This window comes from Kitasatospora sp. NPDC091335 (genome assembly GCF_044757205.1).
GTDB lineage: Bacteria > Actinomycetota > Actinomycetes > Streptomycetales > Streptomycetaceae > Kitasatospora.
This window is the reverse complement of the sequence record NZ_JBIVUM010000005.1, coordinates 298,193-353,318: the sequence shown is the minus strand read 5'-3', so window position 1 is coordinate 353,318 and position 55,126 is coordinate 298,193. Positions and strand designations below refer to the sequence as shown.

General features: G+C 74.4%; 55 protein-coding genes and 1 pseudogene (2 of these 56 cut by a window edge). 24 read left to right on the top strand and 32 right to left on the bottom strand.

Going from position 1 to position 55,126, the window contains the following annotated elements; translation table 11 throughout:
• The 3 genes from ACIQOW_RS15270 to ACIQOW_RS15260 all read right to left on the bottom strand — a co-directional run.
• A protein-coding gene (locus ACIQOW_RS15270; protein WP_401084300.1) for a hypothetical protein crosses the window boundary here: on the bottom strand, positions 1-80 show its 5' end (the start). The gene continues 724 nt to the left of window position 1, outside the view; 80 of the gene's 804 nt are visible here — the first part of the coding sequence; the start codon lies at positions 78-80; its stop codon lies off the left edge, out of view.
• Positions 77-649 (bottom strand): RNA polymerase sigma factor, encoded by a 573-nt coding sequence (locus tag ACIQOW_RS15265; protein ID WP_188296364.1) that lies wholly within the window; start codon positions 647-649, stop codon positions 77-79. The genes ACIQOW_RS15270 and ACIQOW_RS15265 overlap by 4 nt, the downstream gene beginning before the upstream one ends.
• 333 nt (positions 650-982) lie before the next feature.
• Positions 983-1,453: a MarR family winged helix-turn-helix transcriptional regulator gene (locus tag ACIQOW_RS15260; RefSeq protein WP_401084298.1), complete on the bottom strand. Its 471-nt coding sequence runs from the start codon at positions 1,451-1,453 to the stop codon at positions 983-985.
• A gap of 181 nt (positions 1,454-1,634) precedes the next feature.
• On the opposite strand from ACIQOW_RS15260, the gene ACIQOW_RS15255 reads away from it, so the two are divergent.
• Positions 1,635-2,045, top strand: coding sequence for an organic hydroperoxide resistance protein (locus ACIQOW_RS15255; RefSeq protein ID WP_401084295.1), 411 nt, complete (start codon positions 1,635-1,637; stop codon positions 2,043-2,045).
• A 101-nt stretch (positions 2,046-2,146) separates the two neighbouring features.
• Here the strand turns inward: ACIQOW_RS15255 and ACIQOW_RS15250 are convergent, their stop codons facing one another.
• Positions 2,147-2,491: an SHOCT domain-containing protein gene (locus ACIQOW_RS15250; protein WP_401084292.1), complete on the bottom strand. Its 345-nt coding sequence runs from the start codon at positions 2,489-2,491 to the stop codon at positions 2,147-2,149.
• 158 nt (positions 2,492-2,649) lie between these two features.
• Between ACIQOW_RS15250 and ACIQOW_RS15245 the strand changes: the two genes are divergently transcribed.
• Positions 2,650-3,144 carry a hypothetical protein gene (locus tag ACIQOW_RS15245; protein WP_401084289.1) on the top strand — a complete coding sequence of 165 codons (495 nt, stop codon included), beginning with the start codon at positions 2,650-2,652 and terminating at the stop codon, positions 3,142-3,144.
• A 112-nt stretch (positions 3,145-3,256) separates the two neighbouring features.
• Here ACIQOW_RS15245 and ACIQOW_RS15240 read toward each other — a convergent pair whose 3' ends face one another.
• From ACIQOW_RS15240 to ACIQOW_RS15230, 3 genes are all read right to left on the bottom strand, one after another.
• Complete coding sequence (locus ACIQOW_RS15240) at positions 3,257-3,907, bottom strand: beta-glucanase (protein ID WP_188296359.1); 651 nt, start codon at positions 3,905-3,907, stop codon at positions 3,257-3,259.
• Positions 3,908-4,089: 182 nt separating this feature from the next.
• Positions 4,090-4,716 carry a CBS domain-containing protein gene (locus ACIQOW_RS15235; RefSeq protein ID WP_401084285.1) on the bottom strand — a complete coding sequence of 209 codons (627 nt, stop codon included), beginning with the start codon at positions 4,714-4,716 and terminating at the stop codon, positions 4,090-4,092.
• A gap of 223 nt (positions 4,717-4,939) precedes the next feature.
• Positions 4,940-6,172: an FAD-dependent monooxygenase gene (locus tag ACIQOW_RS15230; protein WP_401084282.1), complete on the bottom strand. Its 1,233-nt coding sequence runs from the start codon at positions 6,170-6,172 to the stop codon at positions 4,940-4,942.
• A 175-nt stretch (positions 6,173-6,347) separates the two neighbouring features.
• On the opposite strand from ACIQOW_RS15230, the gene ACIQOW_RS15225 reads away from it, so the two are divergent.
• The 3 genes from ACIQOW_RS15225 (at position 6,348) to ACIQOW_RS15215 (ending at position 8,066) form a co-directional block, all read left to right on the top strand.
• Entirely contained in the window at positions 6,348-7,058 is a 711-nt protein-coding gene (locus ACIQOW_RS15225; RefSeq protein WP_401084279.1) for a TetR/AcrR family transcriptional regulator, read from the top strand.
• Positions 7,059-7,307: 249 nt separating this feature from the next.
• The gene (locus ACIQOW_RS15220) at positions 7,308-7,598 is read left to right on the top strand and encodes a HEAT repeat domain-containing protein (protein WP_401084276.1); all 291 of its coding nucleotides are present in this window, start codon (positions 7,308-7,310) and stop codon (positions 7,596-7,598) included.
• A gap of 198 nt (positions 7,599-7,796) precedes the next feature.
• Positions 7,797-8,066 (top strand): GlsB/YeaQ/YmgE family stress response membrane protein, encoded by a 270-nt coding sequence (locus ACIQOW_RS15215; RefSeq protein ID WP_401084273.1) that lies wholly within the window; start codon positions 7,797-7,799, stop codon positions 8,064-8,066.
• Between the two features lie 249 nt (positions 8,067-8,315).
• Here the strand turns inward: ACIQOW_RS15215 and ACIQOW_RS15210 are convergent, their stop codons facing one another.
• Positions 8,316-10,196 (bottom strand): amino acid transporter, encoded by a 1,881-nt coding sequence (locus ACIQOW_RS15210; protein ID WP_401084530.1) that lies wholly within the window; start codon positions 10,194-10,196, stop codon positions 8,316-8,318.
• A gap of 477 nt (positions 10,197-10,673) precedes the next feature.
• Here ACIQOW_RS15210 and ACIQOW_RS15205 point away from each other — a divergent pair, with 477 nt between their 5' ends.
• Positions 10,674-12,221 (top strand): N,N-dimethylformamidase beta subunit family domain-containing protein, encoded by a 1,548-nt coding sequence (locus ACIQOW_RS15205; protein WP_401084527.1) that lies wholly within the window; start codon positions 10,674-10,676, stop codon positions 12,219-12,221.
• Positions 12,222-12,231: 10 nt separating this feature from the next.
• Here ACIQOW_RS15205 and ACIQOW_RS15200 read toward each other — a convergent pair whose 3' ends face one another.
• The gene (locus tag ACIQOW_RS15200; RefSeq protein ID WP_401084270.1) at positions 12,232-12,996 is read right to left on the bottom strand and encodes a hypothetical protein; all 765 of its coding nucleotides are present in this window, start codon (positions 12,994-12,996) and stop codon (positions 12,232-12,234) included.
• Between the two features lie 222 nt (positions 12,997-13,218).
• Between ACIQOW_RS15200 and ACIQOW_RS15195 the strand changes: the two genes are divergently transcribed.
• Positions 13,219-13,953 (top strand): polyprenol monophosphomannose synthase, encoded by a 735-nt coding sequence (locus tag ACIQOW_RS15195; RefSeq protein ID WP_401084267.1) that lies wholly within the window; start codon positions 13,219-13,221, stop codon positions 13,951-13,953.
• Between the two features lie 112 nt (positions 13,954-14,065).
• The gene (locus ACIQOW_RS15190; RefSeq protein WP_401084264.1) at positions 14,066-15,319 is read left to right on the top strand and encodes an aromatic acid exporter family protein; all 1,254 of its coding nucleotides are present in this window, start codon (positions 14,066-14,068) and stop codon (positions 15,317-15,319) included.
• Positions 15,320-15,377: 58 nt separating this feature from the next.
• Here ACIQOW_RS15190 and ACIQOW_RS15185 read toward each other — a convergent pair whose 3' ends face one another.
• The 6 genes from ACIQOW_RS15185 to ACIQOW_RS15160 form a co-directional block, all read right to left on the bottom strand.
• The gene (locus tag ACIQOW_RS15185; protein ID WP_188301027.1) at positions 15,378-15,827 is read right to left on the bottom strand and encodes an SRPBCC domain-containing protein; all 450 of its coding nucleotides are present in this window, start codon (positions 15,825-15,827) and stop codon (positions 15,378-15,380) included.
• Positions 15,828-15,831: 4 nt separating this feature from the next.
• Complete coding sequence (locus tag ACIQOW_RS15180; RefSeq protein ID WP_401084261.1) at positions 15,832-16,305, bottom strand: VOC family protein; 474 nt, start codon at positions 16,303-16,305, stop codon at positions 15,832-15,834.
• 86 nt (positions 16,306-16,391) lie between these two features.
• On the bottom strand, positions 16,392-18,398 hold the full coding sequence (locus tag ACIQOW_RS15175; RefSeq protein ID WP_401084258.1) for a phosphocholine-specific phospholipase C: 2,007 nt from the start codon (positions 18,396-18,398) through the stop codon (positions 16,392-16,394).
• Between the two features lie 94 nt (positions 18,399-18,492).
• Positions 18,493-19,929, bottom strand: coding sequence for an endonuclease/exonuclease/phosphatase family protein (locus tag ACIQOW_RS15170; RefSeq protein ID WP_401084255.1), 1,437 nt, complete (start codon positions 19,927-19,929; stop codon positions 18,493-18,495).
• 273 nt (positions 19,930-20,202) lie between these two features.
• Entirely contained in the window at positions 20,203-20,469 is a 267-nt protein-coding gene (locus ACIQOW_RS15165; RefSeq protein ID WP_188301031.1) for a metal-sensitive transcriptional regulator, read from the bottom strand.
• A gap of 157 nt (positions 20,470-20,626) precedes the next feature.
• On the bottom strand, positions 20,627-20,974 hold the full coding sequence (locus ACIQOW_RS15160) for a PRC-barrel domain-containing protein (protein WP_401084251.1): 348 nt from the start codon (positions 20,972-20,974) through the stop codon (positions 20,627-20,629).
• 276 nt (positions 20,975-21,250) lie between these two features.
• Here ACIQOW_RS15160 and ACIQOW_RS15155 point away from each other — a divergent pair, with 276 nt between their 5' ends.
• The gene (locus tag ACIQOW_RS15155; protein WP_401084525.1) at positions 21,251-22,042 is read left to right on the top strand and encodes an SAM-dependent methyltransferase; all 792 of its coding nucleotides are present in this window, start codon (positions 21,251-21,253) and stop codon (positions 22,040-22,042) included.
• Positions 22,043-22,265: 223 nt separating this feature from the next.
• On the opposite strand, the gene ACIQOW_RS15150 is transcribed toward ACIQOW_RS15155, so the two are convergent.
• From ACIQOW_RS15150 to ACIQOW_RS15140, 3 genes are all read right to left on the bottom strand, one after another.
• The gene (locus ACIQOW_RS15150) at positions 22,266-22,943 is read right to left on the bottom strand and encodes a response regulator transcription factor (RefSeq protein WP_188301033.1); all 678 of its coding nucleotides are present in this window, start codon (positions 22,941-22,943) and stop codon (positions 22,266-22,268) included.
• A complete protein-coding gene (locus tag ACIQOW_RS15145; RefSeq protein WP_401084247.1) occupies positions 22,940-24,292 on the bottom strand; it encodes a sensor histidine kinase in 1,353 nt (450 codons plus the stop codon). The genes ACIQOW_RS15150 and ACIQOW_RS15145 overlap by 4 nt, the downstream gene beginning before the upstream one ends.
• A 264-nt stretch (positions 24,293-24,556) precedes the next feature.
• Positions 24,557-26,758, bottom strand: a complete 2,202-nt coding sequence (locus ACIQOW_RS15140) for an MMPL family transporter (protein WP_401084244.1) — start codon at positions 26,756-26,758, stop codon at positions 24,557-24,559.
• A 379-nt stretch (positions 26,759-27,137) separates the two neighbouring features.
• Between ACIQOW_RS15140 and ACIQOW_RS15135 the strand changes: the two genes are divergently transcribed.
• Genes ACIQOW_RS15135 through ACIQOW_RS15125 form a run of 3 tightly spaced genes read left to right on the top strand, consistent with a single transcriptional unit; the run spans position 27,138 to position 30,333 of the window.
• Positions 27,138-28,262 carry a DegT/DnrJ/EryC1/StrS family aminotransferase gene (locus ACIQOW_RS15135; protein ID WP_401084241.1) on the top strand — a complete coding sequence of 375 codons (1,125 nt, stop codon included), beginning with the start codon at positions 27,138-27,140 and terminating at the stop codon, positions 28,260-28,262.
• Between the two features lie 22 nt (positions 28,263-28,284).
• On the top strand, positions 28,285-29,229 hold the full coding sequence (locus tag ACIQOW_RS15130) for an NAD-dependent epimerase/dehydratase family protein (RefSeq protein WP_401084238.1): 945 nt from the start codon (positions 28,285-28,287) through the stop codon (positions 29,227-29,229).
• 12 nt (positions 29,230-29,241) lie between these two features.
• Positions 29,242-30,333 (top strand): hypothetical protein, encoded by a 1,092-nt coding sequence (locus ACIQOW_RS15125; protein ID WP_401084235.1) that lies wholly within the window; start codon positions 29,242-29,244, stop codon positions 30,331-30,333.
• Between the two features lie 14 nt (positions 30,334-30,347).
• On the opposite strand, the gene ACIQOW_RS15120 is transcribed toward ACIQOW_RS15125, so the two are convergent.
• From ACIQOW_RS15120 to bla, 5 genes are all read right to left on the bottom strand, one after another.
• Complete coding sequence (locus ACIQOW_RS15120; RefSeq protein ID WP_401084232.1) at positions 30,348-30,968, bottom strand: hypothetical protein; 621 nt, start codon at positions 30,966-30,968, stop codon at positions 30,348-30,350.
• Positions 30,969-31,015: 47 nt separating this feature from the next.
• A complete protein-coding gene (locus tag ACIQOW_RS15115; RefSeq protein ID WP_401084229.1) occupies positions 31,016-31,792 on the bottom strand; it encodes a polysaccharide deacetylase family protein in 777 nt (258 codons plus the stop codon).
• Between the two features lie 66 nt (positions 31,793-31,858).
• Entirely contained in the window at positions 31,859-32,674 is an 816-nt protein-coding gene (locus ACIQOW_RS15110) for an SDR family NAD(P)-dependent oxidoreductase (protein ID WP_401084226.1), read from the bottom strand.
• Between the two features lie 78 nt (positions 32,675-32,752).
• The gene (locus ACIQOW_RS15105; protein WP_401084224.1) at positions 32,753-33,640 is read right to left on the bottom strand and encodes a hypothetical protein; all 888 of its coding nucleotides are present in this window, start codon (positions 33,638-33,640) and stop codon (positions 32,753-32,755) included.
• A gap of 129 nt (positions 33,641-33,769) precedes the next feature.
• Entirely contained in the window at positions 33,770-34,735 is a 966-nt protein-coding gene (gene bla, locus ACIQOW_RS15100; RefSeq protein ID WP_401084222.1) for a class A beta-lactamase, read from the bottom strand.
• Between the two features lie 421 nt (positions 34,736-35,156).
• Between bla and ACIQOW_RS15095 the strand changes: the two genes are divergently transcribed.
• Positions 35,157-35,807: a sigma-70 family RNA polymerase sigma factor gene (locus ACIQOW_RS15095; protein ID WP_401084220.1), complete on the top strand. Its 651-nt coding sequence runs from the start codon at positions 35,157-35,159 to the stop codon at positions 35,805-35,807.
• Between the two features lie 172 nt (positions 35,808-35,979).
• Here ACIQOW_RS15095 and ACIQOW_RS15090 read toward each other — a convergent pair whose 3' ends face one another.
• From ACIQOW_RS15090 to ACIQOW_RS15070, 5 genes are all read right to left on the bottom strand, one after another.
• Complete coding sequence (locus ACIQOW_RS15090; protein ID WP_401084218.1) at positions 35,980-37,734, bottom strand: condensation domain-containing protein; 1,755 nt, start codon at positions 37,732-37,734, stop codon at positions 35,980-35,982.
• A 113-nt stretch (positions 37,735-37,847) separates the two neighbouring features.
• Complete coding sequence (locus ACIQOW_RS15085; protein ID WP_401084216.1) at positions 37,848-38,525, bottom strand: 4'-phosphopantetheinyl transferase family protein; 678 nt, start codon at positions 38,523-38,525, stop codon at positions 37,848-37,850.
• Complete coding sequence (locus ACIQOW_RS15080) at positions 38,522-39,325, bottom strand: hypothetical protein (RefSeq protein ID WP_401084214.1); 804 nt, start codon at positions 39,323-39,325, stop codon at positions 38,522-38,524. Before ACIQOW_RS15080 ends, ACIQOW_RS15085 begins: the two co-directional genes overlap by 4 nt.
• A gap of 4 nt (positions 39,326-39,329) precedes the next feature.
• Positions 39,330-39,620, bottom strand: coding sequence for a phosphopantetheine-binding protein (locus ACIQOW_RS15075; RefSeq protein WP_188299031.1), 291 nt, complete (start codon positions 39,618-39,620; stop codon positions 39,330-39,332).
• Between the two features lie 127 nt (positions 39,621-39,747).
• Complete coding sequence (locus tag ACIQOW_RS15070) at positions 39,748-40,680, bottom strand: 3-oxoacyl-[acyl-carrier-protein] synthase III C-terminal domain-containing protein (protein WP_401084212.1); 933 nt, start codon at positions 40,678-40,680, stop codon at positions 39,748-39,750.
• Positions 40,681-40,849: 169 nt separating this feature from the next.
• On the opposite strand from ACIQOW_RS15070, the gene ACIQOW_RS15065 reads away from it, so the two are divergent.
• From ACIQOW_RS15065 to ACIQOW_RS15050, 4 genes are all read left to right on the top strand, one after another.
• Positions 40,850-41,152 carry a hypothetical protein gene (locus ACIQOW_RS15065; protein ID WP_401084210.1) on the top strand — a complete coding sequence of 101 codons (303 nt, stop codon included), beginning with the start codon at positions 40,850-40,852 and terminating at the stop codon, positions 41,150-41,152.
• Entirely contained in the window at positions 41,149-42,339 is a 1,191-nt protein-coding gene (locus ACIQOW_RS15060; RefSeq protein WP_401084208.1) for a glycosyltransferase, read from the top strand. Before ACIQOW_RS15065 ends, ACIQOW_RS15060 begins: the two co-directional genes overlap by 4 nt.
• Positions 42,340-42,488: 149 nt before the next feature.
• Positions 42,489-43,463 carry an ATP-binding cassette domain-containing protein gene (locus ACIQOW_RS15055; protein WP_401084206.1) on the top strand — a complete coding sequence of 325 codons (975 nt, stop codon included), beginning with the start codon at positions 42,489-42,491 and terminating at the stop codon, positions 43,461-43,463.
• Between the two features lie 46 nt (positions 43,464-43,509).
• On the top strand, positions 43,510-44,274 hold the full coding sequence (locus ACIQOW_RS15050) for an ABC transporter permease (RefSeq protein ID WP_401084204.1): 765 nt from the start codon (positions 43,510-43,512) through the stop codon (positions 44,272-44,274).
• 66 nt (positions 44,275-44,340) lie between these two features.
• Here the strand turns inward: ACIQOW_RS15050 and ACIQOW_RS15045 are convergent.
• The 4 genes and pseudogenes from ACIQOW_RS15045 to ACIQOW_RS15030 all read right to left on the bottom strand — a co-directional run.
• Positions 44,341-45,435 (bottom strand): annotated as a pseudogene (locus tag ACIQOW_RS15045) (PLP-dependent aminotransferase family protein); the annotation flags it as partial.
• Between the two features lie 188 nt (positions 45,436-45,623).
• Complete coding sequence (locus ACIQOW_RS15040) at positions 45,624-46,559, bottom strand: alpha/beta hydrolase (RefSeq protein WP_401084203.1); 936 nt, start codon at positions 46,557-46,559, stop codon at positions 45,624-45,626.
• Positions 46,560-46,591: 32 nt separating this feature from the next.
• Positions 46,592-47,368, bottom strand: a complete 777-nt coding sequence (locus tag ACIQOW_RS15035; protein WP_188299038.1) for a methyltransferase domain-containing protein — start codon at positions 47,366-47,368, stop codon at positions 46,592-46,594.
• A gap of 126 nt (positions 47,369-47,494) precedes the next feature.
• Positions 47,495-48,595 carry an alpha-hydroxy acid oxidase gene (locus ACIQOW_RS15030; RefSeq protein WP_401084201.1) on the bottom strand — a complete coding sequence of 367 codons (1,101 nt, stop codon included), beginning with the start codon at positions 48,593-48,595 and terminating at the stop codon, positions 47,495-47,497.
• 175 nt (positions 48,596-48,770) lie between these two features.
• Here ACIQOW_RS15030 and ACIQOW_RS15025 point away from each other — a divergent pair, with 175 nt between their 5' ends.
• The 7 genes from ACIQOW_RS15025 to ACIQOW_RS14995 form a co-directional block, all read left to right on the top strand.
• The gene (locus tag ACIQOW_RS15025; protein ID WP_401084199.1) at positions 48,771-50,210 is read left to right on the top strand and encodes a class I adenylate-forming enzyme family protein; all 1,440 of its coding nucleotides are present in this window, start codon (positions 48,771-48,773) and stop codon (positions 50,208-50,210) included.
• Positions 50,211-50,310: 100 nt separating this feature from the next.
• Entirely contained in the window at positions 50,311-50,586 is a 276-nt protein-coding gene (locus tag ACIQOW_RS15020; RefSeq protein ID WP_401084197.1) for a phosphopantetheine-binding protein, read from the top strand.
• Positions 50,583-50,849, top strand: coding sequence for an acyl carrier protein (locus tag ACIQOW_RS15015; protein ID WP_401084195.1), 267 nt, complete (start codon positions 50,583-50,585; stop codon positions 50,847-50,849). The genes ACIQOW_RS15020 and ACIQOW_RS15015 overlap by 4 nt, the downstream gene beginning before the upstream one ends.
• A complete protein-coding gene (locus tag ACIQOW_RS15010) occupies positions 50,846-52,003 on the top strand; it encodes a beta-ketoacyl synthase N-terminal-like domain-containing protein (protein ID WP_401084193.1) in 1,158 nt (385 codons plus the stop codon). Before ACIQOW_RS15015 ends, ACIQOW_RS15010 begins: the two co-directional genes overlap by 4 nt.
• An 11-nt stretch (positions 52,004-52,014) precedes the next feature.
• Entirely contained in the window at positions 52,015-52,542 is a 528-nt protein-coding gene (locus ACIQOW_RS15005) for a hypothetical protein (RefSeq protein ID WP_401084191.1), read from the top strand.
• A 256-nt stretch (positions 52,543-52,798) separates the two neighbouring features.
• Positions 52,799-54,415: a class I adenylate-forming enzyme family protein gene (locus tag ACIQOW_RS15000; protein WP_401084189.1), complete on the top strand. Its 1,617-nt coding sequence runs from the start codon at positions 52,799-52,801 to the stop codon at positions 54,413-54,415.
• A gap of 124 nt (positions 54,416-54,539) precedes the next feature.
• On the top strand, positions 54,540-55,126 hold the 5' end (the start) of the coding sequence (locus tag ACIQOW_RS14995) for a beta-ketoacyl-[acyl-carrier-protein] synthase family protein (protein WP_401084187.1). The gene runs 670 nt beyond the window's last position; the window shows 587 of its 1,257 coding nt (coding positions 1-587); it begins with the start codon at positions 54,540-54,542; its stop codon lies off the right edge, out of view.

Below are 55,126 nucleotides of genomic sequence, written 5' to 3'. Positions count from 1 at the left end.
GTGAAGTCCACCGGATCGTGGTCGTCGAACTCCCGCTCCAGCTCGACGGCGTGCGCGCGCAGCAGGTCCACGACCCTCATGTCTCCGCCCCGCCGTCCTCCGGGTGTTCCAGCAGGTACTCCAGGTGCCGCCGCCCGAGGCTGTAGTAGGTACGGGCGGTGGTGTGCGCGATGCCCAGAGACCGCCCGATGTCGGGGTAGGACAGTCCCGCCTGGCGCAGCCTGACCACGTCGGCCTGGACCGGCGCGGCCCGCGCGAGTTCCTCCATCGCCCAGTCCAGGGCGTCCAGTTCGGCGAGTTCGTTCAGCTCGTCCTGGCTGGTGTCGGGACGGCGCTGGGCGATCACCCGCAGTCGCTTGCGTTCGGTGCGGCGGCGCTCACGCAGCACGTCCACCACCGCGTCCTTGACGATCTTGAAGGCGAAGGCCTGCGGATCGGGGCTGGCCAGAGCCCGGCGCCAGCTCTTGTAGAGCGCCGCGCCCGCGTTCTGGACGGCGTCCTGGGCGTCCTCACGGTGCCGCAGGCGCTGCTGGGCGTAGCGGAGGTAGCCGGAGTTCTCTCGGGTGAAGAAGGCCTCGAAGTCGTTCGGCAGGCCGCCGAGCGGGTCGGCTCGCAGGCCCCGCTCCTCGCCCGGCCCGGGAGTGCTCACGCGGGCCCCCCTTTCGTCGGTCAGCTGGCCGGCCCACCGGGTGGCACGCCGACGGCCCCTTGGGGCTCGTGCTGTAACCGTCCGGGAGGCTCAGGATGTTGACCGGATCGGGCGGACAATTGGCGAACGATTCCGTTCACTTTTGAACAGCGCTGCTGACCTGCCGCTTCACACTCGCGAACCCATCCGAAGCAATTCAAACGTGACGCAGATCACAGATCACGCGGCGGCGACTTGACAAGCGCCCGAGACGCCGCCGCGCCACTCCCGCGCGCCACGATCCACCCCACGCCCACCCCCACACCCATCCCCGCGCCCTCGCCGCACGCACCCCTACGGCGCCGGCTCCACCTCCGCCGCGTCCAGCGCGCCGGTGACCCGGTCGAGCAGTCCGCGCAGCGCGGCCAGATCCTCGACCGGCAACCCGGTGGCCGCGAGCAGTCGGCGCGGGACCTGCCCGGCCCGCTCGCGCAACGCCGACCCTTCGGGAGTCAGGCGGACGGTGACCGACCGCTCGTCCTCCGGACTCCGCTCGCGGCGCACCAGCCCGGCCGCCTCCAGTCGCTTGAGCAGCGGGGAGAGCGTTCCGGAGTCCAGTCGCAGGCGCTCGCCGATCCGCTTGACCGGCAGTTCACCGTCCTCCCACAGCACCAGCATGACCAGGTACTGCGGGTAGGTCAGCCCGAGGTCCCGCAGCAGCACCCGGTACACGCCGCCGAAGGCGCGGGAGGCCGCGTTGAGCGAGAAGCAGATCTGCTGGTCGAGGCGGAGCAGTTCCTCGTCCGCCATGCCGTGGGTGGTCATGAACCCCATGGTACCGATCCCCATCGCACCACTTAGTTGTGCACAACTGAATTGCGTGCTCTACTTATCTCGGCGCAGCGAAGCCGGCTGACACGGCGCCGCTTCCGCGCCACAGCACACCGGGCCCGCAGCGGCCCGGACAACCGACCGCAGGAACACCCCGAACCGAAGGGAAGCGACCATGGACGCGCTCTACACCGCAGCCGCCACCGCCAACGGCCGGGAGGGCCGCGCCGTCAGCTCCGACGGACAGCTGGACCTCACGCTCGCCATGCCGCCCGCACTCGGCGGCAGCGGCCAGGGCACCAACCCGGAGCAGCTGTTCGCCGCCGGCTACGCCGCCTGCTTCGCCAGCGCCCTCGGCCTGGTCGGCCGGCAGGCGCGGGTGGACACCAGCGAGGTCTCGGTGACCGCCGAGGTGTCCATCGGCAAGGACGGGGCAGGCTTCGCCCTCGCCGTCGTGCTGCGCGTCGAGCTTCCCGAGTCCCTCGCGGGCGGGACCGGCGAGCTGCTGGTCAAGCAGGCGCACGAGGTCTGCCCGTACTCCCGCGCCACCCGGGGCAACGTCCCGGTCGAGCTGGTCGTCGAGTAGGCGCCCTCGCCGACCGGCCACCGGAGCCCCCTCCGGCAGCTCGGGCCCGCCGCAGTTCGCCTGCGACGGGCCCGCCCCGTCTCCCCCCGACACCCCCGGGGTCATCCGTCGCCCGGCCCGCTCACCGAGCGGAGCGTCTCCAGTCTGTGCCGGTACTCCTCCGCATCGATCTCACCCCTCGCGAACCGCTCCGCGAGCAACTGCTCCGGCGCCGGCCCCGGAGCCCCCTGTCCCTTCTGGCCCCAGCCCCGCGGGCCGTCCGAACCGGACCCGCCGGCGCCCGGAGCCGCCCCACCGGGCGGGACCGGCTGCCGCGAGCGGGAGACGTAACGGAACAGGGCCACGGCGAGGAGCACGACGATGACCAGGAACAGCAGTGTCCCGAACGCCATCAGCCCCATGCCCCAGCCACCCACGATGTGGCCGCGGCCGTGCCAGTACCTCATCAGGACCTCCTCCTCCGGCCCCGTCGGGGCCCGCCGAGGTGAGCAGCGATCAGCGCGCTACCACCATCGTGCGCCCGTCACCGGCGAAAGCGGCATGTGAAGAGTCCGAGAAGACCAGCCGGCCCTCGGCCCGGCGCCCACCGGGTAGCGTGCCGCTCGTGACCCACCACCCGCCGACCACGTTCCACTCCCAGCGGCCCACGGCTCGCCGGCCGTCCGCGGCCCACCCGCCGCCGAACGACGACCGCTCCCCCGAGCAGCTCCTCGCCGCCGGAGTGCTCCGGCGTCACACGGACCCGCGCCCCCACCCGGCGCTCGGCCACTCCCCGATCGACTACGTCACCGCCGCACTGTGGGCCGAGCTGACCGCCCTCGCCATCGCACCGGCCGCCGCCGAGGCCACCGCCACCGCCCTGTTGCGCGCGATCGCCGACCAGGCCGTGGACGCGGCGCTGGCCCCGGGCAACGAACGCGCCCCGCACGACGACCTGTACGTGGCCGACCCCGCCCACATCGGCCCGCACCGCCGGGCGGTCTGGTTCCAGCGCTCCGGCCCACGCGGCCCGCTCGACCCCCTCACCCCGCTCGACCCACCGGGTGGGTACGGCGCACGGCGTCCGATCACGGCCGCCTTCGCACCCCATGAACCGTAAGCCCATGGGCCGCAAGCACCCCACGAGCCGTAGGCACCCGACGCCCGCGGGACAGCAGGGGCGCCGCGCCCGAGGCAGCCGCACCCGGCGCACGCGGGCCGGCCCGCCCCCCTCAGCGCTCGACCCTGAGGCTGTGGCAGACCCAGCTCAGCCGGTCCGGCCCGCCGTACGGCGGTCGGTCGTGGTACGTCCCGTCCGCCACCGACATGTTGACGATCAGGTACGCGTGCCACCCGGCCCCCACCCCGTGCAGGTCCGCGTAGACCAGCTCGTCCTCCACGTACCAGTCCACCGAGTTCGCGCCGAGCACCACCCGCAGGCCGAAGGTCGCCCCCGGAGCGATTCCGGCGCTCGCACCGTGCCAGTACCGGTAGCCGCCCCGGACGTGGTTGGAGATCTCCAACAGGTCCGGGTTGTCCGGGTGGTACTCGAAGACGTCCACCTCGTTGCCGCCGTCCCGCCAGGTCCAGATCGCGGGCCAGGCGCCCAGTTCGACGGGCAGCGTCACGCTCGCCGACAGCACGTCCTCGGCCTGGAGCTGGAAGCCGTCCGGACTGCCCTCGGTGGTCAGCAGGTTGCAGCTCCACAGGCCGCCGCTGTGCCGCCTGGTCGCGGTGAACGACCCGTCCGGGCAGTAGTCGCGGCTGAGGTAGTCGAGTTTGTGGTCGCTCCGGTTGGTCGGTCCCATCCGTGGATAGGCGCTGCTCCGCCCGGCGATCCACTGACTCGTCGAAGTGAAGTCCGCGTCGAACACGACCGCCACGGCCGCCTCCCCGAAGCTCCGGCGCCCCGGCAGTCCACACAGCCGGGCACACAGAGTGAGTTACCCGGTACCCTGCGCAGTATGCGAAGTGGATCGTTCGGGTCCGAGCCGAACGCGCGGTCCGCGTCGAACGCGTCGCCGGGAAATCGGGCGAACCCCGGAAACCGAGGGGACCCGGCCGGTCAGCCGACCGGCGCCGAGCCCCCGGCCCCGAGCCGGTCGGTCACCGAGACGACCCCGTCCACCGAGCGGCACAGGTTGAGCACGATCGGCACCAGGTGCGGCTCGGGCACGGTGCCACTGAGCACCACGCGCCCCTGGTTGACCTCCACCCCGATCTCCGCCGGGCTGACGCCGTCGATCCGGCCGAGCACCTCCTCGACGATCTCCCGCCGGATCACCATGTCCTCGCGCAGGAACACCCTCAGCAGGTCACCACGGCTGACCATGCCGATGACCCGCCCTTCCTCGTCCAGCACCGGCAGCCGCTTCAGGCCGTGCCGGCTCATCAGCCGGGCCGCCGCGACCACGCTGGTCCCGGGGGTGGTGCAGACCGGCTGCGCGGTCATCAGGTCGGCCGCGGTCACCTCGCCGTCGGGGCCCGCCTTCGCCGACTCCGGCGCGGGCAGCAGGCTGGCCGGGTCCTCCTGGGCGGCCAGGGTGCGCAGCAGGTCGGCCTCCGAGACCACGCCGAGCGGCCGCCCCTCCGGGTCGGCCACAGGTACGCCGGTGATGTCGTACTCGCTCAGCAGCGTCACGATCTCCCGGAACCCGGTCTCGGGCGCGACCAGGACCACGGGGCTGGTCATCACGGATTCGACGGTGGCATGCCGCACGCCGGTTCACCTCGTCCAACGATGCTGGTCCGGCCGGGCGCGGATCGTTCCGGTCGGTACCGGCAGCATCGCCCGCCGCGGTCGTGATCGCCAGGGGCCAAGGGGCCGAACGGGTGGGACCTTGGGCCCTGACCTGCGAACGCGCTTCCGACAACCGGCGATCAGGTGTGGACGGACGCCCCGCGGGCGGGGGTCGTCAGGAAGCCGTGGCTCCTGATGTCGGCCTCGGCCGGCGGGTCGTCGCAGATCCGGCCGACGGCGCCCGCCCGTAGTCCGGCAGGTCGACGCTGCTGACCTGCCTGCCCAGCTCCAGCATCTTCTCCAGCGCCCAGCGCCGGTTCAGCAGCCCGTTGCGGAACCGCAGCCCGGTGGCCGTGCGCGGCGCGAGGAACGGCCCGGTCCTGTCCCCGCCCTTCTGGCAGCCCCCCGCGTAGCCGCGCAGCAGCTTCTCGTACCGCTCGAAGGCTGCCCGGTGGTCGCCGCGCGCCCCGGCCAGCTCTCCCGCCAGGACGTACGCGGCCACCACCGCCGTCCCGGTGCCCATGCCGCCGATGGTCGCACCGCAGGCGGCGTCGCCGATCAGGGCGATCCGGCCGGTCGACCAGGCGGGCACGTCGGCGCGGCTGATCGAGTCGAAGTACAGCTCAGGGGCGGCGTCCAGGCTCTCCAGCAACCGCGGCACCCGCCAGCCGAGGCCCGCGAAGGCGGCCCGGACCAGCGCCTTCTGCCGGGCCTGGTCGTGGCGGTCGTAGCGCAGTTCGGGCGAGGCGAACAGGCAGAACGCGCCCGCCCGGCTCGGGTCCCGGTGGGCGGCGCCGACGGACATCAGCCGGCCGGGGACGTTGAGACCGACCGCGCCGACCGGCAGCCCGAGGTCGTTCGGCAGCTGCCAGGTGGCCGCGTAGTAGCCGAGGTGGCGGACGTAGCGCCGCTCGGGGCCGAAGGCGAGCCGGCGGACGTTGGAGTGCAGCCCGTCGGCGCCGATCACCAGGTCGAACTCGCGCGGCGCCCCGTGCCGGAAGGTCACCAGGACCCCGCCCGGGGTCTCGTCCAGCGCCGTGATCGAGTCGCCGAAGACGTACTCGGCGCGGGCACTGCTGTGCCGGTGGAGCAGCCGGGCCAGCTCTCCGCGCGGGACCTCCACGTCGCCGCCGGCGAACTCGGCGGGGAGGTGCAGCAGTCGACGCCCGTCGGGGCCGACGAAGGTCATCGGGCTGCCACCGGTGCCGAGGGTGCGCAGTTCCTCCAGGACGCCCATCCGCTCCAGCACGGTCAGGTGGGTGCGACCGCGGAAGTCGACGTCCTGGCCTCCGTCGCGCAGCCCCGGGGCCAGTTCGACCACCGTCACCTCGAAGCCGTACCGGCCCAGCCAGTGGGCGAGTGCGGGGCCGGCGATGCTCGCGCCCGAGATCAGGACCTTGGTGCTCATGGAAACCGCTCCGTCCGAGGATCGAGAAACTGTGTCTGGCGGACACTGTTCATTGCTGTGTACGGTAGACACAGTTGGGCCGCCAGGGCAACCCCCCAGGTGGGAACCGGAACGGAAGCACGGTCAGCGGTCCGGGGCGGAAGCCCGGACGGGACCCGAGGACGGGAGCGGATGAATGGCCGAGGCGGCGAACGACACGGTGCGGCTGCTCTGGGGCCCGCCGGCCAAGCCCACCCGGGGCCCGAAGCCGGCCCTCAGCCTGGAGCGGATCGCCGCGGCCGGGGTCGAGGTCGCCGACGCGGAGGGGCTCGGCGCGGTCTCCATGCAGAAGGTCGCCGGACTGCTCGACTTCACCAAGATGTCGCTCTACCGATACGTCCCCGGCAAGGCCGAACTGGTCGCCCTGATGGTCGAGTCTGCCGTGGACGCGCCCCCCGCGGCCTCGGAGGGCGCCGACTGGCGGGAGCAACTCACCACCTGGGCGCACCACTTGGCCGACTCCTTCGCCCGGCACCCGTGGCTGCTGGACGCCACCGTCGGCCCCCGGGCGCTCGGCCCGAAGGAACTCGCCTGGCTGGAACGGGTGGTGGCGGCTCTCGACGGTCACGGGCTGACCGGCCCCGAACGGATGGACGCCGCCGTCCTGCTCGCCGGGCACGTGCGCGGGATCGCCGCGCAGTCCCGCGCCGCCGGACCGGCCGACACCCCCGAGACCGAACTCCTCGCCGCCCTCGGCACCGTGGTCCGGGAGCACGCCGACCGCTTCCCCGCCGTCGCCGCCGCGATGGCCGACGCCGGCGGCCGCGACCAGGCGCTGGAGTTCGGGCTGGAGCGCATCCTGGACGGCCTGGCGGCACTCATCGAGCGCCGCACGAACCCTGCTTAGCAGCCCTGCCTGGCAGGCCCCGGCCACCGCCCCGGAAAGCCGCCCGGACCCGCCCGTCGGACCCGCCGACCGGAATGCCGATCGCAATGCCGGCCGGGCCCGCCGGAAAACCACTCGGACCTGAGCCCGTCCGCCCACGGCACCCGGCCCTGCACCTGCGCCGGCTGCCGCGGCTACGGCGAGTACGGCGGCCGCCGGCTGCGCGAGCGCAACCCGCACCCGCTGGACGGCCCGCCGCCGCCCGCCGCCGTGCTGCTCGCCCGGATCGCGGCGGCCGGCGATCCGGGCGATCCGGCCGAACTGCGCGCCGCGCTGTACTGGCTCAGGGTGCTCCGGCGCGGCCGGCGCGGCCCGGTGGACCACCTCGCCCGCCTGGCCGCCCACCCCGACCCGGAGGTGCGGGAGGACCTGGTCCTGACCGTCGGCCGCTGGTCCATCCCGGGCGTCGCCGAACTGCTGACCGCCCTGGCGGACGATCCGGCCCCGGACGTCCGCGAGGCCGTCGCCGAGGTCCTGGCCCCTGAGGCCCTGACTCCCTGATCGACCGACCCTCCCCCCTGAGGCTCCGGCGCCACCGGTCGTGCACCGCCGTCAGGCCCTGCGGCACGCCGCTGACCTGCGCGTTCACCGCCCGACGTGCCCGATCGCCGGATCCGGGTGATCATGGGACGAACCGTGTCTTCGGCGATTCGGCGCACCGGGCCGTCGGCCCCGGTGGCGCCCGGAAGGTGGACTGCGATGTTCCAGCTCCTGTGGATTCTGATCATCGGCTTCGTACTGGGCGTGATCGCCAAGCTGATCCTGCGCGGACCGCAGTCGATCCCGTGGTGGCTGACCATGCTCCTCGGCGCCGCCGGGGCCTGGCTCGGCAACGCCGTCTCCGGCTGGATCGGCGTCCGTCACACCTCGGGAATCGACTGGATCCGCCACATCCTCCAGGTCGGCTTCGCCGTCGCCCTGGTGGCCTTCGTCGCCCCCGCCTGGAGCAAGTCCCACCGGAACCGCTGACCGGCCGCGACGGGACTGTCGGGGGTACGTGCGGGACTCCCGTCAGGGCTCGACGGACGGGCCCTGGCGGGAGGTACGCGGACGGCGTACGAGGTGTACGGCCGGCTTTCGGGGGAACGCCGTCGGCGGACGGCACCGGCGGACGGCACCGGCGGACGGCACCGGCGGACGGCACCGGCGGACGGCACCGGCAGACGGCACCGGCAGACGGCACCGGCGTGACGGCCGGGCGCGGGTTCGCCGGGCCGCTCAGCCCACGTGCACGGCCGGGCGGCGCGAGCGGTCCGGTTCGGCCTCGCGCAGTACCTCGCGGGTGACGGGCGCGATCTCGCCCTGTCCGAACAGGAGGAACCGCAGGAACTGGGCGAAGGGGTTGCCCTCGGTCCACTCGAAGTAGATGTGCGGCTGCTGACCGGTCAGGTCCCGCACCTGGAGCAGCAGGGCGGCGAGCGCGTTGGGCACGCTGGAGCTCTCCAGTGCCAGCACCCGGTAACGCCCGTGCAGCACCTCGCCGCGCACGGTCAGTTCGGCCTCGAAGTCGGACGGGTCGAGCACGGTGACCTCGACGAAGACCAGGTCCTCCTCGGCCGGGATGTCGGTGTCCCGCCGGATCTGGTGGATCTTGTCGCGGTACTCGGCGAGGTCCCGGCTGTTCGGCTCGTTGGCGATCAGCCGCAGCGGCCGGTGGGTGTAGTCCCGGACGAACCGCTCCGCGACGTCGTCCAGCACCACGTCGGTGACGCGCAGTTCGAAGGCGCGCTTGAGCCGGGAGAGGAAGGAGACCAGCATGATGCCCGCGATGAAGCAGGCCCCGATCTTGACGCCGTCCGGCCGCTCGGCGATGTTCACCGCCGTGGTGTAGAGGAACACCGCGGCGATCACCGCGAAGCCGACCCGCCACCGGCGCTGCCCGGCCTTGTGGGCCGCGATGGTGACGGCGATTGCGGCCGAGCTGATCAGCACCAGCACGCCGGTCGCGTACGCGCCGCCCTGGGCGTCCACGTTCGCGTCGAAGACCCAGGTGACCAGGAAGGCGATCAGGGTGAGCACGATGACGGTCGGCCGCACCGCGCGGGCCCAGTGCGGCGCCATGCCGTAGCGGGGCAGGTAGCGCGGCATCAGGTTGAGCAGCCCGGCCATCGCGGAGGCCCCGGCGAACCAGAGGATGGCGATCGTGGAGAGGTCGTAGACGCTGCCGAAGGTGCTGCCCAGGTGCTCGTGGGCGAGGTAGGCGAGCGCCCGCCCGTTGGCCTGGCCACCGGCCTTGAACTGGTCGGCCGGAATGAGCAGCGTGGTGATGAAGCTGGTGGTGATCAGGAACACGCTCATGATCGCGGCGGCGGTGGTCAGCAGCTTGCGGGCACCGCGGATCCGTCCGGTGGGCTTCTCCTCGGTGTCGTCCGGGTCGCCCTCGATGTGCGGCATCACGGCGACGCCGGTCTCGAATCCGGACAGGCCGAGCGCCAGCTTCGGGAAGACGATCAGGGCGACGCCGATCATCGCGATCACGTTGCCGTGCTCCACGGTCAGCGCGTCCGTCCAGTCGCCGAACACGTGCGGGGCCTTGAGCACGTTCCACAGCCCGTTCGCCACCACCACGACGTTCAGCGAGAGGTACACCCCGACCAGCACCACGGCCAGGCCGATCGCCTCGCTGAAGCCCTTGAGGAAGACCGCGCCGAGCATGGCCACCATGATCATGGTCAGCAGGACCTGCTTGCCGTTCAGCGCGCTGTGCAGGTGCGGGTTCTCCACCAGGTGCGCGCTGGCGTCGGCGGCGGACAGGGTGATGGTGATCATGAAGTCGGTGCCCGCGAAGCCCAGCAGGGTGAGCACGAAGAGCTTGCCCTGCCAGAACGACAGCAGCCGTTCCAGCATCGCGATCGAGCCCTGGCCGTGCGGGCTCTCCTGGGCGACCCTCCGGTAGACGGGCAGCGCGCCGAGCAGGGTGACGACCACCAGCACGATGGTCGCCAGCGGCGAGACCAGGCCGGCCGCGAGCGCGGCGATGCCGGGCTGGTAGCCGAGCGTGGAGAAGTAGTCCAGGCCGGTCAGGCACATCACCCGCCACCAGCGCCGGCCCTCCTCGTGCGGGACCTCGGCGTGCGGCCCCGGGTGCTGCTTGGCCATGTCGGCCAGGCCCTCCAGCAGCCAGGCCCGGAACCGCTCGCGCCGGGAGGAGGGCGCCGCCCCCGGTTCGGCCGAACCCGACGAAACCACGTGCACCCCTGTCCAGGACTCGGCCGGGCGCGCACCGCTCCGGACCCCCGCTGGCCGCCGGACGGCGGGCCTGGTCAGGCTAGGGGACAGGTTCGCCGGGCCCCGGCAACCGCGCGGGCCGACACGCCCTGGTGCGCCCGTACGGCCCTCCCCGGTGACGGACCGTCCGCGGCCCGGCCCCGGCCGGCCCCGGCCGCGTCCGCACCCCGGCGCGGCGCGGCGCCCTGCACGGACCTCTCGGAACACGCGAGGATGTCCGCGCGCACCGACGCGCACCCACGGGCACGCGGGCACGGATGCGGGCACGCGGGCACGGACGGGGAACCGGGAAAGCAGGGGGTCACGGTGGCGGAGCCGAGCCGGCGGAGGATTCTGGGCCTGGGTCTGATGGCGGCGGCCGTCACCTCCTGCGGCCCCCGCCGTCCTGAGGCCGCCCCCGCCCCGCATCCGTCCACCGGCCCCGGCGCCGGGGTGCCCGCCACCGCCGGCCCGACCGCGGACGGGCACACCCCGGACGGGCACGCCGCCCCGAAGGCCGAGCGCACCCTCCCCGGCAACCCCGACTGGGAGATCACCGACCCCGGCCCCGACGGCGCCATCGAGGGCTTCGCCGACCGGGTCAGCGTCCTGCCCGGAGAGCCCTTCGGTCTGCACGTCTCCACCCCGGCCGCCGCGTTCACCGTCTCCGCCTACCGGATGGGCTGGTACGACGGCGCCCGCGCCCGGCTGGTCTGGCGCCGCGAGCACGTCCCCGGCGGCAGGCAGGCCGCGCCGCACGTGGACCCGGAGACCCGCACCGTGCTGACCGGCTGGCAGCGCACCCTCGCGGTGGACACCACCGGCTGGCCCGAGGGCGCCTACCTGCTGCGCCTGGACGCCGAGGACGGCTCCGGCCGGCGCTACGTCCCGCTCACCGTCCGCTCGGCGAGCACCGCGGGCAAGACCGTGATCATGAGCGCCCCGGCGACCTGGCAGGCCTACAACGAGTGGGGCGGGTACAGCCTCTACAACGGTCCGACCGGCGGCCTGGCCACCCGCTCGCTGAAGGTCGTCTTCGACCGGCCGTACGACTACGACCACGGCGCCGGGCTGTTCCTGGTCTACGAGGCGCCGCTGGTCGCCCTCGCCGAGCGGCTCGGCCTGCCGCTCGCCTACACCACCGGCATCGACGTGGCCCGCGAGCCCGGCCTGCTGGCCGGGGCGAGCGCCGTGCTGTCCCTCGGCCACGACGAGTACTGGTCGCCCGAGCAGCGCGCCCACGTGGCGGCGGCCCGGGACTCCGGGACCAACCTGGCGGTCCTGGGCGCCAACTGCTGCTTCCGCCGGGTCCGGTTCGAGCCCACCGACCTCGGTCCCGACCGCACGGTGGTCTGCTACAAGGACGCCTGGGCGCAGGACCCGGGCCACCGGGCGGGCGCCCCCGCGACCACGGACTTCCGGGCCGGACCGGGTGCCGACCCGGAGAGCTCGCTGCTCGGCGTCATCTACGACGGCTACCCGGTGGACGCCCCGTACGTGGTCACCTCGCCCGGGCACTGGGCCTTCGAGGGGACGGGCGTCGCGGCCGGGGCGGCCTTCCCGCACCTGGTCGGCGTGGAGTACGACCGGGTGCACACCGGTTTCCCCACGCCGCGCCCGATCGAGGTGATCGCCCACTCCCCCGTGGTCTGCGACGGCCGCCGCTCCCACAGCGACACCGCCTACTACACCGTGCCGAGCGGCGCCGGGGTGTTCGCCACCGGGACGATGCGCTGGGTCGAGGCCCTGGAGGCCCGCGGCCCCGGCGGGGGCAGGGCCGACCACGGGATCGACTCGCACGCCGGGGACCTGGTCCGCCGGGTCACCGAGAACGTCCTGCGGGCCTTCGCCGCCGGCCCGGCCGGCCGCACCCGGCCGGCGCAGGACAACCTCGCGGCCGTCTACGGCCCGGCGTAGCGGGCCGGGGTCAGCCGGCGGCAGGCGGGGTAAAGGTCTCCGCGGGGCCGAAGTCCGCATGGTGCTGCTTCGACACGACCGGCTTGCCGTCGACCATCATCGCCAGCTCGCCCCGGACCAGTCGGCCGTACCGGTCGATCCACTGCTGGCAGTCGATCGCCTCGACCCCCTGGCTCGTCAACCGGTCCGCGTACCACGGGTCCGCGCCGCGCACCTGGGCTGGCGAGAGCCGGGCACCCAGGTGGAACACCGGTACGCCCGCCTCGGTCTCCATGCCCTTGCGGGCGGTGGGACCGGCCTCCAGCAGGACCCTGGCGAAGCCGGCGGCCGCATCCGCGTCGCCGGTCATCCCCGCCCCGGAATCCGGGTCCGCCGTCCACCGGGTCCCGCCCTTCGCCTTGTCCCGCCGGTAGACGACGCCGTCGGCGGTCAGCGTCTCCGCCCAGGTCAGGATTTCGGCTCCGCGGACGGTCCGCTCCTCCGTGCGGGAGCCCTGGGTCCGGGTGCTGAAGTTGATCCGGCCCGTGGAGGTGAACACCTCCTTCTCGTCGCCCTCACCCGTCTCGACAGTCATCTCCGCGGTCACCGCGTAGGGCTCCCTGGAGCGCTGGGCCACCGCCACCGCCGGGTCGAAGGCGCCGGTGGCGTCGGAAGGTGCTCCGATGGCGCCGGCGGTGGGCGCCGGGGCGGCGCCGTCCGCGCCGCATCCCGTGAGCGCGGCCAGGGCGAGGGCCAGCGCGGTGACGGTCAGGGCGGTGTTGCGACGGATCGTCAAAGGAGTTCTCCGGCTCGTCGTTCGGGACGGGCGGTAGCCTCCCGCACCGCTCCATCGCGGTCGAACGGGTGTCCCGTCCCCGGTGCGGCCCCGCCGACCGGATGCCCCCGGACGGAGGGAGGCCCGGGCCCGGATACACTCGCACGGTCTACTAGCAGGTTCTTCCAGGACAACCGACCGGTGTGGCAGCGCGCCGCCGGCGAGGCACAAGGGAAACAGAACATGGTCGAGGCCTCCCCCAAGGTCGTTGTGGTCGTCCCCACGTACAACGAGCGGGAGAACCTCCCGGTCCTCGCGGGCCTGCTCGCGGAGCTTCCGGTGCCCAACCTGCACCTGCTGGTGGTCGACGACAGCTCGCCCGACGGCACCGGTGAGATCGCCGACAAGCTCGCCGCGGACTCCGACGGCACCGTGGGCGTGCTGCACCGCACCGAGAAGGACGGCCTCGGCCGCGCCTACCTGGCCGGCATGGCCAGAGCCCTGGACGAGGGCGCCGACATCGTGGTGCAGATGGACGCCGACCTCTCCCACCCGGCCTCCGCGATACCCGCGATGGTCGAGACGCTGCTCACCGACGACACCGCCGTGGTGCTGGGCTCCCGTTACGTCGACGGCGGCTCGACCGCCGAGGAGTGGCCCTGGCACCGCAAGGCACTGTCCTCCTGGGCGAACTTCTACGTCAACGCGATCCTCAGCCTCGGGGTGAAGGACGCCACCGCCGGGTTCAAGGCCTGGCGGGCCGGCACCCTGCGCGCCATCGACCTGCCGACCGTGCGGAGCAACGGCTACTCCTTCCAGGTCGAGATGAACTACCGGGTCGTCAAGCAGGGCATGACGATCCGCGAGGTGCCGATCCGCTTCGAGGAGCGGATCGAGGGCGCTTCGAAGATGAGCATGGGCGTGCAGGTCGAGTCCGCGCTGGCGCCCTGGAAGCTGCGCTTCAACCGCGAGGGCTGACCGCGCCACCGCCCCGGCCCCGGGCAGGCCCGATCAGGCCAGGTGCGGTCGTACGGGTGCCGGTCGGCCCCGGGACCGGTGTGAACGGCGGTGGCGGGGAAAGAAGGGCGTCATGGCCCTTCTCCCGGAGACACTCGCGGACCTGGTCCGCCGCAGCGCCCGAGAACCGTTCGTGGTCCAGACCGTCCGGGCCACCGTCGCGGCCACCATCGCCTACGCGGTGGCGACGCGGCTCAGCAGCGAGCCCGCCCCGCTGACGGCGCCGCTGACCGCGCTGCTGGTCGTCCAGGTCACCGTCTACTCGACGCTCAAGACCAGCATCCGCCGGGTCAACTCGGTGGTGGTCGGGGTGCTGATCGCGATCGGCTTCAGCGCCGTGGTCGGGCTCTCCTGGTGGAGCCTCGGGCTGATCATCCTGGCCTCGCTGGTCGTCGGCCGGTTCGTCCGGGTCGAGGAGTTCGTCCAGGAGGTCGCGATCAGCGCGATGCTGATCCTGGGCGTGACCAAACTCGCCTCGCAGGCCTGGGACCGGGTGCTGGAGACGCTCATCGGCGCCGCCGTCGGCCTGCTGTTCAACCTGGTGTTCGCGCCGCCGGTCTGGGTGGACACCGCCGGGGAGTCGATCGAGGACCTCGCCCGGCGGGCCCGCCAGCTGCTGCTGGACATCTCCGAGGAGCTGGGCCGCCCCACCCCCGTCGCCCGGGCCGCCGAGCGGCTGCACGAGGCCCGCCGGCTGGACCAGGCGATCGCCGACGTGGACGCGGCGCTGCGCCAGGCCGAGGACAGCCTGCGGTTCAACCCGCGGATCAGCGAGGGGCTGCTGTCCCGGCTGGTGCTGCGCACCGGGCTGGACACCCTGGAGATCTGCGTCGTGGTGATCCGGGTGCTGGCCCGCTCGCTGACCGACCTGGCCAAGAAGCGCGGGCCCACCGAGCGGCTCTTCCCGCCGGACGTCGCGGTGGGGCTGGAGGAGCTGCTGGCCCACGTCGGCGGCGCGATGGTGAGCTTCGCGGTGCTGGTGACCACCCAGGTGAGCCGCGACGCCGAGGAGGCGGAGCAGCGGCTGACCGCCGAGCTGGCGGCCGCCTGGGCCTGCCGGGAGAACGTCGCCCAGGTGCTGCTGCGCAGGGTCAGGGAGCACCCGGAGGCCTGGCAGCTGCACGGGTCGATACTGGCCGAGGTGGACCGCATCCTGGACGAGCTGGACCTGGAGCACCGCAGCCGGCGGCTGATGGAGGAGCTGGACCGGGCCTCGGTGGCGAACCGGGAGCGGTTCTCCCGCTACGCCTGGCTGCGCCGGCTGGTGCGCGGCGAGCGGGCCCGCGCCGGCCGGCCCGCCGTCAAGGAGGAGCGCCCGGCGGCGTAGGCCGGGCGCCGATCCCAGGGCACCACTTCCCCGGGCGCTACTTCTCCCGGCGCCGTCGTCAGGGCATCAGCCAGGGCTGCTGCGGCAGCGGGTGGCCGGTCTCCAGGTAGGTCTTGAGGTTGGCGAGCACCGCCGACCAGCCCTGTTCGGCGTCCGCCCGCCCGGCCTCGTCGGCGAGGTTCTCGTGGGTGACGGTGAGCCGGGTGAGGTCCTGCCAGCCCTGGATCTCGAAGGTGACCCGGGAGGGCCAGCCGGAGTGCTCCTCCTGCGGCCCGGCCCAGGTGGTGACCAGCCGGTGCGGGCGGTCGACGGCCTCGACGGTGCCGATGACGTCGGCGATGCCGGAGCCGTCGGTCCGCTGGTGCTCCCAGGGCGCGCCGGGCAGCCAGGTGGAGACGTTGCGGTGGCCCCAGTAGAGGCCGGACTCGTCGGCGTTGGTGAGCGCGTGCCAGACCCGCTCGGGGGTGGCCCGCAGGTAGGTGATGCCGCGGTGGCCGAGGGCGGTCACGGCCTCACCCCTTCGCCGCGTCGAGCAGCGGCTGGATCTCGATCTTCCGCATCCGCAGCATGGCCGCCACCACCCGGCTCGCCTTGGCCCGGTCCTCGTCGGCGATCAGGTCGAGCAGCACCCGCGGGGTGATCTGCCAGGAGAGGCCGTAGCGGTCCTTGAGCCAGCCGCACGGCCCCTCCTCGCCGCCGTCGGCGGTGAGTCCGGCCCAGAGGTGGTCGACCTCCCGCTGGTCCTCGCACGTCACCTGGAGCGAGATCGCCTCGGTGAAGTGGAACTCGGGGCCGCCGTTGAGGGCCACGTACTCCCGGCCCGCGAGCTCGAACCGAACGGTCATCACCGAGCCGGCCGGGCCGGGGCCGGTCGCGCCGTAGCGGGTGGTCCCGGTGATCCGGGAGTCCGGGAACAGGGTGGTGTAGAAGGCGGCGGCCTCTTCGGCCCGGTCGTCGTACCAGAGGAAGGTGGTGATCTTCTGCATGCGCCCGACGGTAGCCGCGGGCCGCGACGGGGCGGCCGAGCCACGGCCGGGGGTCACCGGATCGGCGCCCCCCGGCCGTCGCCGGGTCAGTGCACCCAGCCCGCGTAGCGCCGGACGAAGCGCTGGCCGGTGTGGGCGGTCACGACGACGTCGTAGCGGCCCTGCTTGTCCAGCGGCCAGGACACGTTGGCCTGCTTGCCCGGCTTGACCCAGACCGTCTGCGCGGTGCCCGCGAAGTCGTTGGGCGCGGCGGTGAAGGCGACGTCGGTCATCCCGTCGTTGGCCACCTGGAGGGTGAGCTTGCGGTTGCCGCGCAGGTCGGCGGTGACGATCGGCACGCCGATGTCGTTCTGGCCGTCCTGCCCGTCCCTGACCACGGTGCCGGCGAAGCGGCGGACGAAGCCGTCCGGGCCGTGCACGGTGAAGTCGTAGCGGCCGTCGGTGGCGGCGGCGTCCCAGACGTACCGGGCGGTGGCGCCGGGGGCGACGGTGTACGGGGTGCCGGCGAAGGGCAGCAGGATGTTCGGGTAGACGGTGTACGGGAAGGCCACCGAGCCGTCGTTGCTCATCGTGCAGGTGACCTTGCCGGTCCTGCGGTCCACCTCGGCGTCGGCCCAGGGCTGGTACGGCAGCGGGCGGTGCGGACGCTCGCCGCGCTCCTGGACCGGCATCGACTGGCCGCCGGCCGGCGGCAGCGCGACGCCGGGCAGCTTGGTGCCGGCGTCGGCCCTGGCCATCAGGGCCTTGGTGTCGGGCAGCGCCGGGACCGAGTGGTCGGGGGCGGCGAAGTCGAAGCAACTCGTGAGGTCTCCGCAGACGGCCCGGCGCCAGGCCGAGATGTTGGGCTCGGCCACCCCGGTCACCACCTCCATGAGGCGCAGTACCGACGTATGGTCGAACACCTGGGAGTTGACCCAACCCCCGCGCGACCAGGGCGAGATGACCCAGAGCGGTACCCGGTTGCCGAGGCCGATGGCGCGCCCCTGGGCGAACTCCTCGGGGGTGCCGGGCTCGGGGGTGGGCGGGACCATGTGGTCGAAGTAGCCGTCGTTCTCGTCGTACATCACCAGGAAGACGGTGTGCCGCCAGACCTCCGGGTTGGACATCAGCGACTGGAGCGCCTGGTCGACCCAGTGCGCGCCGTAGGCCGGTCCCGCCTCCGGGTGCTCGGAGAACAGGTAGGGGGCGACCAGCCAGGAGACGGTCGGCAGGGTGCCGTCCTTGCAGTGGCGGTCGAAGTCGGTGGGGTCGAACTTGGTCATCGCGTTGACGTACCGCGGGTCGTCGTGCGGGAAGTCGTGGAACTGCCGGAAGTAGGAGAGCGCGTTGTCGTCGTAGTCGCCGGTGCGGTCGTCCTTGCTGGGGTTGTGGTAGACGCGCCAGCTGACGCCGGCCGCCTCCAGGCGCTCGGCGTAGGTGGTCCAGTCGGCGACGGGGTTGTCGGTGACCGGGGTGTTGTCGATCCACGGGCCGGTGGTGCCGTCGCGGCCGGGGCCGGAGGTGCCGGTCCACAGGTAGAGGCGGTTGGGGTCGGTCGGGCCCGCCAGCGAGGTGAAGTAGGCGTCGCAGACGGTGAACGCGTCGGCCAGGGCGTACTGGTAGGGGATGTCGTCCCGGGTGAAGTAGCCCATGGTGCGCTCGCCCTTGGCGGCGATCCACTTGTTCATCGCGCCGTTGTTGATGGCCTGGTGGCCGGTGGCCCAGTCGTGCGGGAGGCCGCCGGCGTTCTGCGCGTTGTACTTGGCGGTGTCCATCCGGTACGGCAGCATCACTCCGCCGTCGCTGCGCCGGCCGTCGGGCTGGCGGAACACGTCGGCGCCGTCGGGGAACTGGAGCGCCTGCTTGTCACCGAAGCCGCGGACGCCGGCCAGGGTGCCGAAGTAGTGGTCGAAGGAACGGTTCTCCTGCATCAGGACGACGACGTGCCTGACGTCCTCGACGGTGCCGGTGAGCTGGGCGCCCGGCTTGGCGGCGGGGGCAGGGGCCGCGGGGCCCGGGGCGGCGGCGGCCTGGGTGGCCGTCAGGCCGGTCAGGGCGGTGGCGCCGGCGGCCGCGGTGGCGCCGACGAAGGTGCGGCGGGAGAGCTCGGACATGACGAACTGGCCTCTCGGGGCGGGGAGTCTGGGAGCCGGGGAGCGGAGTGCCGGGGGGGCTTGGGAGCCCAGGGGATCCGGGAGCCGGCGGCGCTCAGAGCTGGAAGGTGGCGACCGCGGCGGCGGTGTCGGAGGGCCATTCGTTGCCGGCGGCACCGGGCTCGGGCTGCGGCCAGTCGGCGACCAGGGTGTGCGCCTCGACCAGCTTCAGCGGGCCCGCGTACTGGACGTAGTCGGTCCGGTCCTGCGGCTCGGGGCGGTCGCCGCGCCGCTTGCGGGTGGGCGACCAGGTGGTGCCGGGTGCCTTGACCGGGTCGCGGTTCTCCTCGCGGAAGGTGTCGGTCAGTCCGGCGCCCTGGAGGGCCACGGTGACCGGCCAGGCGAGCGCGCCGATCCCCTGGTGGGCGGCGGCGGTGGCGGCCGTCCAGTCCCGGTGCGAGGGCGAGGCGAGCGCGCCGGCCAGCACCACCGGGGTGCGCCGGGCGATGTCCGCGCGCACGGCGGCGGCCAGCGCGTCGGCCTGCTTCAGCCGCAGCGAGCCGTTCTCGGCGGCGACCACCTCGGCGGCGGTCCGGCCGTCCTGGACGGCGTACGGGCCGTAGCCCGCCTCGTCCAGGTGGGCGGCCCAGAAGCGGACGCTGCGGCCGCCGGGCAGCCGGAGGGTGGCCGCGGCGGCGGGCAGCTCGGCGGTCGGCGCGGTGACGTCGGTGAGCGGGTGGCGGCTGAGGATGCCGATGCTGCCCGGGCTCTGGTAGGCGTACCAGCCGAGGGCGTCGGCCAGGGACTTGGCCCGCTCCCCCGCGGTCTCCTGGAGGCCGAGCACGTCCAGGCCCTGGGCGAGGACCACCCGCAGCTGCTTCTCCAGCGCGTCGGTGTGGGCCGCGCCCGCGTCGTGCAGGTTCCAGCTGGCGGCCTTGAGCCGCGGCGGGGCGGCCGGGTCCACCACCGGGACCAGGACGGTGACGGTGTCGGTGGCGCCCGCGCTGTCCCTGACGCCGACGACGACCGGCTCGGGGTTCCCGCCGGGGGTGGCGGTGGCGGTGCCGGTGAGCGTGCCATCGGCGCTGACCGTGGCCCAGGCCGGCCCGCTGACCTTGCGGTAGCCGGCGGAGCCGGCCGGGTTGCCGGCCGGGCGGGACCAGAGGCCGCCCAGCCGGACCGTCACGGCGGAGCCCGGGGCCACCGGCGTGGCGGTGAACGAGTCGACGGCGGCGTGCGGGCGGACGACGGCGGGCTCGGGGCGGAAGCTGAACGGCTCGGTGCGGGCGAGGATCCCGTAACCGTCCTTGGCCAGCAGGTAGGCGGTGTACGGGCCGCCGGTCAGCGCGGAGGTGTCGAGCTGGACGTCGCCCGACGCACTGGCGGTGTACTTCCACAGCAGCGAACTGCCGTTGCCGGGCGGGCGGTCGCCGTCGTAGATGCCGACCCAGTTCTTGGCGTCGGGGGCGTCGGTGGTCCAGCGGAAGGTGAGCCGGTCGCCTTCGGTGGGGTTGGTGGAGGAGGTGAGGGTCAGGGTGCTGCCTGCGGCCACGGTTGTCCTGTCCGCCGCCCGGGGCCGGGTCCGCCGGGGGACGGCAAGCCGGGGCCGGGTACGGCTGGTCACGGAGGCTGGGAGAAGGAGGCGCGCAGTTGGCTGTACAACTGCGGGCAGCCCTCATTCACCCGAAGGCCGGCGACCTGCGCATGAACGACGTGTGACGGAGTGTCGGGCGGTGCGGGAACTTCGGTGGGGACGCGGCGAGGGCCGTGGTGGATCCGCCCACCACGGCCCTCGCCGGACCATGCTCCCGAGGCTGCGCGCCGGTCAGGCCAGCGCGAGGAAGAGCTTCTCCAGCTCGGCCTCGCTCATCGGCGAGGCGCCCTCGTCGGCGGCGGCCATGCACTGGCGCATGCCACTCGCGACGATCTTGAACCCCGCCCGGTCGAGGGCGCGCGAGACGGCGGCGAGCTGGGTGACCACGTCCTTGCAGTCCCGGCCCGCCTCGATCATCGCGATCACTCCGGCCAACTGGCCCTGCGCGCGACGCAGCCGGTTCAGGACCGCGCCGACCGCTTCCTCGTCCACCTGCATGTCGGGCCGCCTTTCCCATCGACTGTCGATGGACAAGTGTACCCGGCGGGGTATTCATTCCCGGGTGGCGAACGTCGTGCCCGGCTCGGCGGTCCCGGTCGTCCCACCGATCCCACCAGCCCTACCGGTCCCGCTGGTCCCGGCGGCCCCGGTCGTCTCAGCGGCGGGCCAGCCGGCGCTCCCCGCCTGCCCCGGTCTCGTACGGGAGCTCGTAGTGCGCGAAGACGGCCGGCTCGTCCTCGGCGGGCAGCACGTCGTCGGTACCGATCGCCGGGGCCTGCTTGACCTGGTTGCGGGGGTACACCACCCGGACGTAGTCCGGCCCGGCCACCGCCCCGTCCAGCGGGACGAACACCAGCCGGCGCCGTCCGGCGAAGCCGACCGCCACGGTGGCGAAGAACGGCTCGTCACTGGCCGTCTCCACGTAGACGGACTCCAGCGAACCGATGCGGTGGCCCTTGTCGTCGACCACGGCGTGGCCGCGCCACTCGCGGATGTCTGCCATTGCGATTCCCACGGCCCCGCCTCCCGTCCCCGGCTGTTCCACTGCCCCGGCCTCCCATCCTGCGCCGCCACCGGCGGAGGCGCGCGGCGAGGACGTGTGCCCGGCCCGCCCGACGAAAGGGACATACGGGGGTGACCCGGCCAACCGGCACCGAGGCCGTGACCTGGGCTTTAGGCTGGCCGCCAGCAGGACAGCGAGTTGATCACCAGTGGTGTCTGGGCGGAGGAGACGGCAGCCGTGGGATACGAGAACATGCGGGAGTCCGGCGAGGCCGGGATGCCGGCCGACCTGCGGCCCGACGTGCCGCACCCGGCCCGGATGTACGACTACTACCTCGGCGGGAAGGACAACTTCCCCGCCGACCGCGCCGCCGCCGAGAAGGCGCTCGCCGCCAACCCGGAGTTCCGCTCCACGGCCCGCGCCAACCGGGGTTTCCTGACCCGCGCGGTGCGGTGCGTCGCCGCCCTCGGCACCGAGCAGTTCCTCGACGTCGGCACCGGCATCCCGACCGCCGGCAACACCCACGAGATCGCCCAGGCGGCCAGGCCGGGCGCGCGGGTCGTCTACGTGGACAACGACCCGATCGTGCTCAGCCACGCCCGCGCCCTGATGGCCGGCTCGGGCCCCGGCCGCACCGCCGTCATCCGGGCCGACCTGCGCGAGCCCGCCGCCCTGCTGGACACCGTCCGGGCAGTGGGACTGCTCGACTTCTCCCGCCCGGTCGGACTCGTCCTCGCCGCGGTCCTCCACTTCCTGCGGGACGAGGACAAGCCGTACCAGGCCCTCGGCACCCTGCTGGACGCCCTGCCCTCCGGCAGCCACCTGGTCCTCTCGCACGGCACCGCCGACTTCATCCCGTCCGAGATCCGCGACCGCGTCACCGGCGTCTACGACAAGGCCACCGCGCCGCTCGTCGGCCGCTCCCGCGAGGAGGTCCTGGCCTTCTTCGAGGGGCTCGACCTCCTCGACCCCGGCGTGACCACCGTCCCCCTCTGGCGCCCCGAGACCACCCCCGCCCACGGTGCCGACCGGGTCAGCATGTACGGCGCGGTGGCCCGCAAGCCCTGACGGCACTCGCGCGGGCCGCGGGCCGGGCCCACGCCGCCGCCGGATTCCGCGTGGTGGTCCGGACCGCCTGGACCGGAGCGGACAGCCGGGCCATCACCGCGGGGGCGCCGAACGCGCGTGGGTGGAGCACCTGATGGGGCACCCGCCGGACCGCTACGGGCACGCCCGGGGGCGGAGCGCGGCCGGGAGTGACCCCTCGGTGCCCGGAGACCGCTCAGACCACTCAGAGCGGGCGGCCGGGCGGGACCAGGCCGGTCTGGTAGGCGATGGCGACGAGCTGGGCCCGGTCGCGGGCGTCGAGCTTGGACATCGCCCGGTGGACGTGGGTGCGGACGGTGAAGGGACTGACGAACATCCGCTCGGCGATCTCCTCGTTGGTGAGGCCGGTGGCGGCCATCGACATCACCTCGCGCTCCCGGGCGGTGAGGACGGCCAGCCGCTCGCTGGTGAGGGCGCCGGACGCCGGTTCGGGCTGGGCCAGGAGCTGGTCGATCACGGCCCGGGTGGCGGCGGGCGAGAGCAGTGCGTCGCCCGCCGCGACGGTGCGGACGGCGGCGAGCAGCTCCTTCGGGTCGGCCCCCTTGCCGAGGAAGCCCCCGGCGCCGGCACGCAGCGCCTGGGCCACGTACTCGTCGATCTCGAAGGTGGTGAGGATGAGCACCCTGGTGCCGGACAGCTCCGCGTCCCCGCAGATCTCGGCGGTGGCGCCGAGGCCGTCGGCGCCGGGCATCCGGATGTCCATCAGCACCACGTCGGGCCTGGTGGCCCGGGCGAGCGCGACGGCCTCCCGGCCGTCGGCGGCCTCGCCGACCACCTCCATGTCCTCCTCCGCGTCGATCAGCATGCGGAAGGCGCCGCGCAGGAGGGCCTGGTCGTCGGCGAGCAGTACCCGGATGGTCATGCGTGGTCCCTGTCCTCTCGGACCGCGGCGTCCGCTCGGGCGGTGCGGTCCTGTCCTTCGGCTGGTGCGGGGCGATCGGTGCGGGCGGTGCGCGCGGCCTGGGCTGCGCGGGCCAGGTCGGCGGCGGTGACCGCCTCGGGGCCCTCGTCGCGGGCGCCGGTGCGCAGCGGCAGTTCGGCGGTGACCAGGAAGCCCCCGTCGGGCCGCCGGTCGGCGCTGAGCCGGCCGCCGACCGCGCCGGCCCGCTCGCGCATGCCGATCAGGCCGAAGCCGCTCTCGCTCGGGGGGTGCCGGGGCAGCGGGACGGCGCGGGGGCGGCCGGTCGCGGTCGGACGGCCGTTGGCGACGCTGACCGCGACCCGGCTGCCGCTGTAGGCGAGGGTGATCTGGGCGTCGGCGCCGTGGGCGTGCTTGGCCACGTTGGTCAGCGACTCCTGGACGATCCGGAAGGCGGTGAGGCCGACGCCGGGCGACAGCGGGCGGGCCTCCCCCTCGACGGTGAGCCGGACCGGCAGGCCGGCCCGCTCGAAGGTGTTGATCAGCTCGGGCAGCCGGTCGAGCCCGGGGGTGGGTTCGAGCGGGGCGGGCTCCTCGGCGCGGCGCAGCAGGCCGACGGTGGCGCGCAGTTCCTGGAGGGCCGAGCCGGTGGCGTCGGTGATGTGGCTGAGCACCTCGCGGGCCTGGACGGGGTGGCTGTCCATGAGGTGGACGGCGATGCCGGCCTGGGCGTTGGCGAGGGCGATGTGGTGGGCGACCACGTCGTGCAGGTCGCGGGCGATCCGGATCCGCTCGTCGGCGACCCGCCGGAGGGCCTCCTCCTCGCGGGTGCGCTCGGCCCGTTCGGCGCGCTCCTCGATGGCCGCGAGGTGGGCGCGGCGGTTGCGGATGGAGTCGCCGAGGGCGCCGGGCAGCAGGGCCCAGGCGAGGACGCCGAGCCGTTCGCCGAGCGGGCCGCTCGGGCCGAACAGCAGCGCCATCCCGGTGAGCAGGACGGCGGTGGCGATCGAGGCGCGCAGCGCGGTGGCCCGGTCGGTGCGGACGGCGAGGCAGTAGAGCGCGACCAGCAGCGGGGCGGCCAGGGCCGGGCTGAGCCGGGGGCTGGTGGAGGTGAGCAGCACGGTGCAGAGCAGTGTGACGGCGACCACCGCGCGCGGGTGGCGGCGGTGGGCGAAGACGGCGGTGGCGGCGCCCAGCGCGATGGCACCGGTGAGCGGGTCGAGTCCGGTGTAGCGGCCGCCGCTCTGGTCGATGGTGGCTCCGAGGCCGGTGACCGTGATCAGGGCCGCGCCTCCGGCGATGTCGAGCAGCCGCGGATGGTCGCGGCGCAGACGCTGCCAGATGTCGCTCATGCTCGTGCTCTCCGGGTCGGGTTGCCCTGGCCGCGCCCTCGCCGGGCGGCACCGGTTCGTGCCGCGCGGGCCCCGGTGGGGGTGGCGGTCCTGGTCGGAGGCCTCCGCGACGGGCGGTGGCCTCCGACAGCAACGGTAACGGTTGGGCTCGAACCGGTGTCCGAGCCGGATGTGACCGGACCCGGCCGTGGCGGTGCCTGGCCGGGTCCGGGGTGGTGCCAGGACCGGCCCGGGTGGATCCGGGCCGGACCGGGCGGCACCGGTCTAGACGGTGACCGACTCCCTGGCCTGAGCCTGCTCGGGGGCGGCGGCCTCCAGCTTGCTGCCCTCGACGTCGACGTCCGGTATCAGCCGGTCGAGCCAGCGCGGCAGCCACCAGGCTCGGCGGCCGAGCAGGGCGAGGACGGCCGGGACGATGGCCATCCGGACGATGAAGGCGTCGAAGGCGACGGCCGCGGCCAGGCCCAGACCCATCATCTTGATCATCGGCTCGTTCATCCCGATGAAGCCCGCGAAGACGGCGATCATGATGAGGGCCGCTGCGGTGACCACCCGGGCGTTGTGCCGGAAACCGGTGACGATCGCCTCGCCGGGCTCCTCGCCGTGGACGAAGCCCTCACGGATCCGGGTGACCAGGAACACCTCGTAGTCCATGGCGAGGCCGAAGACCACACCGATCATGAAGATCGGCATCATGCTCATCACCGGGCCGGTCTGCTCCACCCCGATCAGGCTCGCCAGCCAGCCCCACTGGAAGACCGCGACCACGGCGCCGAGCGCGGCGACCACCGAGAGCAGGAAGCCGAGGGCCGCCTTCAGCGGGACGAGGACGGAGCGGAAGACCACCAGCAGCAGGATGACGGCGAGGCCGACCACCACGGTGAGGTACGGCAGCAGCGCGTCGGACATCTTCTGGGAGACGTCGATGTTCATCGCCGTGGTGCCGCTGACCAGGACCGTGGCCCCGGTGGCCGTCTTCAGGCCGGCCGCGTCGCCGCGGATGGCGTGCACGATGTCCTTGGTCTCGGCCTCGCTCGGACCGGTCGCGGGGACGGCGTTCAGCAGGGCGGTGTCGCCCTCCTTGTTGAACATCGGCGGCGTCACCGCGACGACCCCGGGCAGGCCGGAGACCTTCTTGGCGACCTCGTTCGCGGCGGCCTTCGGGTCGGCGACGCCCTTGGCGTCCACCATGACCGTCAGCGGGCCGTTGAAGCCGGGACCGAAGCCCTCGGAGAGCAGGTCGTAGGCGCGGCGCTGGGTGGTGGAGGTGGGCTTGGACTCGTCGCCCGGAAGGCCGAGCCGCAGGTCGAGCGCGGGGGCGGCGAGCACGCCGAGCGCGATCACGCCGCCGAGCAGCACCGCGAGCGGACGGCGCAGGATGAAGCGGGCCCAGCGGGCGCCGCCGTTCTCCTTCGCGGCCGGGGCCGCCGCGGCGCCCGCCTTGCGGGCCTTGCGGGGCAGCACCTTGCGGCCGAGGAAGCCGAGCAGCGCGGGGACCAGGGTGAGCGCGACCAGCACGGCGATCACGACCGTCCCGGCGGCGGCCATGCCCATCTTGGCCAGGATCGGGATGCCGACCACGGAGAGGCCGGCGAGCGCGATCACCACGGTGAGGCCGGCGAAGACCACCGCGGACCCCGCGGTGCCGACGGCCCGGCCCGCCGCCTCCTGGGGCGTACGGCCCTCGGCGAGTTCGGCGCGGTAGCGGGAGACGATGAACACCGCGTAGTCGATGCCGACGGCGAGGCCGAGCATCATCGCGAGCGTGCCGGTGGTGGCGGAGAGCCCCAGCGTGCTGCCGAGCGCGGTGATCAGCGCCATGCCGAGGCCCACGCCGATCACCGCCGTGAGCAGCGGCAGGCCGGCCGCGAGCAGCGAGCCGAAGGTGATCACCAGGACGACGGCGGACAGCGCCATGCCGATCGCCTCGCTGCTGCCGCCCGCGTCGGGCTTGGCCATCAGCGCGGTGCCGCCGATCTCGACCTTGAGCCCCGCGTCCCGGCCGTGCTGGGCGGCCTGCTCCAGGGTGTCGGTGGCCTCCTTGGACACCTCGCCGACCTTGGCGGAGTAGTTGACCGTCGCGTAGGCGGTGGTGCCGTCCTGGGAGACCGCGCCCTGCATCTTGAACGGGTTCACCGCGCCGGTGACCTGCTGGGACCGGGCGACCTCGTCGACCGTCCGCTCGACCGCCTGCTGGTTGGGCCCGGCGGTGATCTTCTGGCCGGAGGGGGCGACGAACACCAGGCGCGCCATGGCTCCGTCGGCGTGGCCGCCGGGGAAGCGCTCGTTCATCAGGTCGAAGGCCTTCTGCGCCTCCGTACCGGGCATCGCGAAGCCGTCGTCGGGTGCGGCGGGCGCCTTGGCCGCCAGGACTCCGCCGACCGCCAGCACGGCGACCCAGAGGAAGGTCACCAGCCGGCGCCGGACGAAGGCCCATCGGCCCAGGCTGTAAAGGAACGTGGCCACGGGAGAGCGGACTCCTTCGGATGCGGTTCTCGGGAACGAACGCGCCGCGGCCGGCCGGAGGTCCTGGCGGACGCGGTCCGCCGCAGCATGACCAATCCTTGATCGCCGGCCCCTGCTCCGTCGTCGTCCCTGTGCAGGCCGTTTGCGTACTGCGGACGCAGTAGTGCCATCCCCCGCACGGAGGAGCGCACGCCCGGCACCGGAAGTAGGGCCCGGACCTGCGACGGAAGCAGATCCGGTCACCCGCGCGGGCCTCGACGGCGGGCCGCGGCCCGGTGGGCGAAGTAGCGTGATGTGCCTGACCCGTCCGCTGACGTGCGGTTCGGGAGGATCCGTCCCGATCGGTGCTGCTCGCGCAGCCCGCCGCCGGAGGTGCCCCATGGGCGTTCCAGCCGCCCGCATCGTGTTCGACGAGAGCGACCGCGCGGCGGTCGCCGAAGCGGTGACCGAGATGCTCACCACCGGCGCGCTGACCCTCGGTCCGTGGACCGGGCGCTTCGAGCAGGCCTTCGCCGCCGAGCACGGCGCCTCGCACGCCGTCGCGGTGAGCAGCGGCACGGCGGCGCTGGAGGTGATCCTGCGCAGCGTCGACGTCCGGGGCCGCGACGTGGTCGTCCCCGCCGTCACCTTCTACGCGACCGCCGGCGCGGTGGTTCACGCGGGCGGGCGGCCGGTGTTCGCCGACGTCGACCCGGCCACCCTCGCGCTCTCCCCCGAGGCCCTGGAGGCGGCGCTCACCCCGGACACCGCCGCGGTCGTCCTGGTGCACGTCGGCGGGCTGGTCGGCCCGCAGGTGCACGCCCTGCGGGCGCTCTGCGACCGGCGCGGCATCCCGCTGGTCGAGGACGCCGCGCACGCCCACGGCAGCAGCTTCGAGGGGCGTGCCGCCGGGACCTTCGGCCTGGCCGGGGCCTTCTCCTTCTACCCGACCAAGGTCACCACCAGCGGCGAGGGCGGGATGATCCTGACCGAGTCTCCGGAGCTGCGCGACGAGGCCCGGATCTACCGCGACCAGGGCAAGGGCTCGTTCACCACCAACCACCACGTGAGGCTCGGCTACTCCTGGCGGATGAGCGAGCCGCACGCCGCGATCGGCGCGGTGCACCTGCGCCGGCTGAAGGAGTTCATCGAGACCCGCCGGGCCGTCGCCCGCCGCTACGACACGGCGCTGTCCGGGCTGGACGGGCTCGACCCGGTGCTGGAACCGCCCGGTTGCCGCGGCAACTACTACAAGTACGTGGCGCTGCTGCCGGCCGGGGTGGACCGCGCGGAGTTCAAGCGGACGCTGGCCGAGGAGCACGGGGTGCGGCTGTCCGGCGAGGTCTACGACCTGCCGCTGCACCTCCAGCCGGTGCTCGCCCCGTACCGGCGCGGGCCGCTGCCGGTGGCCGAGGACGTCTGCGCGCGGCAGGTCTGCCTGCCGGTGCACTCCGACATGACCGAGGACGAGACGGAGCAGGTGATCGACGCCGTCTCCGCGGTGTACCGGCACCTGGCCGGATAGCCGGAGCGAAGGGAGCAAGATCGTGCGGATAGCCGTCACCGGGGGCTGCGGATTCATCGGCTCACACGTCGTGGACCACCTGATCGCGGCCGGCCACGACGTCCTCGCGGTGGACACCACCGACAAGTACCTCAACCCGGACGCCGAGCACGCGCGGCTCGACGTCCTCGACCTCAAGGCGCTCACCGCGGCGCTGGCCGGCAGCGAGGTGGTCTACCACCTGGCCGCGATGGCCGATGTCGAGCGGGTCTGCGCCGACCCGGTCCGCGCGGTGCGGACCAACATCGACGGCACCGAGGCCGTCCTGGAGGCCGCCCGGCGCAGCGGTCTGAGCCGGACCGTGCTGGCGAGCACCGTCTGGGTCTACGGAGCCGCCCTCGCCGACGAGCAACTCGACAGCGGCGAGCAGGAGTTGGACGAGCACGTGCCGATCGGGCTGGAGCACAGCGGCCACCTGTACGTGGCCACCAAGCTCGCCGCCGAGATGCTGGTGCACAGCTACCGCGAGCTCTACGGGCAGCACTTCACCATCCTGCGCTACGGCATCCCGTACGGGCCCAGGATGCGCGACGAACTGGTCGTCGCCCGGTTCGTCCAGGCCGCGCTGGCCGGGCGGCCGATCACCATCGCCGGCGACGGCCGGCAGAGCCGCAACTTCGTCTACGTCGAGGACCTCGCCGACGCCCACGTGCGGGCCCTCTCCCCCGCCGCCGAGGACCAGACCTTCGCGCTGGAGGGCTCGACGGCCGTCTCGGTACGGGACATCGCCGACACCGTGGACGGACTGCTCGGGCCCGTCACCATCGAGCACATCGACGGGCGGAAGGCCGACTACGCGGGGCGGCGGATCTCCTCGGCGCAGGCCAAGCGGCTGCTGGGCTGGTCGCCGAGCACCAACTTCACCGACGGCGTGCGCCGGTACGCGGACTGGTACCGGGCCTCGCTCGGCTCGGCCGCCGCCGGCTGACGGGGCCGCCCGATGCCGCACGCCCTGCTGGTCTCGGGATCGCTCGGGCAGGGCCACGACGTGATGGCCCAGGCCTGCGCGGACACCCTGCGCGAGCGCGGCTGGACCACCCGCACCGTGGACGCGATGGCCCTGCTCGGCCGGCGCTCGGGCGCGGCCGGGGAGGCGGTGTTCCGCCGGCTGCTCGACCTGCCCGGGGTGTACGACGCCTTCCACTTCTCGGCGCTGCGGCCGGGCGCCAGGATCGCGCTGCTCGCCGACGCGGCGGCGCGCGGCCGGCTGGTCCCCGCGCTGCGGGAGCTGATCGAGGCGCAGCGGCCGCAGCTGGTGGTCTCGGTGTTCGCCACCGCGACCTCGGCCGTCAACCGGCTGCTGCGGCAGGCGCCGGAACGGGAGTTCCGGCACTTCGTGTTCTGCACCGACGTGACGCCCCACCGGCTCTGGGTGCAGGAGGGGACGGACCTGTTCCTGGTCACCTCACAGGTCGCCGGGTGCGCGGTGCGGCGGTACCTGCCGGACGCCGACATCGCCGTCGTGCCCGCGCCGCTGCGGGAGCCGTTCTACCGGCCGCCGGAGCGGGCCGCGGCCCGGGCGGAGCTGGGCGTGCCGGCGGGCGCCCGGTGCGTGCTGCTGATGTCGGGCTCCTGGGGGCTCGGCCCGCTCGCCCGCACCGCCGCCTCGCTGGCCGCCGCCGGGCCGCACGTGCTCGCGGTGGCAGGGCGCAACCGGGAACTGGAGCGCCGGCTGCGGGCCGCCGCGCGCCGGGAGCCCCGGCTGCACCCCTACGGGTACACCGACCGCGTCCCCGCGCTGATGGCCGCCGCCGACCTGGTGGTCACCAGCTCGGGCGACACCTGCAGCGAGGCCCGCGCCCTGGGGCGGCGGCTGCTGCTCCTCGACGTGGTGCAGGGGCACGGGCGCGACAACCTCCAGCACGAGCTGGAACTCGGCCACGCCGATGTCGCCACCGCCCGCCCGGCCGAGGTGGTCCGCAACGCCCTGGCCGCGCTCGGCCGCCCCGAGCCCGCGCCGTCCGTCGGCGCGACACCGGCGGCGTGGCAGGCGGGGTTCGGGGCGGCGCTGCGGAGGGTGGGGCTGGGGTAGCCGCGGCAGGCGGGTCAGTACAGGCCGTCGGCGCCCGAGCAGGTGAGGGTGCCGGTCACCGTGCCGGTGTCGCCGAGTTCCTCGGTGACGGGCATCGCGGTGAGCGTCGCGCCGTGGGCGGTACGGCTCGCCTGCCCGCCGATCGGGACGCTGCCCTTCCAGAGCACCGGACGGAAGCCCTTGAGGGTCAGCAGCAACCGGGCCTCGCCGTCCTTGAGGACGAGTTCGGCGAGTGCGTCGTTCAGGCTCCTGGGGGTCGCGGTGAGGCTCAGGGCCCCGGTCGGTGAGGCCTCGCCGACGCAGGCGACCGAGGCGAAGCGGTAGCTGCCGCCGTTGGCCGCGGCGAGGGTCAGGCCGCTGCCGACGGACGTCCCTGACCCCGGGTCGGGGGTGCCGGAGGACGGCGTGACGGTCTGCGTGACGGACGGAGCGGGAGCGGTCGGGGCGGGGGCGGTCGGGGCGGGGGCAGTCGGGGCGGGAGCGGTCGGTGACGCGGCAGAGGCCGAGGGCGGGCCGGACGAGACGACCGGCCCGGGCGACGAGCCGGATCCGCCGCAGCCGGCCACCAGGAGGGCGGCTGCTCCCAGCGCGACGAAGGACCAAAGTCGGTGCAATGAACGGACGTTGACGTTCACGGGCGACCCCCTGCTCGTTCGGCGTGGTGGTCCTGACGACGCGTCGGTCACGCCGGACGGTTCCGCCCGGCGGGCGGGTGCACCCCGTGGTCGCGGAGGGGGCCGAGGGTGAGCCGGTGGGTGCGGCAGTGGGCGGCGATCAGCGGGAGGGCGGCGAGGGTGGCGCGCCAGGAGCCGGGGGCGGAGGTGCAGTCGGAGTCGTGCAGCAGGAGGGTGGCGCCGCCGGTGAGGCCGGGGCGGGCGGTCGCGTAGACGGACTCGCCGGTGGCCTCCGCCGTCCAGTCCCGCCCCCAGGCGGTCCACAGCACGCTGCGCAGACCGAGCCGGCGGGCGGCCAGGGCGGGACCGGCGGTCAGGACGCCGTACGGCGGGCGGTACCAGAGCGGGCGGGCACCGCAGAGGTCGGTCACGGCCTCGTCGGCGCGGCGCAGTTCGCGCAGGTCACGGGCGGGGGCCGGGTACCACTGCCGCCGGTGGTGCCAGCCGTGGACGGCCACCTCGTGGCCGCGCAGCACCAGCTCGCGGCCGAGCGCGGGGGCGCGTTCCAGCATCGCGCCGAGCAGGAAGAAGGTGGCGCGGACACCGAGTTCGTCCAGCGCGTCGAGGACGTACGGGGTGCTGCCCGGATCGGGGCCGTCGTCGAAGGTCAGGGCGATGTGGGCGGGCGCGGTGCCGTGGCCCGCGGTGCGCCGGGCCAGGGTGCGGCGCAGCGGCGGGAGCCGGACGGCGGCCGGGGCGAGGTGCAGGAACTCGACGCCGGCGGCGAGGGCGAGGACCGTGGCGGCGGACTTCCCCGGGCGCCCGGCGCTCGTTCGGCACGTCATGGGGCACGCCCTCCGGCACGCACCCCAACGCCGCGCCCTGATCCGACAAGATCCACGAGACGCGCCCTATCCGAAGCGCGCGGCCATCCGGCGGAACACGCCAGGCGCCGCGCCGTGGACGCGGGCCGGGAAGCCGAGCCACTGCGGGACGTACAGGCGGTCGCGCTCGGTGGTGATGGTCGCCACCACGATCTCGGCGACCCGCTCCGCGGTGACCGGGCGGGGCCGCTCGCGCTGGTACGGCGTGCCGCGCCGGTCGAAGAACGGGGTGTCCACCGCCCCCGGGAGCACCAGGCGCACCCCCACCCCCGTACCGCGCAGCTCGTACCAGAGGCTCTCCGCGAACATCGTCAGCCCGCCCTTGGTGGCCGCGTAGCCGGACTCCTCGCGCACGCCGACCTGGCCGGCCATCGAGCCGAGCAGCACGATCCGGCCGTGGCGGCGCTCCAGCATGCCGGGCAGCAGCAGTCGGACCAGGCGCAGCGGGGCGGCGAGGTTGACCTCGATCATCCGGTCCAGGGTGTCCGAGGGCGTGCGGGCGTACGGGCCTCGCCAGCCGAGGCCGGCGCTCGCGATCAGGGCGTCCACCCGGCCGGCCTCGGCCAGGGCGGCCTCGGCGAGGCGGGACGCGCCGTCCGGCTTGCTCAGGTCCTCGGGCAGGGCGCGGCCTCCGGTGCGGTCGGCGAGTTCGTCGAGGCGGGCGCGGTCGGTGCCGGAGAGCAGGGTGTGCCAGCCCGCGCCGGCCAGGCGGACGGCGGTGGCGAGGCCGATCCCGGAGGAGGCGCCGGTGATCAGCGCGACGGGGCGGTCGGCCGGGTCCGCGGGGCTCGTCGAGTCCTGCGGGGCCGACCGCCGGGGTCGGGGGTGGGGCTCCTCCGCCATCGGGCACCTGCCGCTCTGTGACCGGTTCGCCGTCCGTTTTGTCCGGCAAGTCACCTTCGCATGACGCAGTCGTCCGGGCTACCGGGGCGGGACGGCCGGCGCCGCCTCCGCGTCCCGGTGCGGAGCGGACAGTTCGGCGGACGCGCCTTCGAGTTCGCCGAAGCGGGAGAGCACGAAGGTGCCGCCCACCGCCACCGCGAAGCCCGTCAGCGCGCACCACTCGAATCCGGGGCGCGCGGCGTCGCCGAGCGCCGTCACGCCGACCAGCGCCGGGCCGAAGGTCTCGGTCACCGTGCCGGCCGCGGTCGCCGCGGTGACCGTGCCGCGTTGCAGGGCCAGGGCGTAGGCCAGGTAGCCGCCGAGGCCGCCGAGGGCCAGCGCGTAGGCGGCGGGGTCGGTGAGCGCGGCGAGCGGGCCGGACACATCCAGGACCCGGACGGCCAGACTGGTCACGCCGAAGCCGATCCCGGCCAGCAGCCCCAGCCCGGCCGCGGCCACGTTGCCGCCCCGGCGCACCAGGACCAGGGTCGCGGCCAGCACGACGGCCGTGGTGGCGAGCAGCGCCCAGTGGAAGGCGGGCGCGGCGTGGTTGCGCCCCTCCTGGCCGGAGCCGAGTGCCAGCAGGGTCAGCCCGACGACCACGGCGAGGATGCCGGCGAGATCGCCCCGGCGGAGCCGTGCGCCCAGCAGCCAGACGGCGGCCGCGGCGGTGACGGCCAGGCTGGCGTTGGTGACGGCCTGCGCGAGGAAGAGCGGGAGGGTGCGCAGGGCGACGATGCTCAGCACGAAGCCGAGGATGTCCAGCAGCGTGCCGAGGACGAACTGCCAGGACCGCACCAGCCCGGCCAGCAGCCCCACCCGCACCCGGTCGGCGCGCGGCACCGACCGTGCCCCGCGCGCCTGGAAGACCGACCCGAAGCCGAAGCACACGCAGGCGGCCGACGCGGTGGCGAGTCCCAGCAGCATGCCTCTCCCAGCCTCGCGGGGCAGCATCGATCCACCACCAGTCTGTGCCCGGTGGAGCGGGGACGCACGGGTGGAGGGGCCGGGACCGGGAGGGGCCCGGCGGCCCGCGCCGGGCAGCGGGACCGGATGCTAGCCGAGGGCGCCCGCGAGCAGGGTGGCGGTCCTGGCGACCAGCGGTTCGTCCATCGGGGCCGCCTCGGCCGGCTGGGTGGTCAGGACGGCGAGCAGGACGGGGGCGCCGGACGGGGTCCAGGCGATGCCGACGTCGTTGGTGGTGCCGTAGCGCCCGGTGCCGGTCTTGTCGGCGAGGGCCCAGTCCGCCGGGAGGCCCGCGCGGAAGCGGTGGGTGCTGGTGGTGTTGCCCCGCAGCCAGCCGGCGAGCAGGTCCCGCTTGGCCGGCGGCAGGGCGTGGCCGAGGACGAGGTGGCCGTAGGTGCCGGCGATGGCCTGCGGGGTGGTGATGTCGGTGCGGCGGTCCGGCTCGGCGCTGTTGAGCTCGGGCTCCCAGCGGTCCAGACGGGTGACGCGGTCGCCGATCGACCGGGCGAAGCGGGTGACGGCGGTCGGCCCGCCGAGCTCGCGCAGCATCAGGTTGGCCGCGGTGTTGTCGCTGTGGTCGACTGCGGCGGCGCAGAGTTCGGCGACCGTCATGCCGTTCGCCAGGTTCTTCTCCTCGCTGGTGACCGACCCGCCGCCGGCCCGCACGATGTCCTCGGCGGTGTAGTGGATCCGCTTGGCGAGGAACTCCCCGTCGCGGTCGAGGTCCCGCAGGACGGCGGCGACCGCGACGGTCTTGAGGACCGAGCACATCGGGAAGAGCTCGTCCGCGCGGAACCGGACGGTCCGGCCGGTGGTCAGGTTGCGGGCGAAGACGCCGAGGCGGGCGGCGTGCTCCTGTTCGAGGGCGGCGAGGGCCGGATGGAGGCCGGTGCCGACGGACGGATCGGCGGACGGGCCGGCGGCGGACGCCGCGAACGCCGGTCCGCCGGTCGCGGCGGTGACGGCGACGGCCGCGCCGAATCCGAGGCCGAGGACGGCCCGACGGCTGTGACCGCCGTGACGGCTGGGGCGGGCTTCCGAAGGCTGCGGACGCATGTTCCTCCTCCGATCGATTGTCGCGGCGCGGGCCGCCTTCTCGATCAGCAGGACGCGCTTCGAGCGCCGATGGTTCGTCAGCGGCCGTAACCGGGGGCCTGGTTCACCCGACGGCCCGTCCCTCCCTGCCGGACGGCCACCGCCGCGCACTCCCGAGAGGGCGAGCGCTCGACCGGCTCGCTCACTCCGAGGCCGTCGGGGACGCAGTGGAACAGGGCATCGGGGAGAGCGCGACCGGGCGGGACCGGTCGCGTCCCGAACAGCTTCGGAGCATACCAATCAACCATCGGCGCCCATGAGATGACCATCTGTATTCGGATTGCATCCTGGAGTGACAGGCCTGATGGAATGAGGATGGGCACCTACAGCCCGACCCTCGGGTGGCCCGGCGAGCAGCCCACGGCCACGGAAAGCAGGCCCGATGACGATCGACAGGGGTGCCCCGGCGCGCAGGTACCGGGGTGCCACGGCCGTGGCGCACGTCCGCGGGGCGGAGGCCGAGCCGGCGGCCGGTGCCGACCGCGATGCCCGGTCCGACCCCGGGCTCCGCCTGGGCATCGCCTACGACGCCTTCTGCGAGACGCATGAACCAGCCTGGCATGCCCTCGCGTTGACCCGGATAGGCAAGCGGTCCGACGCGGCGCTGGTGGTCGGAGCGGTGAAGGCCGACCTGGCCCGCTGCTGGCCGCAGGTGTTGCAGTTCGAGGAACCGGCCGCGTACGCCTGGCGGTTGGCCAACGGGCACATCGCGGACTGGGTGGCCGCCGACGACTCGGTCGAGGTGGAGGCGGTCACCTTCGCGGCGGTGATCGGCGCCTTCAAGCAGGTCGCGAAGGGGCTGCTGCACAGCGAGGCGGACGAGGTGCGGCTGTACGCGGCGATCCTCGAACTGCCGGACCGGCAGCGGGACGTGGTGATCCTCCGCTACCTGCTCGGCCTGCACGTCAAGGTGATCGCGGCCTACCTGGGAGGGCCGGTGGCCACCGTGCACTCCAACCTCCGGCACGCCAGGGAGCGGCTGGCGCGCCGCCTCGGCGTGGGTGAACTCCCGGACAGCGGAGGCGAACTGTGACGGCGCTACCGGAGGAGCGGACCCCGGCCGGCGCGGCGCCCGCGGTGATCCGCGGACCGGGCGGGCCGAGTGTCCGGCGCGCCGCTGCTGCACCACCGGCACGGAGTGGTCCGCTGGACGACCACGGCGACCCGTTGGGGTGAGTGACACCCGGACTGCCGTGGTCATTCCTTCAGGTGAGCGCGGACAGCCGGTCGACGACGTCCGGGGCGCGCCCGCTTCCGGCCTCGGTCCGTTCCCCCTCAGGCGCCGCGTGCCGGACGACGTAGTGGTGCGGCGCCATCGCGGTGTCACGGCCGGGCAGGGCCGCGATCACGGCGCGGTGGGCCTCGGCGGGGCCGAACCCGGGAGTGGTCGCCGTCACCTCGGCCACCAGCTTCCCGTCGACCAGCGACAGCCGGTGGCCACCGAGGGCGGTGTCCAGGAGGTCGTGGACGGCCGCGAGATCGATCCAGGAACCGTCGATCAGCCGCCACTCGCCCGCCCGGTCGCCTCCCGGCGGGCCGAGCACGGCGGTCAGGTCGGCGAGCAGCACCGGCCCTTCGGCCGCGGCCGCGAGCACCGACCGCAGCGCGCGGGCGAAGCTCTCGGTCTCCTCGGCGTCGAACACCTGGGGGCAGGCGACCAGGACGAAGTCCAGGCTGCCGGTGATCCGCAGGATCGTGAACATCAGCCGTACCGGCAGCGGCGGGGCGGGCAGCACGGTGAGTTCGGGGTCGGCGGCCGGGGGCGGCTGGGCGTCGGCGACGGCGGCCGGGATGGTGAGGCTCAGGTCGTTGACGACCACCTGGCGGCCGAACCGGGCTCCCCGCAGATGGGCCGCGTCTTCCACCAGCTGCCAGACCTGTTCGGCGTCCAGGGTGCTGTGCCAGTAGGCGCTCAGCGAGGCGGACTTGGCCCGGCCGATCAGCTGGTCGAGGTCGGCGGCCTCGGTGTCGAGCAGGATCAGCGCGTCCTGCGCGAGGGTCCCGACGTGGTCGATCAGGGCGGCGCGCTGGCGGTTGGCGGACAGCGCCGACATCACCAGCTCGCGCCGGCCGGAGCGGTGGGCGACCAGCGCGGCGAACGCGGCGAGCAGGACGACGGACGGGCTGGCGGCGGTGCGCCGGCAGACGGCGGCGAGGTGGTCGGCGGCGGTGCGCGAGCGGACCAGCAGGGCGCCGTGGTCTCGGGGCGGGCCGACGATCCGGGTGTCCGCGAAGACGGTCTGCGGTCCCGTGGTCAGGACCCGGGCCCAGTGCCGCAGTGCGGCGGCGGACCTGCGACGGCCCTGCGGGCTCTGCTCCGCGACGGCGATCCGCAGCGGGGTCGCCGCGGTGACCGGCGGCAGTTCCTTCCTGCCGGCGAGGGCGTGCCAGTCCTGGATCAGCACCGCGGTGGCGGCGCCGTCGGCACCCGCGTGGCAGACCACGGCGATCAGTCGCAGCAGCCGCTCGCCGGCGGCGACCAGGGTGAACCGGACCCGCGGCGGCGCGTCGAGATCCACCGGGACGGCCACGTCCTTGGCTCCCAACTCACTGGCCAGTGCGTCCAGTTCGGCTTCAGACCGGCTTCCCGCCTCGACCACGGCGACGGCGAACCGGCCGGCCGGGTGCACCACCTGACGATCCGGGAAGCCGTCCGGCCCCGGGCCCGCGGGGAAGGAGGTCCGCAGCGACTCGTGCCGCTCGACCAGCAGGCGCAGGGCGACCAGCCCGGAGGGGACCGAGGTGCCGTCGGGCACCGGCCAGACGGACTCCTTGTTGATCTGCTCGGGGGCGCTCGACCGGATGCAGCGGATCATGTTGTCCTGGCCGCGGGTGAGCGGGCCCGAGCCGCCGCCCTCGGTGGCGTACCGGACCGTGATCCGCCGAGCGGTCGGTGGCGCGCCGCCCGGCGTCGCGCTGGGCGACGCCGGCTCGTTCGGTGTGGCGTCCTGCGGTATCACGTCGCACGCGCCTTTCGGCTTGCCCGGGAGGGCTCGGCAGGGGGTGTGGCCAGGACGCTACCAGCGCCCTCGCGGACTGGTCCAGACCAAACCTGCCCAGGCCTGCTACGGCATCAATTCAGCTTCCACACACGGGAGTTGACATGAACTTCCGAATCTCCGAGCACCGCGACGGCAGCCCGGAACGGCCTCGGCGCCGGCACGTCGCAGATCCGCGACGGGCCGGCGCCGAGGCTGCCGGGATCGGTGACCGACACCGGCGACGGGCCGGCCACGGGCACGCCGAAGGACTGGGTGAGCCGGCCTCCGTAGGCCTTGACGCAGGCCTCCCGGCGGCACCACAGCATGGTGAACCGCGTCGCCCGCTCGGCCGGTTCGACGGGCTCGGCGACGAACCGCGCCTCCTCCGCGGGGAACCAGCGGGCGGCCATCCGCCCGGCCGTCCGGGGCTCGTGGAGCCGCTCGACGTCGACACCGACCGCCCGCCCCTCGGCGAGGGCCAGCACCGCGAGCGTGGACGAGGCCGACCAGTTGACCCGCAGCGCGCCCGCCTCCGCCGGCTCGGGTTTGCCGTACCGCCCGTACCGCCAGACCAGCTCGGCCGGGCCCACACCGATCCTGGCGGCGACCAGCTGTCGGACGGCGCCGCGCACCATGGTGAAGCGCTCACCCGGCCCGGACTCCAACCGCGCCGCCCTGGCACGCTCGTCCGGGTCGAGCAGCGGCCACAACTCGGCGGCCGCGACGGCCGGCTGACGCGTGTCGATCAGCCAGAGGTCGACCGCCGTCACGGCAGGGCCAGCGTGCTGAGCACGCCGAGCCGCCGGTCGTACCCGGCCAGCATCACGGGCCGCCCGTCCGACCGCCACTGCGGCAGGTGTTCGGCCAGCTCGGCCCAGAGGCCGGTGAACGGCTGGGCCGCCGGGGGCTCCTCCGCGCCGGACGGACCGGACGCGCCGAAGCCGGGGCCGAGCAGCAGCACCGCCTCGGGCCCGAGCTCCTTCGCCTCGGCCAGGACCGCCTCCTCCGGGGACGTCACGCCCCGGGACTGCCGTACGGCCAGGCCGGCACCCGGAGCCGCCTCGCAGACCAGCACCACCACCGCGTGCCGCTCGGGCAGCGCCACCGGCTCGGCCGGCTCGTAGTGCAGCGCGGTCTGCTCGGCGAGCACCACCACGGCCCGCCGGCAGGTGCCGGTGCGGTGGTGGTCGGCGGCCAGCCGCAGCGCGGTGAAGGCCACCGCGCTGCCCTGGTCGCAGACCGCGAAGGCGAGCGGGCTTCCCGGGACGGAGCGGCTGAGCGCCAGCGAGGACGGGGCGCCGGGCCTGACGTCCGGGGTGTCGAAGGCGAGGATCAGCAGGTCGGCCGGCTCGTCCTCGGCCAGCGCCTCGCGCAGCAGTCCGGCGGCCAGCTCCTCGTAGGAGTGGCCGACGCCCTCGCCCAGCAGGTCCTCCCGCAGCGGCAGGCCGTAGGGGCGGACGAGGTCGGAGACGAACACCCGCAGGTCCGGGTCGAGCGAGGTCTCCGAGCGGCCGTCGAAGCGGCGGGCCAGCGCCCGGGTGATCCGCAGACCGGTGGGGGCGGGGGCCACCCGGTCAGTCCTCGGGGATGACGTGCCCGGCGACGTAGTCGGCCAGCCTGACGACCGACCGCAGGTCGTCCTCGGTGATCTGCTCGACGTCCACCTGGATGTCGAGCGACTCCTCCAGCTCCAGGATCAGCTCGATGGTGCCGGCCGAGGTGAGGCCGAGGTCGTCGAAGAGGCAGGCGTCCTGGGGGATCTCGGGCATCTCGCGCTTGAGGACGCGCGGCAGGAGATCGCCGATGCCGTGCAGGATGCGCTCGCGCAGTTCGGGGTCAGTGGTCTGGACCACGGCTTCTGACATGGGTGTCCCGTCCCGTCGTACGTGGGATGTGTGCTCCGGGGCTTGCAGGTACCCCGGGGCTCTGGGGTTGGTCTGGATTTCCGGCGGTGGCGTGCGGACGGCGGCTTCCGGTGGAACCGGCGGCCCGTCAGTACCGCATCGCCATCGCGGAGAAGGTGGCTCCGACACCTGCGGCGGCGATCAGGTAGTGGTCGCCGCGGCGGATCAGCCCGCGTGTGGTGGCGGTGTGGAGATTGATGAGGCTGTCCGAGGCGAAACTGTGCCCGACCGACCGCACGTTGTCCAGCACGACTTTCTCGACCGGATAGCCGATGCGGCGCGCGATCATCCGCCAGGACGCCTGGTTGACGTTGTGCGGCAGGATCGCGGAGAGGTCGGAGAGGTCCAGACCGGCCTGGTCCAGGGCGGCCTCGATCGCCTCCACCATCACGTTCGGGTACTCGCGCTGGTAGCGGGCCAGCAGGTCCTGGTCCTCGGCCAGCCGGCCGTCGAACTCCGGGCGCTGGCGCACCACGAAGGAGAGCACCCGGTGGCGTTCGCCACTGGCGCTGACCAGGCAGGCGGCCGCGCCCTCGGCGAAGATGCCGGTCTCGGGCACGACCTGGGCGTCCCTGGTGAACGTCTTCTCACCGGTCAGCACCAGGGCGAGCGCCGCCGGATCGGGGTCGGACGCGAGCAGCCGGCCGGCCAGGTCGATGGCCAGCAGGCCCACCGCGCAGGCGTGGTGGGTCACCGTGAAGGCGTTGGCATGCGCCAGTCCCCGGGCGTCGAGCAGGTCGTGCAGCGGGTTGAGCGGGTGGGGCACCGCCACCGGCATGCTGCGGGCGTGGATCACGAAGCGGATGTCGCGTTCGCGTCCGCGCAGCTCCGGCAGGTCGTCCAGGGCGGCTTCGAGCAGGTCGGGCAGCTTCCCGGTCGGATCCAGACGCAGCTGGTCCAGGCCGTGGAAACGGCGGAATAGACGGAGTTGACGTGGGGTCAGGCCGATCCGCTCGCCCACCGCCTCGATGGGCACGGCGTGTGGGGGGAGGTGAACGGCCACTGCCTCCAGTGCGGTCACCCGGGCTAGTATTCCGACGCCCGCCTGGTCGCACAAGTGATCTCGGGCCCTCCACCGTCGCCGCCACCCTCCGGAAGACGCCAACTGCGCTCCGCCGCGGCCGCATTCCCCTTCGTACCGTCGAGCAGGTGGGACATCTCTCATGCCGAATCCTGAACCCCCCTCCCCCGTGTCCGCGTTGAACCGGGAGCTGGTGGCCCTGCTGGTCGAGGTGGCCGGTGCGCCGCCCGGCTGGGCGCGCCACGTCACCCCGGACGCCCGGCTGGACGCCGACCTGCTGCTGGACGAGGCCGAACTCGCCGAGCTGGCCCGCCGGCTGACCGGACGCTTCGGCCCGGCGGCCGACCTGGCCGCGCTGCGCGCCGGGCTGGACCTGGCCGCCCTGGAGGCCCTGACCGTCGCCGACGTCCAGCGGCTGGTACCCGGCGTCGCCGACGCCCCGCGACCGATCCCCGAGGAGGACGCCCGATGACCCGGTTCCTGCTGGTGATGCCGCCGTTGACCGGCCACGTCAACCCGGCCGCGGGCATCGCCGCCGAACTGACCGCGCGCGGCCACCAGGTCGCCTGGACCGGCACCGAGTCGGTGCTGCGCCCGCTGCTCGGCCCGCGGGCCGAGGTGCTCGGCACCGGCACCCGGGCGTTCCGGGCCCAGGGAGGGCACGGCCTGGCCGCGCTGCGCTCGCTCTGGGAGGGCTTCATCGTCCCGTACGCGCGGTTCACCGCGAAGCCGCTGGACGCGATCGTGCGGGAGTACCGCCCGGACGTGCTGCTGGTCGACCAGCACACCCCGGCGGGCGCCCTGGTCGCGCACCGGCACGGCCTGCCGTGGGCGAGCTTCGCGCCGGGGGCGATGGAACTGGTGCGCCCCTACCGGGCGTTGCCGCAGGTCGAGGCGTGGATGACCGGGCTGCTGCGCGGCCTGTGGGAGCGTGCCAGGCTGCCCGAGCGGGAGTACCTGGACCCGCGCTTCTCCCCCGCCCTGGTGCTGGCGACCACCGGCCCCGCGCTGACCGGCCGCGCCGCGCCGCCGGAGCACGCGCTGGTCGGGCCGGTGCTCACGGCACGGCCGCACGACGAGACCTTCCCGTGGGAGCGGCTGCGGCCCGGCCGGCGACGGGTACTGGTCACCATGGGCACGCTGGCCGGCGAGCTGGGCGCGGACTTCCTGGCCAGGGCCGTCCGGGCGCTGGAGCTGTGCGGCGAGGACGTGCAGCCGGTGTTCGCCGCGCCGCGCGAGCTGCTGCCCGGACTCCCCGCCTCGGCCGTGGCCGTGGACCGGGCTCCGGTGCTGGAGCTGATGGCGCGCGGCGAACTGGACGCGGTGCTCTGCCACGGCGGCATGAACACCGTGGGCGAGGCGCTGGCGCACGGCCTCCCGCTGGTCACCGCGCCGATCCGGCACGACCAGCCGTTCGTCGCCGCCCAGCTGACGGCGGCGGGCGCGGGCCTGCGGGTCCCCTTCGCGCGCGTCACGCCGGAGCGGCTGGCGGACGCGCTGCGGTCCGTACTCGACTCGACGGACCACCGGGAGCGCGCGGTTCAGGTCGGGAGGGAACTGCTGGCCGGGGGCGGTGCGCGGGCCGCGGCGGACCGCCTGGAGGCGCTCGGCCGGTCCGGCCTGACGGCGGCGGCCGGCTCCGTGCCGACGCCCCCTTAGCAGACCGGGAGAGGGAACGTCCATTGGTCTAGGCCATTGTTTCCTGGGCGGGGTTCGCCCTAGGGTGTCGCAGCGGCACCGCCCTTCGCAGGTGCCGGGCCCCGCCTTCCCAGGTGCCGTGGCAGCCCATCCCCGCACGGGAGTTCCGGTTGATCGAGACCGCGGGACTGTGTAAGTCCTACCGCAAGAAGACCTCCCGCCGCAGCGGCGAGAACCCCACCGTCGACGCCGTCCGCGGCATCGACCTGTCGGTCGCCGCCGGCGAGATCTACGGCTTCCTGGGCCCCAACGGCGCCGGGAAGACCACCACCCTGCGCATGCTGGCCACCCTGATCCGCCCGGACGGCGGACAGGCCAGCATCGCCGGGGCCGACCTGTTCACCGACCCGGCCGGAGTCCGCCGCCGGATCGGCTACGTCGCCCAGGGCGGCGGCACCACCGACAACGTCAGCGGTCGCGAGGAGCTGGTGCTCCAGGCCCGGATGCACGGCTCCCCCAAGGCGCAGGCCGTCCAGGCCGCCGAGGACGCGCTCAAGGCCTTCGACATGGGCGAGTTCGGCGACCGCCCGTGCGCCACCTACTCCGGCGGCCAGCGCCGCCGGGTGGACATCGCGCTCGGGGTGATCCACCAGCCCCGGGTGCTGTTCCTGGACGAGCCCACCGTCGGGCTGGACCCGGCCAGCCGGGCGCACGTCTGGGAGGAGATCCGCCGGCTGCGCACCGAGGGCATGACGGTGGTCGTCACCACCCACTACCTGGACGAGGCCGACGCGCTCTGCGACCGGGTCGCCATCGTCGACCACGGCCAGGTGGTGGCCGAGGGCACCCCCGAGGCGCTCAAGCGCGAGATCTCCGGCGACGTGGTGCTGGTCGGCCTGGACGGCGGGGAGGCGGTCGCCGAACGGGCCGCGGAGGTGCTGCGCCCGCAGCCGTACCTGCACCGGCTGGAGCCCAACGGCGACGAGGGGCTGCGGCTGTACCTGGAGGACGGCGCCGCCGCCATCCCGCTGCTGCTGCGCGCCCTGGACGCGGCGGGCGTCACGCCCGGCACCGTGCAGCTCCAACGGCCCAGCCTGGACGACGTGTTCCTGGCCCGCACCGGCCGCTCGCTGCGGCAGTCCTGACCCCCGACCCGAAGCACCCGGACCCGCACAACTCCCTGGGGAGACCGTGAAGCTCGCCCGCGACACCTGGCTGGTCTTCCAGCGCCAGCTGCTGCTCATGATCCGCACCCCGGTCTGGATCGCCGTCGGCATCATCCAGCCGCTGTTCTACCTCCTGCTGTTCGCGCCGCTGCTGAAGAAGGTGCTCGTCCCGGAGGGCACCGGCAGCTACGCCGACGCCTACCAGATCTACGTGCCGGGCCTGTTGGCGGTGCTGTGCATCTTCGGCGGGCTGTTCACCGGCTTCAGCCTGCTGGGCGAGCTCAAGGCCGGCATCATCGAACGCTCCCGGGTGACCCCGGTGAGCCGGCTGGCGCTGCTGCTCGGACGGGCGCTGCGCGAGATGGTCGCGCTGCTGGTGCAGGCCGTCCTGATCACCCTGATCGCGCTGCCGTTCGGGCTGCGGGTGAGCCCGCTGAACCTGCTGCTCGCGTACCTCCTGCTCGGTCTGCTGGCACTGATGACCTCGGCGATCTCCTTCGGCATCGCGCTGATGGTGCCGACGGACGCGGCGATGGCGCCGGTGGTCAACACCCTCGCTCAGCCGATCGCGCTGCTGTCGGGGGTGCTGCTGCCGCTCACCCTGGCGCCGGGGTGGTTGCAGCAGACGGCCAAGTGGAACCCCTTCTACTGGGCCGTGGAGGGCATGCGCGCGCTGTTCTCCGGGCACGCCGGGGACAGCGTGGTCTGGCAGGGGCTGCTGATCGTCGTGGTGATGACCGTCCTGGCGGTGTACTGGTCGGCCCGGCTGTTCTCCACCCGGGTGCGCTGACCGACGACGCGGGAGGGGCCCGGCTCGTTTCCACGAGCCGCGCCCCTCCGTCGTTCCCGAGCGGTCTCAGACCGCCATGAAGGCCGCCAGCCTGGCCACCCCGTCGATGATCTGCGCCTGCGTCAGCGAGCTGACCGACAGCCGCAGCCGGTGCTCGCCGCCGCCCGCCGGGTAGAACGGCGCCATCGGCGTCCAGAGCACCCCGTGGTCGCGGGCGCAGCGCTCCATGGCCGCCTCGTCGGCGACGAACGGCACTGTCAGCACGGCGAAGAATCCTCCGTCGGGCCGGTTCCAGGAGAGGCCCAGCCGGCGCCGAACGGAGGCGGGGAAGTGCCGGTCCAGCTCCCGCAGCAGGGTGTCCATGCCGGCCGCGTAGTGGGCCGTGGCACGGGCGTTGGCGGCCCGCAGGCGGCAGTCGTGGGTCAGCAGCATGCCGCCGATGACGGCCTGGCTGAGCGCGGGCGTGTTGACCGTCGTCATGCTCTTCAGCTTGGCCAGCTCGTCCGCGAGCAGGCTGTGCCGCCCGTCGGGGCCCGCCACCTCCTGGTCGGCGACCACGTAGCCGAGGCGCGCCCCGGGGAAGCAGGTCTTGGCGAAGGAGCCCAGGTAGACGACCTGGCGGCCGCGGTCCATCGCCTTCAGGGTGGGCCGCACTCCCGGGGTGCGGGAGAAGAAGCCGTACGGGTTGTCCTCGATGACGAGCACGCCCTCCTCGGCCGCGGCCTCCAGCAGCCCGGTGCGGCTCGCCACCGGCATGCTGGTCCCGGAGGGGTTGGCGAAGTCCGGGACGACGTAGAGGGCGCGCGGGCGGCGGCCCTCGGCGCGCACGGCCCTGGCCGCGGCCCGGACCGCCTCCGGGTCGGGGCCGCCGTCCGGGCCCTCGGGGACCGGGCGGACGGTCAGGTCGAGCAGCCGGGCCGCTCCGGTGACGCCGACGTAGCAGGGCGAGCTGACCAGCAGCACGTCGTCGGGGCCGGCGCACAGCGCGCGCAGCGTCAGCAGCATGCCCTCCTGGGCACCGACGGTGAGCACCACGGCGGCGGGGTCGACGGTCAGGCCCTCGTCGTTGGCCAGCGAGCGGGCGACCAGCTCGTTGATGACGCCCTTGGTCGGGCCGTACTGGAACAGCGCGGTGCGCACCGCGTCCCGGCCCAGGCCCCGGTCGGCCAGGTGGTCGAGGTAGGTCTCCAGGTAGGCGGGGACGTCCTCGGGTTCGAAGAAGCCCTCGTAGGGGCGGCCGGGGGCGAAGGAGACCGCGTCCGGGTAGCGGGTGGTGACCTCGTTGAGGAAGGTCATCGCGTCCAGCAGCGGGTCGGACAGGGAGGCGTGCAGCTCGTCCAGACGGAGGTTCACCGCAGCGCCTCCCGGAGGCAGTCGGCCGCGTACGCCTGGGCCTCGGCGGCGGCGTCCAGGGTGCCGGTCATGGCGAAGAAGCCGTGCGGCATGCCCTGGTAGCGGCGCAGCGTCACCGGCACCCCGGCGGCGCGCAGCGCCTCGGCGTACTGCTCGCCCTCGTCCCGCAGCGGGTCGTACTCGGCGGTCAGGACGGTCGCGGGCGGCAGGCCGGCCAGGCCGGCGGCGCGCAGCGGGGAGGCGTACGGGCTGTCGCCGTCGCCCCGGTCGGCCAGGTAGTGGTCCCAGTACCAGGCGACCGAGCGGCGGTTGAACAGCGCCGGGTCGTCGTTCTCGCGCAGCGACGGGGTGTCGGCGGCGTGGTCGGTGCAGGGGTAGACCATCAGCTGGTGGCGCACGGCCGGGCCGCCCTCGGCGCGCAGCAGCAGGGTGAGCGCGGCGGTGAGGTTGCCGCCGGCGCTGTCGCCGCCGAGCGCGACCCGGTCCGGGTCGATGCCGAACTCCTCGGCACGCTCGACGAGTTGGACCAGCGCGGCACGGCAGTCGTGCAGCGCCGCGGGAAAGGGGTGTTCGGGGGCGAGCCGGTAGCCGACGGACGCGGTGACGCAGCCGACGGCGTTGGTGAGCCGGCGGCAGATGGCGTCGCTGGTGTCGGGCGAGCCGAGCGTCCAGCCGCCGCCGAACAGGTAGAGCAGGGCGGGCAGTCGGCGGCCGGGCGCCTCGGGTCGGTAGAGCCGCAGGGCGAGTTCGCCACCGGGGCCCGGGATGCGGTGCTCCTCGACGGCGGCGACCGGCTCGGGCGTTCCGGCGGTCGCGAGGATGTCCGCGAGGTCGGCGGCGCGGGCGTCGTCGACGGTGAGGGTGTAGAGCTGCGGGGTACCGCTGCTCGCGCGCCGGGCGCGCAGGGCCTCGGCCTGGGGGTGCAGGGGCATGGGGCGGGTCCGTTCGGTGCGGTGGGCCGGGCTCAGCGATCTGCCTCGACGTAGATCGTCTCATCGGTGCGGAAGGCCGTGTCGAGGTCGGCGACGTCGGACCGGACTCCCTGCCGGTAGGCGCACTTGCGGATCCGGTCGGGGTCGAAGCCGGCCCGGGTGAGGACGTGCCGCAGCTCGTCCAGGTCGTAGATCCACTGGTGACCGAAGTGCCGGAAGATCTGGTTGACCAGGAAGGCGGGACGCGCGGGCATCGGGGGGCCGAAGCCGAGGGTGGTCAGCCGGCGCCGGTGCTTGGCGAGGAACCCGTCGTCGGTGGCGTAGCCGACCAGGTAGCGGGCGAGGTCGGGGGTGGTCACGCGCAGCACGCCGCCGGGGCGCAGCACCCGGCGGACCTCGCGCAGCCAGCCGACGGCGACGGGCATGGTGACGTGCTCGATCAGGTGCTCGGCATACACCCAGTCGACGCTGGCGTCGGCGAAGGGCAGCGCCTCGGAGATGTCGAGACGGGTGAACCAGCGGTCGCCGTCGACCCGGTAGAGGGTGCCGGGCTCGGCGGTGGCGCCGGGGCTGCGCAGGGTGGCGAGGTCGCTGCCGAGCCCTTCCGGGTGGGCGGTCCTGAACGCTGCGAACTCGATGCCGGTGAGCCCGAGTTCGCGGAAGCCCGCGTGGTCGCGCGGCAGCCCGCCGGGATGTGCTTCGAGCGTCTCGCAGGTGGCTACCTGCTCGCTGAAGGTGTCCAGGCGGGCAGCCAGACCGTCCGGGTCGTCCCAGTCCCAGCCCGGGAATCGCTCGTTCTGCTCGTTCATGTGTCGGGCCTCCTGGTGGGATAACGCGGTTCGGGTGCCGCGCGGTTCAACTCGGGTGCCGCGCGGTTCAACCGTCACGCGCGGCGTTCGGGGAGGTGGCAGGTGCGGACCGGCCCCCGCCGGGGCTCAGCGGACCGGGCAGGGCCAGGGCGCGAGGACGGTGCGGTCCAGGTCGGCGAGGGTGGGGCGGCCCAACAGGGCCATGGTGTGCTCCAGTTCCTCGCCCAGCAGGTCGAGCACCCGGTGCACGCCGGCCTCGCCGTCGGTGGCCAGGCCCCAGAAGGCGGGGCGGCCGACCAGCACGGCGCGGGCGCCGAGGGCCAGGGCCGTCACGATGTCGGTGCCGCTGCGCACGCCGCCGTCGAACAGCACCGGCAGTCCGGCGGGAACGGCGTCGACCACTTCGGGGAGGGCGGCCAGGGCCGGGATCGCGCCGTCGAGTTGGCGTCCGCCGTGGTTGGAGACCAGGACGGCGTCGACGCCGTGCTCGACGGCCAGCCGGGCGTCCTCGGCGGTGAGGATGCCCTTGAGGACCAGGGGCAGCCGGGTGCGTTCGCGCAGCCAGGCCAGGTCGGCCCAGCTCAGGGTGGGGTCGAACTGCTCGCGGGCGTGCTCGGCGATGCCCGAACTGCCTCCGGCGGCCCGGTGGCTCGCGGACATCAGGGCCGGGTCCAGGTTGACCGCGCGGACGGCGGGCGGGATGGCGAAGCCGTTGCGCAGGTCGCGCAGCCGGCGGCCGATCCTCGGGGCGTCCACGGTCAGCACCAGCGCGCCGTAGCCGGCCGCCTCGGCGCGTTCCACCAGGGCGGCGAGGGCGGCGCGTTCGCGCAGCCAGTACAGCTGGAGCCAGAGCGGGCCGGTGGCGGCCTCGGCGATCTCCTCCAGGGTCCGGCTGGCGAACATCCCGGCGACCAGCAGGGCGCCGGCCCGGCCGGCGGCGCGCGCGGTGGCGGTCTCGCCCTCCGGGTCGATCAGCCGGTGGTAGGCCATCGGGGCGATCCCGAGCGGGAGTCGCAGCGGTGCGCCGAACAGGGTCAGCGCCGGGTCGCAGGCGGAGACGTCGACCAGGGTCCGCGGGCGCAGTGCATGGCGTCCGAACATCTCCCGGTTGGCCGTCAGGGTGCGTTCCGCGCCGCTGCCGCCTTCAATGAAATCCCATATTTCCGGTGGGAGTTGCGCACGTGCCGCGCGCTCGACCCCGGCCAGCGTGAGAGCTCCCACGGGCATTCCTCGTTCCAGGACGGCCACGCGCGGACCAGTCCCGATGGGGCAGCGTAGGAGCAACTTCCGCATTGGTATAGACCTTGATTTGACCATTCGTCTGTGCCATGGTCTGGCCACGGAATTGGCCGTTTGGTTTGTTTAACGGCGTCCATGTCAATCCCCTTACTTGTGTGGAGCCGTGTTGACCGGCTTTTCCCCCTCCGTACTTCCGCCTGCCTTCCAGCCGCACTCCGACGCCCCGGACTCCTGGGTCGACCGGCTGCTGCTGGCCGGCCCCGGCGGCGACGAGTGCCTGCGCCTCGGCGCGCCGTTCGACCGGGACGCCCTGCGCGCCCTGGTCGAGGAGCAGTCCGACCGGCTCGCCGCCGCCGGGCTCGGGCGCGGCGGGACGGCGGCCCTGCGGCTGCCGCCCTCCGTGGCGTTCGTCGCGGTGCTGCTGGCCTGCTGGCGGCTCGGTGCCCAAGTCGCACTCCTCGACCATCGGTTGACCGACCATGAGATCGACGCGGCGGTCGCGCGGCTGGCCCCTCAGGTGCTGGTAGGCTCCGCCCATCGGTCCGCGGCGGCCCTGCGCGGCTTCTCCGAAGTCGAGCCGGTGGCCGTTCCGCTGGCGGACGGGCGCCCGGCCCGCACCGGACACGCGTTGATCCAGCTGAGTTCCGGATCCACCGGTCCGGCCAAGGTCATCGCCCGCACGGCGGCCGACCTGCTGCGCGAACTGGACTGCTACCGGAGGCTGGTGGAGTTCCCCGGCGAGGGCGAGCGGGTCATCCTGCTCTCCTCGGTGGTGCACGTGCTCGGCCTGGTCGGCGGGCTGCTCAACAGCCTGCACGCCAGGGTCGCGCTCACCGTGCCGGAGCGAATGACGGCGGCGGGCATCCTCGCCGAGGTCGCCGGGAGCGACCGGCCGACCACCGTGATCGGGGTGCCGTTCCACGCCGAACTGCTGGCGGGAGCGGTCGCTCCGCCTCCGCTGCCCTGGCTGCGACGGATGGTCGTGGCGGGCGAACTCGTCCGGCCCGGCCTGCCCGCGCTGTTCACCGAACGCTACGGCGTCCCGCTCGGCACCATGTACGGGATGACCGAGACCGGGGTGATCGCCACCGACCTCTCCGGCACGCTCCACCCCGCCAAGCAGCCCGTGCACGGCATGCGGATGCGCCTGGTGAAGGGCGAGTTGCAGCTCGGCTCGGCCTCCTCCCCGTACCCCGGGCTGGACGATCCGACCCGCTGGTCGGACGGCTGGCTGCACACCAGGGACGCCGCCGGGCTGGCCGCCGACGGCCTGGTCACCGTGCTCGGCCGGCTGGACTCCCAGGTCTCGATCGGCGGGCTGAAGGTCGACCTCACCGAGGTCGAGCAGACGCTCACCGCGCTGCCCGGGGTCCGCGAGGCCGTGGTGGTCTTCGACCGCGGCGCGATCGAGGCCTACCTGACCACCGAACCGGCCGCCGACCTCACCTCCGTCCAGGACGGGCTGGCCCGCCGGCTCGCCGCCTACAAGCGGCCGCGCCGGCTCGCCCTGCTCCCCGTACTCCCCCGCACCGCCACCGGAAAGCTGCTGCGCGACCCGGCCGCCCTGCGCGCGGGCGCCGCGGCCGCGGCCGCCGTCGGCTGACCGCAGCCCCGCCGCCCCGGCCGTACCCCGGGCGCGGCCCCGATCCGTCCGCACCACCACCCCGACGATCCGCACCACCCCCGACAAGGAGCACACCACCATGCAGGACCGCATCCGCGTCTTCGTCCTGGCGGCACTCGCCGAGATGCAGTACGACGTCTCCGAGGTCACCGGGGACACCGACCTCGGCCCGGCCGGGCTGGACCTCGAATCCCTCGCGCTGGCCGACCTGTCCGTGCAGGTCGAGGACGAGTTCGGGATCAAGTTCGACCTGGACGAGATGGAGACCACCGCGCTGATGACGCTGGACGAGTTCACCGCCGACGTCACCCGCCGGGTCGACGCCCTCGCCGCCACCTCCGGCAGCGCCGCGTGACCGGCACCCCGCTCCGCGACGCCCTGCCGGACCGGGCCGAGGTCCTGACCATGCTGGCGGCGTTCGGGCAGCGCGCCGTCGACGCCGTGCCCGAGGACCTCGGATCGCTCGAACTCACGTGGCTGATAGCCGAGTTCGAGCAGCGGTACGGGCTCCAGCTGGACCTGGACGACGACCGCTTCGGCGCGGTCAGGACCGTCGACGACGCCACCGAGCTGCTGCGCGAGGCCGTCCTCGCCGACCGCGCGGGCGCCCGGCCGTGAACCCCGCCAGCACGGGCTCGGGACCGCCGGGCCCGGCGGCCGGGCGGCCGGTGGTCACCGGCGTCGGCGTGCTCAGCGCCGCCGGGCGCGGCCTCGACGCGCTCACCGAGGCCGCCGCGTACGGCAAGACCGCTTTCGGCCCGGTCACCCGCTTCGACGTGAGCGCCCGCCGCACCACCAGCGCCGCGCTGTTCCCCGACACCCTGCCACTGGCCCGCACCTTCCCGCTGGCCGGGGCCGTGCTCGACGCGATCGGCCAGGCCTGCCGACAGGCCGGGCTGACCGCCGCCGAGGGTGCCGGGCTGCCCGTGCTGCTCGCGCTGCACAGCGACGAACGCACCCGCGCCACCGCCGACGCGGTGGCCGCGGGACTCCGTACCGACTGGGGCGCGCCCGGTGTCACCCGGGTCTACACCGGCGCCTGTGTGGCCGCCGCGACCGCCGTCGCCGACGCCGGGGCCCTGGTGGCCGGCGGACGGCACGAGCGGGTCCTGGTCGCGGCCGGACACCTGGTCGAACCGGGCGTGTTCGCGGTCTTCGACGCCGGACGGGCGCTGGCCAGGGACGGCGAGGCACGCCCGTTCAGCGCCGGCCGCACCGGCACTCTGCTCGCCGACGCGGCCGCCGCCGTCCTGGTCGAGGCCGCCCCGGCCGCCGAACGGCGCGGTGCGTCCACGCTCGCCCGGCTGGCCGGCTGGGGCCGGGCCGGGGACGCCCACCACGTCTGCCGCCCGGAGCCGGAGGGCACCGGGGCGGTCCGGGCGATCGAGGCCGCGCTCACCCGCGCGGGCGTCGCCCCGGCCGAGATCGGCTACGTCAACGCCAACGGCACCGGCTCCACGCTCGCCGACCGGGCCGAGGCCAACGCCCTGCGCAGCGTGTTCGGCCCGCACACCGACCGCCTGCCGGTCAGCTCCAGCAAGTCCGTGCACGGGCACGCCCTGGAAGCCTCGGCACTGCTCGAACTCGCCGTCACCATCGGCGCGTTGGAAACCGGACTGCTCCCGGTCAACGCCGGCTGGCTCGGCCCCGACCCGGACCTCGCCCTGGACCTCGTCCTGGACGGCCCGCGCGCCGCCCGCCCCTCGTACGCACTCAGCCTCAACTCCGCCTTCGGCGGCGCCAACACCGCGCTGCTGCTGGCCCCGGGATGACCATCACCGCCATGACCACCCCTGACGACCACACCCACGGACTGCGGATCCTCGCCGAGGCCCGCCGCCCCGCGCCCGGCCTGGACGGGCCACCGCCACCGCTGCCCGGCTTCGCCGCCTCCGGCTTCAACCCGCTGGTCGCCGACACCGCCGAGCGCTGTCTGCGCGCCCACCACGGCCCACCGCCCGCCCCCGGACGGACCGCTCTGCTGCTGGCCAGCGCGAGCGGCGACCTGGAGACCGCGCGGGCCATCGAACGGAGCGCCGAACCCGGACAGCGGACCGGACCGCTGCTGTTCTTCCAGTCCAACCCCAACGCCGTCCTCGGACACGTCTCCGCGCGCTGGGGCCTGACCGGCCCCGTCGCGGCGATCTCCCTGGCCGAGGCCGACCCCGGCCGCGTCCCGGCCGAGGTGTTCGAGTTCGCCGCGCTGCTGCTGGCGGACGGCGACGCCGACCACGTGCTGGCCATCGCCGTCGAACAGACACCGGACGGGGACCAGGCCGCCGCCGTCCTGCTCGCCGGCCCGCCGGCCTGAACCCGGACGGCCGAACCGGGCCGAACCGGGCCGGACCCGAGCCGGACCGAATCCGGGGGAAGTGAACCCGCCACCGGCCCCCGGCCGTACCAATCATCGAGGCCCGACGCCTGACGCAGCCGCACCCGGCACACCAGCGCCCCGCCCGAACCCGCCCGCCGCCCCGTGGCCACCCCGCCGCCCGCGCGGCCGACCGACCTGCCACCTGATCAGCCGCCCGGGCCACCCACCGGCCCCGAGGGAGGGATCCACCCCCGTGACCATCCGCAGCCTCCGCACCCAGCTCGCGGACGACCCCGACGTGGGCGCCGGCAACGTCCTGACCGCCCGGATCGCCCTCGGGCAGGACCTGGACGTGCCGCTGCTCCGCTTCGACACCGCGGTGGACGACCACCCCGCCTGGCAGCCGTTCACCCTGCGCGAGCTGGACCGCGCCGTCCGGGCCCGCGCCGCCGCGCTGCACGGCCTGGGCATCACCCGGCGCGACCCGGTGGTGGTGTACGCGAGCGACGCCGCCGACCACGTGCTCTCCTTCCTCGCCCTGGCCCGGCTCGGCGCCATCCCCGCGCTGCTCAACCCCAACCTGGACGGCGAGCGCGCCGCCCGCTACATCGCCCGCCTCGGCGCGGCCGGCGTCCTCGCCGACCCGGCCCACCTGGACGCGCTGGCCGGTCACGACCCCGGCGCCCCGCTGCTGCCCGAGATCGCCACCCTCGGCGCCGGTGACCCGGACGCGGCACCCGAGCCGTACCGGCACTGGTCCGGCGACCCGGTGGCGATCACCCACTCCTCCGGCACCACCGGAATGCCCAAGGCGGTCGTCCACTCCCACGCGAGCCTGTACGCGGCGATCCGCCACCGGCTGCGACTGCCCCGCCCACAGGGCCAGGAGCGGATGCTCAGCGCGCTGCCCGCCCCGCACGCCGCCACCCTGATCGCGCTCAACCTCGCGCTCAGCTCGCACACCGAACTCGCCCTGCTCTCCCGGCAGTCCGGCGACGGCGTGCTGGACGCGATCGAGCAGTGGCAGCCCACCGGGGTGATCGGCTTCGCCGCCACCTGGGCCGACCTCGCCCGCCACGACCTCACCGCCAGGGACCTGGCCTCCGTCGCGCTCTGGTGGAACACCGGCGACTGCGCCCACGAGGTGCACATCCGCCGGCTGATCGCCACCGGCAGCCGGGAGACCGTCACCCGGGCCGGCCGCGCCCGCGTCCCCGGCTCCCAGTTCGTGGACGGCCTCGGCTCCACCGAGATGGGCCACTCGCACTTCTTCATCACCCACGGCCCCGGCACCGAGCGCTACGGGCGCTGCGTGGGCCGCCCGCACGCCTTCGTCGACTGCGAGGTGGTCGGCCCCGACGGCGAGCCGCTCGGCCCCGGCGAGGTCGGCGAACTCGCCACCACCTCACCCACCCTGGCGCTCGGCTACTGGAACGACTCGGCCACCACCTTCCGCACCCGGCTGCGCGGCCGCTTCCTCACCGGGGACCTGATGTACCGGGACGAGGAGGGCTACTACTACCACGTGGACCGGGCCGTCGACTCGGTCGAACTCGGCGACGGCAAGCGGCTGTTCACCGCCATGTCGGAGGAGCGCGTGCTGGCCGCCTGCCCCGACGTGCTGGACTGCACGGTGGTCGCGGTGCGCGACGGCGAGCACGTGGTCACCGACGTGCTGCTGCTCCTCGCCGCGGACGCCGACCAGGCCGCGGACCGCACCGCGGCGGTCGTCGCCGCCCTGGACGAGGCCGCCGCCGCGACCGTCCGCAAGGTGCTGGTGGTCTCCCCCGGCGACATCCCGCTCGGCCCGACCGGCAAGGTCCGCAAGGTCCTGCTGCGGCAGGTCCACCTGGCGGCGGTGGGCGCGTGAGCGGGCGAACCGCCGGGAGGCGCGCGTCGCACCGGGCGACCGCCCAGAGGTCCGCGTCGCACCGGGCGACCGCCCAGAGGTCCGCGTCGCACCGAGCGACCGCCGAGCGAAGCGAGGTACCCGCATGAACGCCCGCCCCGGAGCCGTCGTCACCGGCATCGGCCTGGTCTCCCCGCTCGGCCGCGAGCCCGCCGAGGTGTTCGAGGCGCTCACCGCCGGCCGCTCCGGCCTGAGCGCCCTCCCCGAGGGCCACGCCGCCCACGGCTGGCTGCCCGCCGCCGGGCTCGCCCCCGCCGTGGACGGCAGGGAGGTGCTGCCGCCCACCGAGACCCGCTGCGTGGACCGCTTCGTGCTGCTCGCCCTGGCCGCCGCCGACGACGCGCTCGCCGACGCCGGCCTGGCCGTAGGCCGGGACGCCGACCCGCACCGCACCGCCGTGGTGCTGGCCACCGGCGGCGGCGGACTGGAGACCTTCGAGCAGCAGTCCCACCGCCGCCTGGAGCGCGGACGGCCCGGCGTCAGCCCGTACCTGCTGCCCGGCATGCTCTCCAACATGGCCGCCGCCAGGATCGCCATCAAGCACGGCATCCGGGGCTACAGCTCCGCCGTGGTGACGGCCTGCGCGGCCGGCGCCCAGGCGATCGCCGAGGGGCTGCGGCTGATCCGGGCCGGCGACGCCGACGTGGTGGTGTGCGGCGGCACCGAGTCCTC

What these genes read in the sequence shown, in the direction of transcription:
- ACIQOW_RS15260 (WP_401084298.1), bottom strand. Translation starts at nt 1,453, where the DNA reads ATGACCACCCACGGCATGGCGGACGAGGAACTGCTCCGCCTCGACCAG.
- ACIQOW_RS15255 (WP_401084295.1), top strand. Translation starts at nt 1,635, where the DNA reads ATGGACGCGCTCTACACCGCAGCCGCCACCGCCAACGGCCGGGAGGGC.
- ACIQOW_RS15250 (WP_401084292.1), bottom strand. Translation starts at nt 2,491, where the DNA reads ATGAGGTACTGGCACGGCCGCGGCCACATCGTGGGTGGCTGGGGCATG.
- ACIQOW_RS15235 (WP_401084285.1), bottom strand. Translation starts at nt 4,716, where the DNA reads ATGACCAGCCCCGTGGTCCTGGTCGCGCCCGAGACCGGGTTCCGGGAG.
- ACIQOW_RS15230 (WP_401084282.1), bottom strand. Translation starts at nt 6,172, where the DNA reads ATGAGCACCAAGGTCCTGATCTCGGGCGCGAGCATCGCCGGCCCCGCA.
- ACIQOW_RS15225 (WP_401084279.1), top strand. Translation starts at nt 6,348, where the DNA reads ATGGCCGAGGCGGCGAACGACACGGTGCGGCTGCTCTGGGGCCCGCCG.
- ACIQOW_RS15215 (WP_401084273.1), top strand. Translation starts at nt 7,797, where the DNA reads ATGTTCCAGCTCCTGTGGATTCTGATCATCGGCTTCGTACTGGGCGTG.
- ACIQOW_RS15210 (WP_401084530.1), bottom strand. Translation starts at nt 10,196, where the DNA reads ATGGCCAAGCAGCACCCGGGGCCGCACGCCGAGGTCCCGCACGAGGAG.
- ACIQOW_RS15205 (WP_401084527.1), top strand. Translation starts at nt 10,674, where the DNA reads ATGGCGGCGGCCGTCACCTCCTGCGGCCCCCGCCGTCCTGAGGCCGCC.
- ACIQOW_RS15195 (WP_401084267.1), top strand. Translation starts at nt 13,219, where the DNA reads ATGGTCGAGGCCTCCCCCAAGGTCGTTGTGGTCGTCCCCACGTACAAC.
- ACIQOW_RS15190 (WP_401084264.1), top strand. Translation starts at nt 14,066, where the DNA reads ATGGCCCTTCTCCCGGAGACACTCGCGGACCTGGTCCGCCGCAGCGCC.
- ACIQOW_RS15180 (WP_401084261.1), bottom strand. Translation starts at nt 16,305, where the DNA reads ATGCAGAAGATCACCACCTTCCTCTGGTACGACGACCGGGCCGAAGAG.
- ACIQOW_RS15175 (WP_401084258.1), bottom strand. Translation starts at nt 18,398, where the DNA reads ATGTCCGAGCTCTCCCGCCGCACCTTCGTCGGCGCCACCGCGGCCGCC.
- ACIQOW_RS15165 (WP_188301031.1), bottom strand. Translation starts at nt 20,469, where the DNA reads ATGCAGGTGGACGAGGAAGCGGTCGGCGCGGTCCTGAACCGGCTGCGT.
- ACIQOW_RS15160 (WP_401084251.1), bottom strand. Translation starts at nt 20,974, where the DNA reads ATGGCAGACATCCGCGAGTGGCGCGGCCACGCCGTGGTCGACGACAAG.
- ACIQOW_RS15155 (WP_401084525.1), top strand. Translation starts at nt 21,251, where the DNA reads ATGCCGGCCGACCTGCGGCCCGACGTGCCGCACCCGGCCCGGATGTAC.
- ACIQOW_RS15150 (WP_188301033.1), bottom strand. Translation starts at nt 22,943, where the DNA reads ATGACCATCCGGGTACTGCTCGCCGACGACCAGGCCCTCCTGCGCGGC.
- ACIQOW_RS15145 (WP_401084247.1), bottom strand. Translation starts at nt 24,292, where the DNA reads ATGAGCGACATCTGGCAGCGTCTGCGCCGCGACCATCCGCGGCTGCTC.
- ACIQOW_RS15135 (WP_401084241.1), top strand. Translation starts at nt 27,138, where the DNA reads ATGGGCGTTCCAGCCGCCCGCATCGTGTTCGACGAGAGCGACCGCGCG.
- ACIQOW_RS15125 (WP_401084235.1), top strand. Translation starts at nt 29,242, where the DNA reads ATGCCGCACGCCCTGCTGGTCTCGGGATCGCTCGGGCAGGGCCACGAC.
- ACIQOW_RS15115 (WP_401084229.1), bottom strand. Translation starts at nt 31,792, where the DNA reads ATGACGTGCCGAACGAGCGCCGGGCGCCCGGGGAAGTCCGCCGCCACG.
- ACIQOW_RS15110 (WP_401084226.1), bottom strand. Translation starts at nt 32,674, where the DNA reads ATGGCGGAGGAGCCCCACCCCCGACCCCGGCGGTCGGCCCCGCAGGAC.
- ACIQOW_RS15105 (WP_401084224.1), bottom strand. Translation starts at nt 33,640, where the DNA reads ATGCTGCTGGGACTCGCCACCGCGTCGGCCGCCTGCGTGTGCTTCGGC.
- bla (WP_401084222.1), bottom strand. Translation starts at nt 34,735, where the DNA reads ATGCGTCCGCAGCCTTCGGAAGCCCGCCCCAGCCGTCACGGCGGTCAC.
- ACIQOW_RS15095 (WP_401084220.1), top strand. Translation starts at nt 35,157, where the DNA reads ATGACGATCGACAGGGGTGCCCCGGCGCGCAGGTACCGGGGTGCCACG.
- ACIQOW_RS15075 (WP_188299031.1), bottom strand. Translation starts at nt 39,620, where the DNA reads ATGTCAGAAGCCGTGGTCCAGACCACTGACCCCGAACTGCGCGAGCGC.
- ACIQOW_RS15060 (WP_401084208.1), top strand. Translation starts at nt 41,149, where the DNA reads ATGACCCGGTTCCTGCTGGTGATGCCGCCGTTGACCGGCCACGTCAAC.
- ACIQOW_RS15040 (WP_401084203.1), bottom strand. Translation starts at nt 46,559, where the DNA reads ATGCCCCTGCACCCCCAGGCCGAGGCCCTGCGCGCCCGGCGCGCGAGC.
- ACIQOW_RS15035 (WP_188299038.1), bottom strand. Translation starts at nt 47,368, where the DNA reads ATGAACGAGCAGAACGAGCGATTCCCGGGCTGGGACTGGGACGACCCG.
- ACIQOW_RS15030 (WP_401084201.1), bottom strand. Translation starts at nt 48,595, where the DNA reads ATGCCCGTGGGAGCTCTCACGCTGGCCGGGGTCGAGCGCGCGGCACGT.
- ACIQOW_RS15020 (WP_401084197.1), top strand. Translation starts at nt 50,311, where the DNA reads ATGCAGGACCGCATCCGCGTCTTCGTCCTGGCGGCACTCGCCGAGATG.
- ACIQOW_RS15005 (WP_401084191.1), top strand. Translation starts at nt 52,015, where the DNA reads ATGACCACCCCTGACGACCACACCCACGGACTGCGGATCCTCGCCGAG.